Genomic DNA, 57,671 nt, shown 5'->3' with positions numbered 1-57,671 from the left:
GGCGAATTTCGAAAGCACCAGAACGCCGGGATCGGCCGGGTTTTGCGCGGCGACATATTCCTTGGCCACGAGATTCATGCCGTCATGCAGCGGCGTCACCACGCCAATCTGCGCCGTGCGATACAGGCCTGCGAGAACGGCCTGGCTGAAGCCCTTGTTGAGGTAGCGGATCGGCGTCCAGTCAACCTCGCCATGGCGGCCGTTCACGTCGGTGACGAGGCGCGCGACGTCGTTCTGAAGATTGCCATAGGCCTCGATGCCGCCGCGCGACGGGTTGGCGATCTGCAACAGCGAGATGCTTCGCGCAAACTGCGGCTGGTCGGTCCAGAGCCGATCGAAGGCGCTGATGCGGTTGACGAGCCCCTTGGAATAGTCGAGTCGGTCGACGCCGATCGCGAGCCGCTCACCATTCAGGCTGCGACGCAGCCGCGAGACGTCGGGATGCGAGGCCGACTTCGCGGCATAGGCGGCGAACTTCTCCGCGTCGATTCCGATCGGGAACACTTCGCACCGCGTGCGGCCGTGCTGCGAGAGCACGACGCCGTCCGCGACGACGAGACCAAGTTCAGCGCCGGCGTAGGCAAGGAAATTCTGGCAGTCTGCTTCGGTCTGGAAACCGAGCAGATCGTAAGCCAGCATCGCCGTAATCAGCTCGCGATGATTGGGCACGCCCTGCATCACCGCAGTGACCGGCCAGGGCGTGTGCAGGAAGAAGCCGATCGGGTCATCGACGCCGAGATCGCGCAGCTCCGCCCCGAGCGCGAGGAAATGATAATCCTGCACCCAAAATGCAGTCCGGGCTTTTCGGAAGCGCATCAAGGCACGCGCCATGAACGCGTTGACCTCACGATAGCTGACATAGTCGTCGCGCGAGACGCGGATCAAATCGCTGCGCGAATGCAACGCCGGCCACAGCGCCGAGTTTGCGAAGCCTTCGTAATAGCCGCCGTAATGTGCCGACGGCAGATCCAGCGTCGCGATCGCGCCGGAGCCCAGCGCTTCGATCTCGGCGAACGGTTCCTTCTGATGACCGTCGCGCACGCGACCGGAGGAACCCACCCAGATGGCCCCCGAATGCTCCACGACGGGAAGCAATGCTGCAGCGAGGCCACCCGTCATCGGCTCGGTCGGCTTACCGCGGGCAACTCGATTTGAAACGACAACCAAGTTCACAGGTCGTCCCCTCCTGTTCATTCCACCCCGTTTAACTGCCGTTCATCAATATGGTTCCGGTCATCATTTCCACCAAATGAAACCAAAATCAGGCGTGCGCGTTGGAACAGGTTTTCGTCGAGGGAACCCGGCGATTTCATTCGGGAAAGAGCATTTCACGCGAGCCGAATGGCGCGCCCAGCGGAACTGCTCCGCGCGACAATGTGGCTTCGCGGTGATGATGCCTTATTGCAACCTTGTATCGTCGAGCAGGCGTGCAAGGAACGCCCGCACATCGTTCGGCGCATCGAAGTGACCGTTGACTCCGACAGCGCGTCGACCAACCGAGAAGGAAAGACCGTTCAAGTCGGGCATGATCGCGAATACGGTTTCATCCGTGACGTCGTCGCCAATGAAGATCGGACGGCGCCCCCTGAATGGCTCATGCTTCATCAGCTCGCGCACGCCAGTCGCCTTGGTGAACCCGGAATGCTTGATCTCGCAAACGAACTTGCCGGGCAATATTTCGATCGGCGCATTGGGCAGATCCGCCCGGATCAGCGAGACGGCTTCGTAGATCGCCTTTTCGGCGTGCGGCGCGAGGCGGTAATGCAGCGCGAGCGAATAGCCCTTGTCCTCGAGCAGAATGCCGGGGCTGAGCTTTGCGATCGCCGCCAGCCGGCGCTTCAGCTCCTTGTCCATCGGCGGCGCGTGCACGTCGTCGGCTTCGTTGCCGACCGACAGGCGCATCTCCGCACCGTGACCGGCAACGGCGCAAAAGACGTCGGGTGCGAAGATCAGGTCGATGTCGTTGAGCGAACGCCCGCTGACCATCGCCAGTGCGCCCGAGGTGCGCTCCGCCAGCCGGTTCAGCGTCTCCGACAGGCCCGGCGGCACCCACACCTCGCGTGGCGTCGGCATCAGGTCGAGCAGCGTCCCGTCGATATCGAGCAGGATCGCGGTTTCGTTGAGATGCGGGACCAGTGCATGCGGCACCGGCACGGCGTCGGGCGCTTCTTCATCCGGCATGGCGCGATTCTGATCCAATTCAGCGAATTCCGATTTCATAGTCTACTCCATGGAAGCGAGCGGCCGCGCGATTTGTTCGAGTGATTTCCGTTCCGCGGAGATGGCGTAGCGCCACGCCACGATCGCAGCCGCGATCATCAGGAATGCCCCCAGCAGATAGCCGGCGAACACGCTGTTGCGTGACCCCGTATCGATCAGCGCACCGAACAGCGCGGGACCAACGACGCCCCCGATGCCGGTGCCGACTGCATAGAATACCGCGATCGCCAGCGCGCGCACTTCGAGCGGGAACGTCTCGCTGACGGTGAGATAGGCCGCACTCGCGGCCGGCGAGGCAAAGAAGAAGATCACCATCCAGGCGATGGTCTGGCCCTGCGCACTCAATGCGCCGATCGAGAACAGATAGCCGGACACGGCCAGCAGCAAGCCCGATACGCCATAGGTGAACATGATCATGGCGCGCCGGCCGAGCGTGTCGAACAAACGGCCGAGCAGCAGCGGACCGAGGAAATTTCCGGCGGCAAACGGCAGCAGGTACCAGCCGACGTGATCGGCGCTGATGTCATAAAAATCCGTCAACACCAGCGCAAAGGTGAAGAAGATCGCATTGTAGAAAAAAGCCTGAGCGACCATCAGCGCGAGGCCGACGAGCGCGCGCTGCCGATAAGTGCCGAACAGCGTTTGCACGACTTCGCTGATCGGGGTGTGATCGCGCATCTTCAACCGCATCTTGGGGAAGCACCGGTCGCTCGTGTCCTGATCGCGTCCGATCACCGAACGCTCGATGTCGTCGACGATCGCATGGGCCTGGTCCGGGCGGCCGTGGATCATCAGCCAGCGCGGGCTTTCCGGGATCCACATCCGCATCAACAGCACGACGAGGCCGATGGTCGCGCCGATGAGATAAGCGAGGCGCCAGCCGAGATCCGGGCCGATCACAGCCGGGTCGAGGAGCACGATGGCTGCGACGGCGCCCATCGCCGCGCCGATCCAGAAGCTGCCGTTGATGACCAGATCTGTCCAGCCGCGATAACGCGCAGGCACCAGCTCCTGGATCGTCGAGTTGATCGCCGTGTACTCACCGCCAATGCCGGCGCCAGTGAGGAAACGAAACAGCGCGTAGCTTGCGATATCCCACGACAGCGCGGTTGCGGCCGTCGCGGAGAGATAAAGTGCGAGCGTGATGAAGAACAATTTTTTTCGGCCGATGCGATCGGTCAGCCAGCCGAAGCCGAGCGCGCCGAGCACGGCACCGGCAAGATAGGCCGAATTGGCGATGCCGAGATCGAGGTTGGAGAAGTGCAGCGTCGGGCTCTGCTTCAGAGCGCCCGAGAGCGCGCCGGCCAGCGTCACCTCGAGCCCGTCGAGGATCCAGGTGATGCCGAGCGCCAGCACCACGCGGGTATGAAAGCCGCTCCAGCGCAGCGCATCGAGCCGCGCGGGAATGCTGGTCTCGACGATGCGATCGGCCGTGACCACCGCCGGGATCGCAGGTCCATTCTTCAGCGCTGGGCTCTGCTGCAATTCCATCGCGTTGCTGGGGTCGTGGTATCCGGCATTCCGCCTGCCACCTGCGACAACGTCTGCGGCATCTGCCGGTTCCCTCGGGAACCCTGCCGAATACCGGCTGTTTCCGCTTGAGCCGCAAGGAGTTGACGCATGGCTCAAGTCAGAAAGACGACACATTCGCGCAAAACCGCGACGCGCAAGAAGACCAGCGCGAGGCACGGCACCGCACGCAAGGGCACAAAGCGCGCCGCGCCAAAACGCTGGTCACAGCGTGTGACAAAGGAAAGCGATGCGCTCGACCTCAAGCGCGGCGTGTTCACACTTACGAGCCCAAGGAAGATCGCGATCTCATTGAAGCGCTCCGCCGAGCATAGTTCGCGCCGCAAGACGGGCGCCTATCGCTCTGCGCTATCGATGCTGACGTTCTACATCAATCGCGCCGGCAAGACGTTGCCGAAGGCGCACCGCGAGCGGCTGGAGAAGGCGAAGGTGGAGTTGAAGCGGGCGTTTGGGCGGGCGTGAGGCTACGCCGCGCGGATGTTCGCCATGAAGCGGTCGAGCTCGGCGCGGAGGCGCGTGCTTTCGGACGACAGCGTCCTGGCCGAGTTCAGCACCTCTTCCGAGGCCGAACCGGTTTCGGCGGCGCCACGATTGACCTGGCCGATGTCGGTGGCGGCGGTATGGGTGCCCCGGGCGACGTTCTGGACGCTGCGGGCGATCTCCTGCGTCGCGGTGCCCTGTTGCTCGACCGCGCTCGCAATCGAGGTCGAAATCGACGATATCTGGCCGATGGTCGCGCCGATCTCCTTGATTGCCGCGACCGATTCGGCAGTCGCGCCTTGCATCCCGGTGATGTGCGAGGAAATCTCGTCCGTGGCTTTTGCCGTTTGGCTCGCCAAGGACTTCACTTCACTGGCAACCACCGCGAAGCCGCGGCCGGCTTCACCGGCGCGGGCCGCTTCAATGGTGGCGTTCAGGGCGAGAAGATTGGTCTGCTCGGCGATCGCCGTGATCAGCTTGACGACTTCACCGATCTGCTGGGCGGCACGCGACAGCTCGCCGATGCGGCCGTCGGTTTCCCTGGCCTGCACCACGGCCGCCTCGGCGATACGGCTGGAGTCACGGACCTGGCGACCGATCTCTTCGACCGACGCCGACAATTCCTCGGTCGCCGTTGCCACTGACTGCATGTTGCTCGAGGCCTGCTCGGAGACGCCGGCGACCTGGCTCGACAAGGCCTGTGTGGTCTCGGCGGTGCGCGTCAGCGTCGACGCTGACGCTTCGAGCTGCACAGCGGAGGCCGAGACGTTGGACACGATGGCGCCGACGGCGCTCTCGAAATCGTCGGCGAAGCGGATCAGCTCGCCGCGGCGGCTTGCTGCCTGTTCCTTGTTCTGGGCTTCGCTGGCGGCGGCATCGCGCTCGGCCTTGGCGACCGCCTGGACCTTGAACTCTTCGACCGCACCGGCCATCTCGCCGATCTCGTCCTTGCGGCCGAGGCCAGGCAGCACGACGTCGAAATTGCCGGAGGCAAGTTCGCGCATCGCCTTGCACATCGCGATCATCGGTCGCGAGATGCCGTTGCCGAGCATCAGGGCCAGCGCCGCGCCGATGGCGAGACCACCGAGCGCCAGCATCAGAATCAGCCGCTCGGTCTCCCCGATGGTCGCATTGGCGCTCGTCTCGATGCGCTGCTGATCGGCCGACAGGTCCGACCGCAACTCGCCCGAGAGCTTGAGGATCGACGCCGCCGCCTTCGTCATCTCGCCGTTCGACTTGACGATGAGCTTCACGTTCTCCGACAGCTTTGCAAACGACGCGCGGTATTGCTTCAGCAGATTGCTGATCTCGGTGACGCGATCGGTGATCTTCTGGTCGTTGGCGTAGATCGAGACCAGAAGCGTCTCCAGAAACTTGATGCGAGCGACCACGCCGTCGGCGGTCTTCGGTTCCGGCTTGGCGACGAAGGCGCTGACCGAGGTGGAGACCGCGAGATATTGCGACGTGATGTCCTTGGCCGTGGTCTGGACCGAGTTCAGGCCCGCCAGCGCCGCGGTATCGGCGAGATCGTCGAACTTGAAGCGGATCTTGTTGCCGACGCCGTTCAGCTCATCGGCCGCGATCCTGTTGTTCTCGCGAGTCAGCGTGATGATGTCGCCGAACACCTTTGTGAAGCGCTGGAAGTCGGTCTCGAGCTTCTCAACCTGCTCGCGTCGCGCCGCGCCTGATGTGGCCGACATCGACTTGGCGATCGCGGCCTTCAGGTTTTCTTCGGCTGCCATGGCCGCCTTTTCGTCATCCGCTGCGCCGGTCAGCGTATAGGTCCGGGTGAGCCCCTGATAGCTGATCAACTCGCGATCGATGGTCCGCGCCAGATCCGCTTCGGCCACACTGGCCCGGTAGGAGGCGACCGCGCCCGCAATCCGCTCGAAGCTGAAATAGGCAAATGCCATGCTGACGGCGAGAATGGCCAGTACGGCCACGAAGCCGAGGATGATCTTCGCACGAAAACGCAAGGTGAAGGGCTTCGACGAGCTCTGCTTCGACTTGACGGACATGTCCCCCACCCCATTCCACTCGCCGAAAACCAGGCGCAGTCCGGGAGCAGCCCGCTCCCCGACTCGAAATGCACGCTAAATGGCAAAGGATAAGCCGCGGTAAATTACCGCGCGGCAACCAGCAATCCAGACTGTCTCTGCGGGGGCAGGCTGGATTGCTTCGCTATGCTCGCAATGACGACGCGGTTAGGTGACGCGGGATTGCCGAAGCCGGGCTTTACGCCGCCCGGATGTTCGCCATGAAGCGATCGAGCTCGGCGCGGAGGCGCGTGCTTTCGGATGACAGCGTCTTGGCCGAGTGCAGCACCTCTTCCGAGGCCGAACCGGTTTCGGCGGCGCCACGATTGACCTGGCCGATATCGGTCGCGGCGGTCTGGGTGCCCTGGGCGACGTTCTGGACGCTGCGGGCGATCTCCTGGGTCGCAGCGCCTTGCTCTTCCACAGCGCTGGCGATGGACGTCGAGATCGACGAAATCTTGCCGATGGTCGCACCAATCTCCTTGATCGCCGCCACCGATTCGGCGGTGGCGCCCTGCATGCCCATGATGTGTGAAGAAATCTCGTCGGTCGCCTTTGCGGTTTGGCTCGCCAGCGACTTCACTTCGCTTGCAACCACCGCGAAGCCGCGGCCGGCTTCACCGGCGCGGGCCGCTTCAATGGTGGCGTTCAGCGCCAGAAGATTGGTCTGTTCTGCGATCGCGGTGATCAGCTTGACGACTTCGCCGATCTGCTGGGCGGCATGCGACAGCTTGCCGATGCGGCCGTCGGTTTCCCTGGCTTGTACCACGGCGGCCTCGGCAATACGGCTGGAATCGCGGACCTGACGGCCGATCTCCTCGACCGAGGCCGAGAGCTCCTCCGTTGCGGTCGCGACCGACTGCATGTTGCTCGAGGCCTGCTCGGACACGCCAGCGACCTGGCTCGACAGGGCCTGGGTGGTCTCGGCGGTACGGGTCAGCGTAGCGGCCGAGGATTCCAGCTGCACGGCCGACGCCGAGACGTTCGACACGATAGCGCCGACCGCGGTCTCGAAGTCGTCGGCAAAGCGGATCAGCTCGGAGCGGCGGGCAGCGCTCGCCTCCTTGTTCTGGGCTTCGCTGGCAGCGGCATCGCGCTCGGCCTTGGCCACGGCCTGAACCTTGAATTCCTCGACTGCGCTGGCCATCTCGCCGATCTCATCCTTGCGGCCTAACCCCGGCAGCACGACGTCGAAATTGCCCGAGGCAAGCTCGCGCATCGCCTTGCACATCGCGATCATCGGCCGCGAGATGCCGGTGCCGAGCAGGAAGGCCAAGACCGCGCCGAGCAGCGTGCCGCCAATGGCGAGCATCAGCACCAATTCCTCGGTATGGCCGATGGTAGCCGCCGATTCCGAATCCAGCCGCTGCTGTTCGGCCACCAGATCCGCCTTCATGGCAGTGGCGCCTTGAAGGATGGCGCCCGCCGACCCGCTCATCTCGGTGACGAGATCGTCGACCAGCTTGGCGTTGGCGATGAGCTTCTCCAGCGCTTCACGATAGGCGGCGAGGATCGTCTTGGCGTCTTTCAGGCCGGAGACGATCTTGTCGTCCATGGAATAGACCGCCCCAAGCGAGTTATCGACGAATTTCAGCCGCGCCAGCGCACTGCTCGCGATCGACTGGTCGGACGTCAGCACGAAATTGGTCGCCGCCGCGCTCGCGGTCTGGAACTGCGCGTTGACCTGCTTGGTGCCGAACTCGATGGCCTGCGCCTCGGAATCCGAGGCGTTGTTGCCGATATCGTCGAGCTTGTATTTCAGCAGATTGGCCTGGCGCGTGAGCTGGTTCTGCACCAGCAGCGTGCTGTCACGCTTGGCCTGGAGGACCTTGGCGAAGGTGGCGGAGAAATTCGAAAATTCCTTGGCTAGCTTGTCGAGGCTGTCCTGCCGCCCCGGGGCCTTGGCGCTCTTGACGGCCTGGTCGATCGCGTTTTTCAGGCTCGCCTGCGCCTCCAGCGCCGTCTTGGCGTCGTCTTCCTTGCCGCTGACGACGAAAAATTTGACGGCTGAGCGGTAGGCGAGCAGCTCACGGTCGATGTTGCGGGCGAGATCGGCCTCGGAGACGCTGCTGCGGTAGGAGCCGACGCCGGACGAGACCCGCTCGAAGCCGAAATAGGCAAACGCCATGCTGCCGGCGGAGATCACCAGCACCGCGGCAAAGCCGAGCATGATCTTGGCGCGGAACCGGAGGGTCGGAAATATGTTGCGCTTGGACAGCGACGCGGTACGCCCGGACATTCCCAACCCCCATTATTCTCGTCAACCGCGATCCGGAGGCGCCCCGCCCCCGGACCTGGATGCGCAAAACTAGGGCACAATCGATAAAAGGCGGTAAATTCGCCACGCCGTGCAATTCCAGGTGACGCCGGCCCACGAGCGACGGATGGGAATGACGGCTGGCATGCCAGGCCATCTTGTCCTCAGCTCCGCCTTTTCCGGGCAAGTTGTCGCGCCCTCGTCGGGATCGATGACTTGTCCATGACAGGCGCGACCAAAATCTTAGTTGCAAAGTTCCGGGTCGCTGGTCTCTAATTAGAAACAATCAAAATCATCCCGGGAGGACTACACCGTGTCTACAGTCAAACTGACGGTGAACGGCAAGGCCGTCGCCGTCGACGTCGAGGACCGCACGCTGCTGGTCCATCTCTTGCGCGACCATCTCAACCTCACCGGCACCCATGTCGGCTGCGACACCAGCCAGTGCGGGGCCTGCGTCGTCCACATCGACGGCAGGGCCGTGAAATCCTGCACCATGCTGGCCGGTCAGGCTGATGGTGCCAGCGTCACCACGATCGAAGGCATCGCCAAGGGGGACGAGCTGCATCCGATGCAGGCGGCCTTCCGCGACAATCACGGCCTTCAGTGCGGCTATTGCACCCCTGGCATGATCATGTCGGCGATCGACATCGTGCACCGCCATGGTGGCCAGCTCGACGAGACCACGGTCCGTCACGAGCTCGAAGGCAACATCTGCCGCTGCACCGGCTATCACAACATCGTCAAAGCCGTGCTGGATGCAGCCGGACGCATGAAGGTCTCGCAGGCGGCCGAGTAAAGCGGCTCGCCTCGAAAAAGACACTACCGCTGCCGCTTTCGAGGGAAAGCGCGGTCGAAACAATTCCGGTCGGGAGGACCAGACATGGGTGTTGAAGGCATCGGCGCGCGCGTCGTGCGCAAGGAAGACAAGCGTTTCATTACCGGCAAGGGCCGGTACGTTGACGACATCAAATTGCTGGGCATGACCCATGCCCATTTCATCCGCAGCCCGCATGCGCACGCCAAGGTGAAGAAGATCGATTCGTCCGCGGCGCTGAAGATGCCGGGCGTGGTCGCAGTGCTCACCGGAAAAGAACTCGTCGACGACAAGGTCGGCAATCTCATCTGCGGCTGGGCCATCACCTCCAAGGACGGCAGCCCCATGAAGATGGGCGCATGGCCGGCGATGGCGCCGGAAACGGTGCGCTTCGTCGGTCAGGCCGTCGCGGTCGTGATTGCCGACAGCAAGAATCTCGCGCGCGACGCTGCTGAAGCCGTCACCGTCGATTATGAAGAGCTTCCGGCCGTCGCCGACATTCACGCTGCGATCAAGTCAGGCGCACCGCAGCTTCACCCCGAAGCCGCCGGCAACCAGGTCTATGACTGGGTGCTCGGTGACGAGGCCGCGACCGATGCAGCCTTCGCCAAGGCCGCCAATGTCGTCAAGCTCGACGTCACCAACAACCGCCTCGCGCCCAACGCGATGGAGCCGCGCGCGGCGATCGCCGATTACGATGCGGCGGAGGAGCACTTCACGCTCTATACGACCTCGCAAAATCCACACGTCGCCCGCCTCGTGCTGTCGGCGTTCTACAACATCGCTCCCGAGCACAAGCTGCGCGTGATCGCCCCTGATGTCGGCGGCGGCTTCGGTTCGAAAATCTTCATCTACCCGGAAGAGATGGTGGCGCTGTGGGCCTCCAAGAAGGTCGGCCGTCCCGTGAAATGGACCGGCGACCGCACCGAGGCCTTCCTCACCGACGCGCATGGCCGCGACCATGTCACCCATGCCGAGATGGCGTTCGACGCCAACAACAAGATCACCGGCCTCAAGGTGAAGACCTACGCGAATTTCGGCGCCTACATGTCGCTGTTCTCGTCGTCGGTGCCGACCTATCTCTACGCGACGCTGCTGTCGGGCCAGTACAACATCCCGGCGATCCATGCCGAGGTGATCGGCGTCTACACCAACACCACGCCGGTCGATGCCTATCGCGGCGCGGGCCGCCCCGAGGCGAGCTATCTGATCGAACGTCTGATGGAGACGGCGGCTCGGCAGTTGAACGTCGATCCGGCCGTGCTGCGCCGGACCAACTTCATCACCCAGTTCCCGCATCAGACGCCCGTGATCATGGCCTATGACACCGGCGACTTCAACGCCTCGCTCGATGCCGCGATGAAGGCCATCGACTATGCCGGCTTCCCCGCACGCAAGGCCAAGGCGAAAGCCGACGGCAAGCTGCGCGGCATCGGCGTGTCCTGCTACATCGAGGCCTGCGGCATCGCGCCGTCGAAGGCGGTCGGCAGCTTAGGAGCTGGCGTCGGTCTATGGGAATCCGCGGAGGTGCGCGTCAATCCGGTCGGCACCATCGAGATCCTCACGGGCTCGCACAGCCACGGCCAGGGACACGAGACGACGTTCTGCCAGCTCGTCGCGGATCGCCTCGGGGTTCCCATCAGTCAGGTCTCGATCGTCCATGGCGACACCGACAAGGTGCAGTTCGGGATGGGCACCTACGGCTCGCGCTCGGCGGCCGTTGGTCTCACCGCGATCCTGAAAGCCATGGAGAAGATGGAATCCAAGGCCAAGAAGATCGCAGCCCATGCCCTCGAAGCCTCCGAGGCCGACATTGTCATCGAGAACGGCGAGTTCAAGGTGACAGGGACCGACAAGGCGATTGCGCTGCCGATGGTCGCGCTCGCGGCCTACACCGCGCACAATCTGCCTGACGGGATGGAGCCGGGCCTGAAGGAGAGCGCCTTCTATGACCCTTCCAACTTCACCTTTCCGGCCGGTGCTTACATCTGCGAGCTCGAGGTCGATCCCGGAACCGGCAAGACCTCCTTCGTCAACTTCGTGGCGGCCGACGATTTCGGCCGGCTGATCAACCCGATGATCGTCGAGGGCCAGGTCCATGGCGGCCTGGTTCAAGGTATCGGACAGGCGCTGCTCGAGCACGCCATCTACGACGGCAACGGCCAGCCGGTGACGGCCTCGTTCATGGACTACGCCATGCCGCGCGCCGACGATGTGCCCTCCTTCAACCTCTCCCACACCACGACGCTGTGCCCGGGCAATCCCCTGGGCATCAAGGGTTGCGGTGAGGCCGGCGCGATCGGCGCCTCCGCAGCCGTGATCAACGCGATCACCGATGCCATCGGCAAGAACAATCTGGAAATGCCCGCAACCCCTGACCGGGTGTGGCGCACGATCCACGCGGCTTAAGAGGAGGACGAAGATGTACCAGACCACCTATCATCGCGCATCCTCGGTCGACGAAGCCGCCAGCCTGTTCGGCAAGAGCAGCGAGGCGAAATTCCTTGCCGGCGGCCAGACGCTGCTGCCGGTGATGAAGCAGCGGCTCGCCAGTCCCTCCGACCTCATCGATCTCGGCAAGATCAAGGAGCTGCAGGGTGTCGAGTTGTCGGGCGACTTGCTGACCATCAAGGCCGCCACGACCTATTACGACATCATGACGAATGCCGATGTGAAAAAAGCGATTCCCGCAATCGCCTATCTCACCTCGGTACTGGGTGATCCCGCCGTGCGTTACCGCGGCACGATCGGCGGCTCGATCGCCAACAACGATCCGGCCGCGGACTTCCCGGCAGCGCTGCTCGCGCTTGCCGCGACCGTGCAGACCAACAAGCGGTCGATCTCGGCGGAAGATTTCTTCAAGGGCCTGTTCACCACGGCGCTTGAAGACGGCGAGATCATCACTGCCGTCTCGTTTCCGGTGCCTGCAAAAGCAGGTTACGAGAAGATGCGGCATCCCGCCTCGCGTTTCGCGCTGACCGGCGTGTTCGTTGCGCAGACGAAATCGGGTGAGGTCCGCGTCGCTGCGACCGGTGCCTCGCAGAACGGTGTCATGCGGGTGCCCGCGATCGAAGCCGCGCTGAAGACGAACTGGTCGCCGTCGGCGCTGGATAACGTCAGCATTCCCGCAAGCGGGTTGCTGGCGGACATCCACGGCACGGCGGAGTACCGCGCCAACCTCGTCAAGGTGATGGCGCAGCGCGCGGTGACCGCAGCAGGCTGAAATCTCGTTCTAGCGCCTCAACACAAATCTTCCGCGGCGCGCAGCAATGCGCGCCGCTTTTTTGATGCGCCCATGCATGAAAAGCGCTTGCCTCGCTGGCATGAAGGCGAGAAGAGTTAATCAGCCGATTAACTCGCCCAGAGAGGCATGTCGGAAGGCGCCTGCTGAACCACCGGCATCGCCCCGGCCAGAGGAAGCAACACGTGCTCGATAAACCCGCCCAAAACGCATCCGTTCGCACCTCCGGTCCGCTCGCCGGCTTTCGAATCGTCGAATTCGCAGGCATTGGACCCGGCCCGTTCGCCTGCATGATGCTGGCCGACATGGGTGCCGATGTGGTCACGCTGGACCGCGTCGGCGCGAAGAAGAGCATGAAGTCGGTGGCGGGGCGCGGTCGCAAGCTGATCGAACTCGATCTCAAGGACAAGGCGGCGATCGCACAGGTGCTCGAGCTGCTCGCCAGCGCCGACGCACTGGTCGAAGGTTTTCGCCCCGGCGTGATGGAGCGGCTCGGCCTCGGCCCTGACGTCGTGCTCGCGCGCAATCCAAAACTCGTCTACGGCCGCATGACCGGCTGGGGCCAGGAAGGGCCTCTCGCGAATGCCGCCGGCCACGACATCAACTACATCTCCATCACCGGCGCACTCGCCGCGATCGGCACCGAGGAAGCGCCAGTGCCGCCGCTCAACCTGGTCGGCGATTTCGGCGGCGGCGCGCTCTACCTCGTCGTCGGCGTGCTCGCCGCGCTGCTGGAAGCATCTAAATCCGGCAGGGGCCAGGTCGTCGATGCCGCGATGTGCGACGGCGCGGCATCGTTGATGTCGTTCTTCTTCGACATGAAGACGCTCGGCCGCTGGACCGAAGGCCGCAACCGGAATTTTCTGGACGGCGGTGCACACTTCTACGGCGTCTATGAATGCGCCTGCGGCCATTTCGTTTCGATCGGCTCGATTGAGCCGCAGTTCTACGCGTTGCTGCGAGAGCACGCTGGCCTGACCGATGCCGATTTCGACGCACAGATGGATCCCAAGGCGTGGCCTGCGCTGAAGGAAAAGCTGAAGGCCGTGTTCAAGAGCAAGACGCGCGAGGATTGGTGCAGGATCATGGAAGGCACCGACATCTGCTTCGCGCCTGTTCTGACCATGTCCGAAGCGACCGAGCACCCGCATATGGTCGCCCGCAATGTCTTCATCGAGCGCCACGGCGTGAAGCAGCCCGCGCCCGCGCCGCGCTTCTCGCGCACTCAGTCCACGGTCCGCGAGCCGGAAGGCGCCGAGATCTCCGCGGTGACGGCTGCGTGGAACGCGGGCCGCTAGGGCGCGCTTAAGGGTTGCAAGCAGGCACCATCCTGATCGGCGCCTAACGGCCGCAAGCCGGCGATGACGCTGACCATCTGGCCGATGGCGCTGGGCACCGGCATACGACGACTCTACGCCGCCGTATCGACCTTCAACACGCCGCGACGGATCTGGTCCTCCTCGATCGACTCGAACAGGGCCTTGAAATTGCCCTCGCCAAAGCCGTCGTCGCCCTTGCGCTGGATGAACTCGAAGAAGATCGGCCCGATCGCGTTCGCGGAGAAGATCTGCAGCAGCACCTTGGTCTGGCCACCGTCGACCACGCCTTCGCCGTCGATCAGAATGCCGTTCTTCCGGAGACGCGCAACGTCCTCACCATGATTCGGCAGACGCGTGTCGACCTTCTCGAAATAGGTGTCAGGCGGGGACGGCATGAACGGCAGGCCGGCTTCGCGCAGACCTTCGACGGTGCGATGGATGTCCCGGCAGCCGCAGGCGATGTGCTGAATGCCTTCGCCACGATACGTCGTCAGATATTCCTCGATCTGGCCGGAATCGCCGGCGTCCTCGTTGATCGGAATCCGGATCTTGCCATCCGGGCTGGTCAGCGCGCGGGAGAACAGGCCCGACGCTCGGCCCTCGATGTCGAAGAATCGGATCTGGCGGAAGTTGAACAGCTTTTCGTAGAAGCCGGTCCAGACATCCATCCGGCCGCGATGAACGTTGTGCGTGAGATGGTCGAGATAGAACAAGCCGGCGCCAGCCGGGCGCGGATCGCGTGCGCCCAGCCATTCGAACTCGGCATCATAGGCCGAGCCCTTGGCGCCGTAACGATCGACGAAATAGAGCAGACTGCCGCCGATGCCCTTGATCGCGGGCACATCCAGTGTCTTCTGCCCGGATGACGCTTCTGCAGGCTCTGCGCCGAGCGCAATCGCGCGGTCATACGCTGCCTTCGCATCGACGACGCGAAACGCCATCGACGGCGCGCAGGGGCCGTGCGCGGCGACGAACTCAGTACCATGGGTGCCGGGCTCCTCATTGACGAGATAGTTGATGTCGCCCTGGCGATAGACCGTGATCTTTTTGGTCTTGTGGCGCGCCACCGGCGCATAGCCCATTAGCTTGAACAGATCGTGCAGCTCTTGCGGATTGGGATGCGCGTATTCCACGAACTCGAACCCGTCGGTGCCCATCGGATTGTCGGCGCTCACCGTGGCTGGCGGTGCATCGTGCGGAAACGGTCCCATTGGCGGTTCTCCCAAATTGCTGCTGGCCGGAACTATCCTTCATTTGGCGCGCAATGAGCGTGCAAACGGAACGCCTTTCCGCTACCTTATGCACGATCCGTGCACATAATGGACCAATAGCGCATGATTCCCGTGGATGCCTTCGACCTCAGGATCCTGGGCGCGCTCCAGGACGATGGCCGCCTGACCAACCAGGAACTCGCCGACCTGGCAGGCCTCTCAGCCTCCCAATGCTCGCGGCGGCGGATGCGGCTGGAAGAAGAGAATGTGATCTCGGGCTATCACGCCGACCTCTCCAGCGAGGCGCTCGGCTTCGGCGTGGTCGCCTTCATCCAGGTCGGGCTTGCGACCCACTCGCCGGACAATTCAAAACGCTTCCGCGCGCTAGTGAACCGCATCGACGAGATCCAGGAGGCGTATTCGCTGACGGGCGACGCCGACTACGTGCTGAAAGCCGTGCTGCGCGACCTCAAGGACCTCTCCAACCTCGTCAACGACGTCCTGATGCCGCACCAGAGCGTGGCGCATGTGCGCTCCTCGATCGTGCTGGACAGGCTGAAGGAAAGCTCACGGCTGCCGCTGAAGGAAATCAAGCCCGGCTGAAATGGAGGGAAATGCGGCATTCGCGCGACGCGCGTGATCTGCGATGATCCGCGAGCTCCCGGAGATTCAATCATGGCCCTCCAGCTTCGACCGAACTGCGAATATTGCGATCGCGACCTGCCGCCTGACGCGATAGATGCGCGAATCTGCTCCTATGAATGCACGTTCTGTGCGGATTGCGTCGAGACCAAGCTCTCCAACGTCTGCCCGAACTGCGGCGGCGGCTTCGCACCACGGCCGATCCGGCCGACGCAGGAATGGCGGCCGGGCGTGTGCACGAGCAAGCAGGCGGCGTCGGACAAGCGTGTGCATTTGAAGTACAGCGTCGATGATGTCGCGGCGCATTGCGCGCGGGTCAAGGACGTGCCGCCGGAGAGGCGCTGAACTGTTTCCACGCCGTCATTGCGAGGAGCTCGCGACAAAATTGCGTAGCAATTTTGCGCTGATGCGACGAAGCATGCAGAAAACCCTCCGCGGAAGGATTCTGGATTGCTTCGCTTCGCTCGCAATGACGGAGGTTGTGGCAGCGATGCAGGCTACTCCGCCGGCAAGATCGTCCCCTCGACCTGGCCGAACCCGACGCGATAGCCGTTGCCCTGGCACCAGCCGCGCATGATGAGGCTGTCGCCGTCCTCCAGGAACGAACGTTTTGCGCCGCCGGGCAGTTCGACCGGCTCGGTGCCGTTCCAGCTGATTTCGAGCAAGCTTCCGCGCTGATTCTTCTCCGGACCCGAGATGGTGCCAGACCCCAAGAGATCGCCGACATTCATCGCGCAGCCGGACGAAGCGTGGTGCATCAGCTGCTGCACCGAGGACCAGTACATGTATTTGAAATTGGTGTGGCTGATGCCGGCGGGCGCATTCGCTCCGGCAGCGCGCAAGGAGACGTCGAGCTCCAGATCGTAGTTCTGCGGCTTGGTCTGCTTGAGGTAATCCAGCGGCATCGGCTCCTGCGCGGGCCCGTTCAGGCGGAACGGCTCCAGCGCCTCGCGCGTCACCACCCACGGGCTGATCGAGGTCGCAAAGGCCTTGGCGAGGAACGGGCCGAGCGGCACATATTCCCATTGCTGGATGTCGCGCGCGCTCCAGTCGTTGAGCAACACGAAGCCGAAGATCATCTCTTCGGCCCGGCTCTCCGTCAGCATGCCACCCATGGCTGAAGGCTGGCCAATCACAACGCCCATCTCCAGCTCGAAATCGAGCCGCTTGCATGGGCCGAAACTCGGCATATCGACATTCGGCGGTTTCAGCTGGCCGCGCGGGCGCTTCACCCTGGTGCCGGAGACGACAACGGTTGACGCACGGCCGTTATAGGCGATCGGCATATGCAGCCAGTTCGGCTGCAGCGCATTGTCCTTGCCGCGGAACATCACGCCGACATTGGTGGCGTGCTCTTTCGAGGAATAGAAATCGGTGTAGCCGGAGACCGCGAACGGAAGATGCAGCCTTGCATCGCGCATCGGCACCAGCGCCTGCCGGCGCAGTTCCTCGTTGTCGCGCAGCTCCGGATGATCGTGACGCAGCAGTTCGCTGATGCGCGACCGTGTCCTGGTCCAGACCTTTGGCCCGAGCGCCATGAAGGCATTCAGCGAAGGCCCGGAGAACACACCGAGCGCTCCGACATCGAGGCGAGAATCCTGCTCGAGCTCCCAGAGATCGAGCACGTAATTGCCGATCGCGACGCCGACGCGCGGCGTCGGGTTGGCCGCGGTCGAGAACACGCCATAGGGCAGGTTCTGGATCGGGAAATCGGAGGCGGGATCGATTTCGATGAAGGAGCGGAGGCTGGGATCGTTGGGGTGGGTTGTCACTTGCGGCTCGATTCTTTCTTCCTTCTCCCCTTGTGGGAGAAGGTGGCGCGAAGCGCCGGATGTGGGGTTGTCTCCGCAAACTCGAATGAGAGGTTTCCGCGCGGAGAGAACCCCTCACCCGTCTCGCCGCTCGCGCGGCGAGCCACCCTCTCCCACAGGGGGAGAGGGGAAGAAACTACGGCTTGTTCGGATCGAACCGCTTCTCCAGTCCTTTCCAGCAATCCGCATAATCGTCCTGCAGCGTCGCCGCCTTCGCGGCGTGCGCGGTGACACGCTGCGGGTAGCGGGTCTCGAACATGAAGGCCATGGTGCCCGTCAGCTTGACCGGCTTCAGCTCGCCGTTGCTGGCGTGGTCGAAGGCGTCGCGGTCGGGGCCGTGGGGCAGCATGCAATTGTGGAGCGAGATACCGCCTGGGACAAAGCCTTGCGGCTTGGCGTCGTAGACGCCGTAGATCAGGCCCATGAACTCGCTCATGATGTTCATGTGATACCAGGGCGGACGGAAGGTGTTGTCGGCGACCATCCACCGCTCGGGGAAGATGACGAAGTCGATGTTCGCGGTGCCCGCCGTCTCCGAGGGCGAGGTCAGCACCGTGAAGATCGAGGGATCGGGATGATCGAACCCGATCGCGCCGACCGGCGAGAATGTGCGCAGATCGTATTTGTAGGGCGCGTAATTGCCGTGCCAGGCGACGACGTCGACCGGCGAATGCGGTAGCGTCGTCTTGAACATCGAGCCGCCCCATTTCACGAACAGCTCGGTCGGCGTATCCTTGTCCTCGTAATTCGCAACCGGCGTGAGGAAGTCGCGCGCGTTGGCCAGGCAGTTGGCGCCAATCGGTCCGCGCTCCGGCAGCGTGAAGGCGCCGCCGTAATTTTCGCAGAGATAGCCACGCGCGGGACCATCAGGAATCTCGACGCGGAATTTGACGCCGCGCGGGATCACGACGATCTCGCCGGGCTCGGCGTCGATGCGGCCGAATTCGGTGACGAGGCGAAGATTGCCCTGCTGGAGCACGAACATCAGCTCGCCGTCGGCATTGTAGAAATGCTGGTCCACCATCGATTTGGTGATGAGGTAGACATGGGCGGCCATGCCGGCCTGCGTGTTCACGTCACCGGCTGTCGTCATGGTCTGCACGCCCTGGAGGAACGTCACCTCCTCTTTCGGCAACGGCGTCGGGTCCCAGCGCAGCTGGGCGATCGGCAGATCGTATTCGTGGCACGGCGCCGAGCGCCACAGACCTGCATCGGCCTTCTCGAAGCGTCCGGAATGTTTGACCGAGGGGCGGATGCGATAGAGCCAGGAGCGCTCATTGGTGCCACGCGGCGCCGTGAACGGCGAGCCCGACAGCTGCTCGGCGTAGAGGCCGTACGCGCAGCGCTGCGGCGAGTTCCGGCCGATCGGCAGCGCACCCGGCAGCGCCTCGGTCTCGAAACTGTTGCCGAAACCGGACATGTAGCCGGGCGTCACCTGGGCCGAGCTGCGAACGATCTGATCCGGCGAGGTATTGATGTTCATGACTATCCTCCTCCTTGCAAGGCGGCCCACATCTCCTGGTCACGCTTGTCGGTCCAGATCACGGGATCGTCGATGCCCGACGCCTCGTCATAGGCGCGCGACACGTTGAAGGGCAGGCAGTGCTCGTAGATGGCGAAGCTGTGGAATTTGGGATCCATCACCTCGCGCGTCGCCGCCATCGATTCCTTCAGTGTACGCCCCTTGGCGACGGAGACTTCGGCCGCGCCATAAAGCGAGGTGACGAAGTCGCGCGTCATCGCGATGGCTTCGCGTACCGTGGAGGTGCCCTTCAGTGCATCGCCGCGGCCCGGCGCGATCGCCTTGGGATTGAAGTTCCGGATCTCGTTCAGCGTCATCGGCCATTCGCGCAAGTGAGCGTCACCGCAATAGCAGGCCGAGTGATATTCGATGAGGTCGCCGGAGAACATCACCTCGGCATCCGGCACCCAGGCAACGATGTCACCGGAGGTATGACCGGCGCCCAGCTGCATCAGGCGCACCTCGCGCTTTCCCAGATAGATCGACATCTCGCCTTCAAAGGTCAGCGTGGGCCAGGTCAGTCCGGGAATGCTTTGCGCATCCTGGAACAGGCGGGGAAAGCGGCCGTATTCGGAATCCCAGTCCTGCTGCCCGCGCTCCTCGATCAGCCGATAAGTTTCCTGCGAGGCGACGATACCTTGCGCCTTGTAGGCGGAGGCGCCCAGCACCCGCACCGCATGATAATGCGACAGCACGACATATTTGATCGGCTTGTCGGTGACCGTCTTGACGCGCTCGATCACCTTGTTGGCCATCGCCGGCGTCGACTGGGCGTCAAACACGAGGCAGCCGTCGTCGCCGACGATGATGGCGGTATTCGGATCGCCCTCGGCGGTGAAGGCATAGAGATCGGTGCCGATCTCGGAGAAGGTGATCTTCTTCTCTGCGAGATCGCCGGTGGATGCGAAGTTCTTCGCCATCAGTTCATCCTCGAGTCCAGGTTATTGTTGTTGCTGTTGTTGCTGCTGCCCGTCGACCATGCGGCGCTTCGCCAGCACGAGCGCTTCCCGGAGCACGTCGATGTCGCCGATATGGTTGGCGAGGATCAGCACCAGAGCTGCGTCGAGATCGGCGCTCTGCTCGTCGCTGAGGCCGCGATGCGCTTCGACGATGGCGCGGAAAGCGTCGTCGGGCCGCGCAAAGTTGGAGCTGGTAGAGAGCGGCATATGAACCTCAATTCAGACCTTTTCAGTTCAGACCTGCAGCCCGGGACAGCGCCGCCGCGATCGCCTCACGGGTCGGGTGGCGGAAGCGCGCCGCGACATAGCCGTCGGGCCTCAGTAGGTAGGCAGAACCAGGCTCGGCGTCGTAGCGTCTGGCGACGAGGCCTTGGGAATCGGCGAGTCCGCCCTCGCCGCCGACGCGGATGTCTTTGATGTCATCGGGCACGTCGATCGCTGCGCCATTGCTGAACGACAGCAGGGTGAAGTCCGTTCCACCCTCACGGAACGCATCGGTCAGATAGGCCTGCTCGCCTACGGGGGCATCAAGCATCGAGCAGCCCGGCGACGGTCCACCGCGCCAGGCATCCGCATCACCCGACGACAGCGGCGAGTCATAGCTGCACGGCACCGAGAGCCGGCCGCCATTGACCATGCGCTTGCCGAACTCGGTCTCCTTGGCGAGCGACAGCACCGCCTGGCGCAGCCGCGCTTCCTGGTGCGAGTTCGGCGCCATGAAATCGGTCGAGCGGGTGGATTCGCGGATGTTCTCATCGGCCGCCAGGCTGCGCTCGACATGGTAGCTCTCGAGCAAGCTTGCCGGCGACGCGCCGCGCAGCACGCGATCAAGTTTCCAGGACAGGTTTTCAGCGTCCTCAAGCCCGGAATTGGCGCCCCGCGCGCCAAACGGTGAAACCTGATGTGCGGAATCGCCGGCAAAAATCACGCGGCCATGGATGAAGCGGTCCATCCGCCGACACTGGAATTTGTAGAGCGAGATCCATTCGAACTCGAACTTGTCGTGGCCGAGCATGCGCGCGATCCGCGGCCGCACATTCTCCGGCCTCTTCTCCACTGAGGGATCGGCATTGCGATTGAGCTGGAGATCGATGCGCCAGACGTCGTCGGGCTGCCGATGCAGCAGCGCGGAACGCCCTGCATGAAACGGCGGATCGAACCAGAACCAGCGTTCGGTCGGGAATTCCGCCGTCATCTTGACGTCGGCGATCAGGAATTGATCCTCGAACACCTGTCCGGCAAACTCGGCGCCGACCATCTGCCGCAGCGAAGAACGCGCGCCATCACAGGCGACGACATATTGCGCATGCAGGCGATAGGGGCCTTCGGGCGTTTCGATCGTCAGCGCGACAGAGTCGTTGCGCTGTTCGAGCGCCGACACCTTGTTGCGCCAGCGCAGATCGATTCCAGGCAAATCGCTGATGCGATCGACCAGATAGGCCTCGGCATAATATTGCTGGAGATTGATGAAGGCCGGCCGCTTGTGGCCATCCTCCGGCAGCAGGTTGAACTGATAGAGCTGGGACTCGCCATGGAAAATTCGGCCGACGCTCCACACCACGCCCTTGTCGACCATGCGGTCGGCGACGCCGAGCCGGTCCCAATATTCCAGCGACCGTTTCGAGAAGCAGATCGCGCGCGAGCCCTCGCCGATGCGGTCGGCATCATCCAGAAGGACGACGCGCTGACCGCGCTGGGCGAGATCGATCGCCAGCGACAAACCGACCGGGCCCGCGCCAACGACCACGACCGGGTGCTCGGCCGGACTTTGGCCCGGGCGATCCTGGTCGGAGTGGCGGCGATAGCCAAACTGGGTCTTCGCTTGAAAGGTCTTGGCCTGATGCGTATTGGCCGGCGCCATATACTAACCTCGGCTCTGGTCAGGAGCGGGCTGACCTGCTAGATAGTCTCATGTGCAACTATTTTGGACCGGCGCCGGCCGGCCGTCAACAGGAATTCGGAGCGCTCGCCGTGGCCAGGACATCCAGCGACATCGCGCTGAAGACAAGAGAAGCCGACGAGGCTTCGCCGCGGCCCAAATCGCGGCTCGACCTGTTCAAGTTCGTGCCGTTCCGCCTCAACCGGCTTGCAGCGGAGGTCAGTTCCGCGCTCGCGGTCGAGTATCAGGAGCGTCACGGCCTCGACATTCCGGCCTGGCGCGTGCTTGCCACGCTCGGTTTCCGCAACGATGCCTGCAGCGCGCAATACATCTCGCAATGTACTCGCACGCATAAGTCGACGATCAGCCGCGCGGTGACCACGCTGTTGCAAAACGGCCTGATCGAGCGCGTCGAGAACGAAGCCGACCGCCGCGAATTCCGCCTGCAACTGACGACGAAGGGTCGCGCGCTCTACGAGGAGCTGTTTCCGCAATTGCTGCGGCGGGAAGACGAGATCCTCGCATGCCTCACCGCGCAGGAGCGGAAGCAGCTCTCGACCCTGCTCGGCAAGATCGAGGGAAGCCTCGATCTGATCCAGACCAGCGAAGAGGCCGACGCCAAGCAGGCGTATTAGGTACTCTCCCTCATTCCGGGGCGCACGCAGCGCGAACCCGGAATCCATTTCAACTACGTCACCGGTGGCGCGATGGATTCCGGGCTCGCCGCTTTGCAGCAGCCCGGAATGACGGCTTCGCCGTCACTTCGCAAACGAACGCGACGGCGGGAGGTGCAGCGCCCAGGCATCGACCTTGTCGCTGGCGCGCGGATAGATATCGGTCACGACAGGATCGTGGCCGGGAATGTAGCGATCGGGATGCCCGGCGAGGCGTTCGATCGTCTCCCAGCCGACCGCCATGTCACCCACATTGTAGACGATCGGAAACGGGCTGCGGCGTTGCAGATTGGCGTAGTAGTGCGCGGCATCGGATGCCAGCACCACCGGCCCGCGCGCCGTCTCGACCCTGACCACCTGCAAACCATCGGAATGGCCGCCGACGCGGTGCACAGTCACGCCGGGCGCGACCTCGCCGTCGCCCGAATAGAAGGTGACGCGCTCGCCATAGACATGGCGCACCATCAGGGTGACGTGCTCGACCGAGAATGGATGTCGCAGCAGTCCATTGCACATGCAGCGACCCGTCGCATAGGCCATCTCACGCTCCTGGAGATGAAAGCGCGCATTCGGGAAGCGATCGAGATTGCCGGCGTGATCGTAATGCAGATGCGTCACGATAACGTCGCGGATACCCGACGCCGCGACGCCAAAACGCTCCAGCGCATCGACCGGATTGAGCGTCAGTTTTCGCGCGCGCGAGGTCGCCTCCTCGGCATTGAAGCCGGTATCGACCAGGATCTCGCGGCCCTGCCCGCGGATCAGCCAAACGAAGTAGTCGAGATCCTGCGCCGCGCTGTCATGCGGGTCGGGCGCCAGAAAATTCATGCTGGGGGTGCGTGGCGACATCGTCGCATAGCGCAGGGCGTAGATTTCGTAAGCGTTTCCCATGGGCTCAATTCCGGCTTTTGTTTTTTCTGAGCGGACCTTGCGCACCAAGCCATCGCCCGCGGCAAAGGTCAAACGTCCGAGGTTGTGGCGACGCGAGCCCCAATGTGAGACCAAATCACGTTTTCGTCGCGAGAAGCGGTCTAACATGGGCCGCCGGAACCCCGAATGGGAACGCGCCGAGGAGAATCGTGACCGCTCAATTATTCCCCTCGCAGCGGACCTGCGCGTCGCGGTCAATTGTCGCGATAGTGCCGAATCTCCAAGTGGTTGACGCCCCCACTCGCCGGTCTGATAATGCACTTTGCGTAGGTTAAGGTCGCCGCGGCGCAAGCTGGGAACGGCGCCTTTTTGGCTGGACCGGGCTGATTATGAAAATTCGCTTCCTTCTTCTTCTGCCCTTGCTCGCCTCGCTTTTCCCGACCGCTCCCTCGCTTGCGGCCAGCGACCGCTATGCACTGGTGATCGGCAATGCCAAATATCCCGATGCCGACAGCCCGCTGAAGGAGCCGATCAATGACGCCCGCGACGTCGCCGATGAGCTCAAGCGGGATGGCTTTACGGTCGAGGTCGGCGAGAACCTGACTGGCGAGGGCATGCGTCGCGCCTTCGACAAGCTCTATGGCAAGATCAAGCCGGGCTCGGTCGCCCTCTTGTTCTACAGCGGGTTCGGCATCCAGTCGGCGCGCCAGAGCTATATGATCCCGATCGATGCGCAGATCTGGACCGAGTCCGACGTCCGCCGTGACGGTTTCAGCATCGAAGCCATCCTGGGCGAGCTCAACACCCGCGGCGCCGGGGTCAAGATCGCGCTGATCGATGCCTCCAGGCGCAACCCGTTCGAACGCCGGTTCCGCAGCTTTTCGGCCGGTCTCACGCCTGTCATCGCGCCGAACGGCACGCTGGTGATGTATTCGGCCGCGCTGGCATCGGTGGTATCGGACGCAGGCGGCGATCACAGCCTGTTCGTCCAGGAGCTGCTCAAGGAAATCCGCGTCCCGGACCTGATGGCCGAGGAAACGCTGAACCGCACCAAGATGGGCGTCACCCGCGCCTCGCGCGGCGAGCAGGTGCCGTGGATCTCGTCCTCGCTTGCGGAGGATTTCTCGTTCATTCCGGGAGCCGGCGGATCGCACCCGGCCGCAACGACACCGCCGCCGGCGCCCCCCGCGCCGCCGCCTCCTGCGGTCGCCAATAACCCGCCGCCAAATCCACCCGCCCCACCGCCTGCCCCGGTGGCTGCGAACAATCCGCCCGCGCCGCCAGCGCCTCCGTCGCCACCCCCGCCGGCGAAACCGCAGGTCGAGGCCGCGCTGCCTCCGCCGCCCCCACCGGTCAAACCGGCCGAGCTCGCCCCGGTGCCGAACGCCGATGGCGGGCCGAGCGCGGCCACGCTGGCTGAAGATCCCACCATCAAGGGCCTGACGGCCAAGATCGCCGCCAATCCTGACGACGTGAATGCGCTGTACCGGCGCGGCCAGGTCTATGCCAGCAAAGGGGCGTACAATCTCGCCATCAAGGATTTCGACGACACGCTCCGGATCAATTCAAAGGATGTCGAGGCGCTGAATAACCGCTGCTGGACCCGCACCGTGGTCGGCGACCTGCAGGGCGCCCTGAAGGATTGCAACGAGGCGCTGCGGCTGCGGCCGAATTTCGTCGACGCGCTGGATAGCCGGGGCCTCGTGAACCTCAAATCCGGCGCGGCAAAGAACGCCATTGCCGACTTCGACGCAGCGCTGAGGATCAATCCGCGCCTGACCTCCTCGCTCTACGGCCGCGGCGTGGCCAAGCAGCGCAACGGTTCGACCCAGGAAGGCGCGCTTGACATCGCCAATGCCAAGGCGATGGATCCGAACATCGTGCAGGAATTCGCAAGCTACGGAGTGCGTTGATATTTTTTGATTTGGGGCGGGCGGCGCTCGAACCCCTGGCGATCCGGCCAAGACTAACCGAACGGATGCCGCTGGCGTTGCCGTGGGCCTGTCGCCGAGGTTTTGGAACAGCGCGGGCTCGCGCAGGAGGGACTGACAATGAGATCGGCTGGAAAAGGACTGACAGCGATTCTGTCCATCATCACCCTCGGTGCCGCGCTGTCGCTGGCACCAGCCTTCGCCGGCGATGACGGCAACGGCAGGAACGTCACGGAGAACGAGATCGTCCGGGCCCTGGCGCCGCAGAAGAAGCCCCTGACCCGCGGCCTCTCGATCGCCCCTCAAGCCGATCCCGCGCCGAATCCGGCGGAAACCAAGCTGATCCAGTCCGTCCGCGGTCGTGCCACGCGCTCGCTTTCCTCGACCGAGCGCGAGGAGATCGCAACCGCAGCCAAGGACAAGCCGAATATCGATCTCGAAATCACCTTCGACTACAACTCGGCCGATATCAGCGCCAAGTCACTACCGTCGGTGCAGGCACTGGGCCGCGCCCTGACCAGCCCCGATCTGAAGGGCTCGACCTTCGTGGTCGCCGGCCACACCGACGCCGCCGGCGGCGAGAGCTACAATCAGGAGCTCTCTGAACGCCGCGCGGATTCGATCAAGCGCTATCTGGTCGAGAAATACAGCATCGCCGCCACCGACCTCGTCACCGTGGGCTATGGCAAGAGCAAGCTGAAGGATCCGACCCAGCCGATGGCGGAGGTGAACCGCCGCGTGCAGGTCGTGAATATGGAAAACAAGACCACCGCATCGAAGTGACCACGACGTAACCCGTTGCAGTGACAAGTCGTGATGTGGTGTAAGGTCTTGTTCCCGGCGCGCGTCCCCCAGTCCTGCGGGACGCCGCTTCGTATCAGGGAAACCCGCTCCACAACCCCGAGCCAGGCCAGGATGATCCGGCGATGAACGTCTCCGAATATCTCAAGCCTGCGGGTACCGTGGCGTTCATCCTTGCGCTCGGCGTCGGCTATTACTGGTTCGAGCATCGGCATCGTCCCGAGGCGAAGGAGACGCCGGGCGAGGCGCTCGTCATCGTGACGAAGTCGACCAATGCCTGCTTCTCCGACCTCGTGCGGGTGACAGGTTTCTTCGTGCCGCGGCGTGAGGCCGTGGTCATCGTCGACCAGGAAGGATCGAAGGTCACCGACCTCTTCGTCACCGAGGGCACTGTCGTCACCGACAACCAGGAGCTGGCGCGCCTGACGGCGCCGCCGCAGATTCCCGGTCAGCCGCAGAGGCCGGCCCCGCAGGGGCCGATCTCGCTGAAGGCGCCCGCACCGGGCCTCATCACGGAAGTGCGGACCATCGTCGGTGCGCCGGCCTCGCCGCAAGCCGGACCGATGTTCCGTATCGCCGTCAACAACGAGATCGAGCTGGATGCGCAGGTCCCGGCCGTGCACATGCCGAAGCTCAGCCCGGGAGCGACGGTGCGGATCAGCCGCGACGATGCCGCCGATCTGATTGGCCGGGTCCGGCTGGTCGCGCCCGAGATCGACCGTGCCACGCAGCTCGGCCGCGTCCGTATCAGCGTCACCAACAATCCTTCGCTGAAGGTCGGCGTGTTTGCCCGCGCCTCGATCGACGCCAAGCGAAGCTGCGGCGTCGCCGTCCCCAAGACCGCGATCGACCATCTGACCGTGCAGGTGGTCAAGGGCAACACCGTCGAGACGCGGAGGGTGCGCGTCGGGCTGACATCCGACAGCCAAACGGAAATCCTGGAAGGGGTCGAAGTCGGCGAAATCGTCGTGGCCGACGCCGGCTCTTCGCTCCATGACGGCGACCAGATCAAGACCATGTTCGCCGATGAACTCGATCGCACGCGGGTACGCTGATGGCTCTCAATATCTCGGCATGGTCGATCCGTAATCCGCTGCCATCGGTGGTCTTTTCGATCATCCTCCTGATGCTCGGCTGGATCTCCTTCACCAAGCTCGCGATCACGCGACTGCCCTCGGCCGACATTCCCGTGATTTCGGTCGCTGTGGCGCAGTTCGGCGCAGCGCCCGCAGAGCTCGAATCCCAGGTCACCAAGACGGTCGAAGACGCCGTTTCCGGCGTCGAGGGCGTGCGGCACATCACGTCCTCGATCACCGATGGCGTGTCAGTCACCACCATCCAGTTCGCGCTGGAGACCAACACCGACCGTGCGCTCAACGACGTCAAGGACGCGGTGACCCGCGTGCGCTCGAACCTGCCGCAAAACGTGACCGAGCCGCTGATCCAGCGCGTCGACGTGATCGGCCTGCCGATTGTAACCTATGCCGCGATCTCGCCGGGCAAGACGCCGGAGCAGCTCTCCTATTTCGTCGACGACGTGGTCAAGCGCGCGCTGCAGGGCGTGCGCGGCGTCGCCCAGGTCGAGCGCATCGGCGGTGTCGAACGTGAGATCCTGGTTTCGCTCGATCCTGATCGCCTGCAGGCGATGGGGCTGACTGCCGTCAATGTCAGCCAGAGCCTGCGCGGCACCAATGTCGACGTCGCCGGCGGTCGTGCCGAGATCGGCAAGAACGACCAGGCCATCCGGACTCTGGCCGGCGCCAAGACTCTCAGCGACCTGACGGGCACCATGGTCCCGCTGTTCGGCGGCGGCGAGGTCCGTCTCGACGATCTCGGCACCGTGACCGACACCATCGCCGACCGTCGTACCTTCGCCCGCTTCAACGGCGAGCCGGTGGTCGCGCTCGGCATCAAGCGGTCCAAGGGCGCCAGCGACGTGAAGGTCGCCGCAGCCGTGCAGAAGCGCATCGACGCGCTCAAAGCCGCCTATCCCGATGTCGACCTGAAGCTGATCGATACCTCGGTGGACTACACCAACGGCAATTACGAAGCGGCGATCTCGACGTTGTTCGAGGGCGCCATTCTCGCCGTCGTCATCGTGCTGCTGTTCCTGCGCGACTTGCGCGCCACCATGATTGCCGCGGTCTCGCTGCCGCTGTCGATCTTCCCGGCCTTCTGGGCGATGGACATCCTCGGCTTCTCGCTCAACCTCGTCAGCTTCCTCGCCATCACGCTATCGACAGGTATCCTGGTCGACGACGCCATCGTCGAGATCGAGAACATCGTGCGGCACATGAACATGGGTAAATCGCCCTATCGTGCCGCCCTCGAAGCCGCCGACGAAATTGGCCTCGCGGTGATCGCGATCTCGCTGACCATCATCGCGATCTTCGCGCCCGCGAGCTTCATGTCGGGTATCGCGGGGCAATTCTTCAAGCAGTTCGGCATCACGGTCTCGGTGCAGGTGTTCTTCTCGCTGCTTGCGGCGCGGTTCGTGACGCCGATGCTCGCCGCCTATTTCCTCAAGCATCACGCGCACGAAGAGCCGCCACCCGGCCGCATCCTGCGCACCTATCACGGCGTCGTCTCGTGGTCGGTGAAGCATTATTTCATCACCGTGCTGATCGGCTTCGGCATCTTCGCCGCCTCGATCTGGAGCATCACGCTGCTGCCGCAGGGCTTCCTGCCGGCGCAGGATAGCGCGCGCTCGCTGCTGGCCCTCGAACTGCCGCCGGGCACGCAGCTCGCCTACACCGAAAAGGTCACCGAGGACATCGTCGCGCGCCTGCGCAAGCGGCCGGAGGTGAAAAGCATCTTCGTCGATGGCGGCCGCGTTCCACCGGGTACCCAGGAAGTCCGGCGCGCTTCGTTGATCATCAACTACACGCCCAAGAACGACCGCAAGATCACCCAGCGCGAGCTCGAATTCTCGATCAGTCAGGAACTGGAGAACGTTCCCGATATCCGGTTCTGGTTCCTCGACGAGAACGGATTGCGCGCGATCTCGCTGGTGGTGACCGGTGTCGATGCCAACATCGTCAACAACGTCGCCAGTGAACTCGCGACGCAGATGAAGCGAATTCCGACCATCTCCGACGTGATCTCGGAGACGTCGCTGGAACGTCCCGAACTGCGCATCGAGCCGCGCGCCGATCTCGCCGCGCGACTGGGCGTCTCGACCGAAAGCCTCTCGCAGACCATCCGTGTCGCGACGATCGGCGATGTCGGTCCGGCGCTCGCCAAGTTCGACGTCGGCGACCGTCTTGTGCCGATCCGCGTGCAGCTCGAGGACGCGGCGCGCGGCAATCTGAAGACGCTCGAGCAGTTGCGCGTTCCGCTCGGCGAGCATGGCGAGAAGGGCGGTGTCCCGCTCTCGGTCATCGCGGACGTCAAGCTCGACCAGGGTCCGACCAGCATCAACCGCTACGACCGCGAGCGGCAGGCAACCGTCGCTGCCGATCTCGTCGGCAGCGCGGCACTCGGCGACGCCACCAAGAAGATCTACGATCTCCCCGTCATGAAGAGCCTGCCGAAGGGCGTGAAGGTCTCTCCCTCCGGCGACGCCGAAAGCCTCAACGAACTGTCCGACGGGTTCGCCACTGCGATCACGGCCGGCCTGATGATGGTCTATGCGGTGCTGGTGCTGCTGTTTGGCACTTTCCTGCAGCCGATCACCATCCTGTTCTCGCTTCCGCTCTCGATCGGCGGTGCGATCGCGGCCTTGCTCGTCACCGGCAAGCAGCTCACCACGCCGGTCTGGATCGGCATCCTGATGCTGATGGGCATCGTGACCAAGAACGCGATCATGCTGGTGGAATTCGCGATCGAATCCGTCAATACCGGCAAGCCGCGCGACGAGGCGATGATCGACGCCGGCATGAAGCGCGCCCGTCCGATCGTGATGACCACGATCGCAATGGCGGCCGGCATGATGCCGAGCGCGCTCGCGGTCGGTGCCGGCGGCGAGTTCCGCTCGCCGATGGCGCTCGCGGTGATCGGCGGCCTGATCTTCTCGACCATCCTCTCGCTGGTGTTTGTGCCGGCAATGTTCATGGTGATGGACGATTTCGGCGCCCTGATCTGGCGCTTCGGCAAGCGGCTGATCGTGCACGGCGAAGACGCCGAGAGCAGCGGCCACCGTGACGCCGCGGATACGGCGCATGCGCCGAAGCGCATCGTGCACCCGGCGGCGGAGTAAGCGCGCTCTGCAGAAGCCGTCGCAGCGCGACGAAAGTCTTCGCCGCGATGCTTCGTCCTACTCGTTCCGCGCGATCGCGGTCAGCTTGGACATGTTCCGAAGCAGGATGCGGCCGCGCTGGAGATCGAGGATCGCTTCCTTGCGCCAGGCCTGAAGCTGGCGGTTGACGCTCTCGCGAGCGGCGCCGACGAAGACGCCGAGCTGCTCCTGCGAGATGTGGACTTCGGAACCGAAATCGGCGCCAAGCGCGCAGAGCCGCCGCGCCAGCCGCACCGGCAAAGGCTGCAACATCGACTCTTCCATGCGTTCACTCTGCCAGCGAACGCGCTGGCACAGCAGCGCGATGATCTTGATCGCGACCTTTGGCTCACGTTCGAGGAAAGCAAGAAAGTCTTCGCGCCGCAACACGAACAATTCGCTGGCTTCACCGGCGGTCGCATCCGCAGTGCGGCTCTGGCCGTCGAGCACCGCGACCTCTCCGAACAGATCGCCCGGTCCCATGAAGTTCAGCGTCAGCCGGCTGCCATCGGACGCGCCAGTCTCGATGCGGACCTGACCACGGCGCACGCCGAACAGCGCGTCTCCCGCATCGCCCTTCTGGAACAACACCTCGCCATTTGCCAGATGCTGGGTGTGGCAAAGATTGGCCAGCCGCTGGAGCTCGTCCGGACCGAGGTCGGCGAACATGGCATTCATTTTCAGAATGACCGCAAATTCGGCCTGCTTGCTCATTTCAACGTCCTTGTGAATCGCTTCGGCAAATCGCTTGGCAGCATCGACGTCAGAATCGCGTAAAACCGCGCGGGGAAGTGTGTCATAAGTCACATAACTTTGCAGCACCTCCCGACTATTTTTAGCCGCTTGGAGCGGTCTCCCGTCCCGGGATAAACTCAGGCGAATGGACGGCAACCGGCCGGTTTCGACGCTGCAGTTCTTGGAAAGTCGACATGAGAGCAATGAAATTCGCCGGCGCTGCGGTGGCCGCAATCATCATCGTGGCCGGCCTGCTGCTGGTGATCGGGATTCCCTCGGGCTTCCTGACCGCGACGATTGCCTCGCGCGTCGAGCAGGCGACCGGCTATCGCCTGTCGATCGACGGCACCGCCAGGATCAGCCTTTGGCCGACGCTGAACATCACGCTGAACGATCTGACGCTGCAGGATCCCAAGGACCGCAGCGGCATCACGCGCCTGACGATCGACAGCGTGCAGGCCGACATGTCGCTTGCGAGCGCATGGTCGGGCCGTCCCGAGATCAGCGAGATTGTCGTCAGCCACCCCGTGCTGCATCAGCCGCTGCTGCGCGAGCGCCTGCCCAACACCGATGCATCGCCGCAGGCGTTCGCGCTCGACATGAGCGGCGCGACGATCGAGCGCATCAAGATCAGCAACGGCGAGATCACATTCTCTCGCGCGCGCGACCGCGTCGAAGGCCGCATCAGCGCCATCAACGCCGACGCCGTCACGAGCCGCGACCGCAAGGTCAATATCGCCGGCACCGCGCGCCTCGGCGAGCACCCGACGAGGTTCGACATCAAGGCGACGACGCCGGCGCCGCCGATCGAGCGGCAGACCATCCCGGTGGATTTCGCCATCGACATGCCTGACGTGCTGACGTCTCAACTCGCCGGCCATGCCGACATGCGCCTGAACGGCGCGGTCGTGATGATCAACGGCGTGAGCGGCACGCTCGGCGATGGCGGCTTCAATGGCTGGGCTTCGGTCGACATCGCGAGCAAGCCGCTGGTGAAGCTCGATCTCGATTTCCAGCGGCTCGCAATCCCGCTGGCGAAATCGCCTGGCGGTGCGACCGGGCAGCCCTGGAGCGATGCGCCGATCGACGTGTCCGGACTCAATTATGTCGACGCCCAGATCAGGGTCTCGGCCAACGAAGCCGTCATCGGCGATGCCCGTCTTGCGCCGCTGGCGCTGGATGCAAAGCTCGCAGGCGGCATCTTGAAGGCGGGCACGGCCAATCTTGGCACTTACGGCGGCCAGGTCTCGGGCGAAGCGATTTTGGATGCGACCAGCGGCGCGCCTAGCTTTGCGATGCATTCCGACCTCGTCGGCGTGCGCGCGCTGCCGCTGCTGCAGGGCCTTGCCGAATTCGACCGCATCGACGGCAAGCTGCAGGCCAAGCTCGCCCTGCGCAGCGCCGGCGCCAGCCAGCGCGCGCTGATGGCGAACATGCAAGGCACGGCCTTCGTCAATTTCCAGGACGGCAGCATCCGCGGCATCAATGTCGCGCAGGTGATCCGTTCGCTGACATCTGGCACGCTGTCGGGCTGGCAGGACAAGCAGAACGCCAGCCAGGAGCAGAGCACGGACCTGTCACAGCTCTCCGCCTCTTTCCGCATCGACAAGGGCCAGGCGGTGACGACCGATCTCAATCTGATCGGCCCGCTGGTGCGTGTCACCGGCGCCGGCACCATTGCGCTCGACACCAAGATGATGGGCTTTCGCGTCGAGCCGAAACTGGTAATGACGACCGAAGGCCAGGGCCGCACGTCCGAACCGGTCGGCTTCGGCATTCCCGTGATGATCACAGGCCCGTGGTCGCAGCCGCGGATCTATCCCGACATGGCCGGCGTGCTCGACAATCCTGATGCCGCCTATGCGAAGCTGCGCGAGATGGGCAAGGGCCTGTTCGGCCCTGACGGCGCCGGGCTCGGCAATATCCTGAACAGTTTTGGCCTCGGCGGCCCCACCCCGAGTGGCGGCAACGCCGATCCGCAGGCGCAACGGCCCGGGCAAGGACAAGGGCAAAACGATCTGCTCGGGGGCCAGCTGGGCGAAGCGATCGGCAATCTGATCCAACAGGGGCTGTCGAGCGGCAACGGAAACGGCGCCGGCCGAAGCCGCAGCCTGCCCGGCGCACCGGCGCCGCAGGCCCCGCCGACCCAGGACCCGCTGGCCCAGGACCCGGTGACCCAGGACCCGCCTGCGGCGCAGCAGGACAGCCAGCCGATGAACGACGTGATGCGACAGCTGTTTAACAGGTGATTGGCGGACTGCGTGTCCCGCGGGCAACACGAGCCCCGCGCCGCTTCACCGGCCCGAATTGTGATAAAAGAGCTATTGGGCCTCGACGACCCATAGCGCCGGCATCCGTCGTGGCGCGAGAGGATCCGGATGGCGGGAGCGAAAGACAAGACCTGGTTTCTGCGCGAGGGCCTGTTCGCCAAATACGTCGTCTCCCTCGTCGGCCTCGTCGTGTTCGTGCTCGCCGTCAGCGGCGCGATGGAGACGTGGATCTCCTATCGCGCCACGAGGACGCAGCTGACCGGCGGGCTCGAGGACAAGGCGCAAGCCGTCGCGCGGCGCCTGGAGCAATCCGTCTCCGAGATCGAGCGCCAGATCAGCTGGGTGACGACGGCCAGCCGGGACACGATCGAGAAGCGCCGCGCCGACTATGCCCAGCTGCTGCAGCAGGTCTCCGTCGTCTCCCAGCTGTTCCAGCTCAACGGCGACGGCCGCGAGGTGCTGCGCGTTTCGCGGCAGTCGACCACGACCGGCAGCAATGCGGACCTCTCCCGCGACCTGCGCTTCCTTGACACGGTCGCGCGCGGCGTCAGCTACTCGCCGGCCTATTTCTCGGACGGCACTCCCTACATGTCGATCTCGGTGGCACATTCCGGCTTCAATGCCGGCGTCACCGTCGCCGAGGTCGATCTCAGCTTCCTCTCCCGCTTTGTGTCGGACGCACAGGTCGGCAAGGCCGCCTTCGCCTATGTGGTCGATGCACATGGCCGCGTGCTCGCGACCTCGTCCAAGGGACCCGATGTCGGCAGCGATTTGTCGAAACTGCCGCAGGTCGCGGCTGCGATCGCGCCCGGCCGCGAGCCCGCGACGTCAGGCACCGACTTCAACGGCCACGCCGTGCTGTCAGCCGAGAGCGCCGTGCCGAAGCTCGGCTGGAGCGTGCTGTTCGAGCAGCCGACCTCGGAGGCGCTGATGCCGATCCGTGACCAGCTCGTGCGCATCGCGCTTTTGATCGGCATGGGCCTGCTGGTCGCGATCCTCGCCGGCACGCTGCTCGCACGGCGCATGATCATCCCGATCACGGCGCTGCGCGACGGCGCGCACAAGCTCGGCGAGGGCGACTTCAGCCATCGCATCGACGTGCACACCTCCGACGAGCTGGAGGAGCTCGCCGGCCAGTTCAACCGCATGGCCGGGCAGCTCCAGGAGACCTACACGGACCTCGAAGCGAAAGTCGAAGCGCGCACCCGCGATCTCGCCCAGTCGATCAACGAGCTGAAGGTGCTGGAAGAGGTCGGCCGTGCGGTGGCGTCCTCGCTCGACCTCAATGCCGTGCTGCCGACGATCGCCGCCCGCGCGCTGGAGATCAGCCACGCCGATGCGGTGCTGATCTATGGCCATGACGCCGAACGCCATCGCTTCAAACTGGTCGAGGCCGACGGCATCGACAAATCGGCCGAGGGCGCCCACGTCACGATCGACGAAGGCGACAACATCCTGAGCGATGCCGCCGAGAGCGGTGAGCCGATCGCGATCGCAGACCTCGATCAGGCGACCGAACAGCCGCTGCGCGACGTCGCGGTCGCCGCCGGTTTCCACGCGGTGCTGGTGGTGCCGCTGGTCGACCAGCAGGGCACGCTCGGCGCGCTGGTGGTGCTGCGCCGCGCCAGCGGCGCGTTCGAAGGCAGCCTCACGGGCTTGATGCGCACCTTCGCCAACCAGGCGGTGCTGGCGATGCGCAATGCGCGGCTGTTCACCGAGGTCGACCACAAGAGCCGCGCGCTGGAGAGCGCGAACGAGACCGTGCGCGCCCAGGCCGACAAGCTGCGCGAGCAGACCGAGCAGCTCAAGAACTGGAACAAGTCGCTCGAGGAGCGCGTCGAGACCCAGCTCGGCGAGATCGAGCGCATCCGCAAGCTCGAGCGTTTCCTCGCGCCGCAGGTGGCGCAGCTGATCGCCTCCTCCGACAGTCCCGAGGGGCTGCTCACCAGCCAGCGGCGCGAAGTCACCGTGGTGTTCTGCGACCTGCGCGGCTTCACCGCCTTCACGGAAGCGACCGAGCCGGAAGAGGCGATGAACGTGCTGCGCGAATATCACGCCGCGCTGGGCGAGCTGATCTTCAAATACGAGGGCACGCTGGACAAATATGCCGGAGACGGCGTGATGATCCTGTTCAACGCGCCGATCCAGTTCGAGGACCACACCGCGCGCGCCGTGAAGATGGCGGTGGAGATGCGCGACACCATCGGTCCGCTGACCGAGCGCTGGCGCAACCGCGGACACAGCCTCGGCTTCGGCATCGGCATCGCGCTGGGCTATGCCACGCTCGGCCAGGTCGGCTTCGAGCAGCGGCTGGAATATGCCGCGATCGGCAGCGTCACCAACCTCGCCTCCCGCCTGTGCGCCGAGGCCCACGCGAACCAGATCGTGGTGAGCCGCCGCGTCTACGGCATGGTCGAGCCATGGGTCGAAGCCCGCGCGCTCGACGATCTCCAGCTCAAGGGCTTCAATCACCCGGTGCTGGCGATGGAGATTCTCGGCTGGCGCGAGGAAGTCGACAACGTCGTGGATGCCTCCGCGGCGCGGCGGCGGGGATAGTGGCGCTCACCGGCTGCTGAACCTGTTAGAGATCCTTACAAGTTCGCCCGTGCGACACGAACATCAAGAGAATCAAAAACAACCCCATGCACAGTACGTAAAGTCCCGAACGGAATAGCAAGTCTCGCCATCGCTGCTGATTTTACGAAATCCCTCTTGAGGCGTCGGGCAAAACACTGGTATGGTGGCATCATCGGCGCTTTGGGCAAGCTTCTCGCCAAGAGCCTTGGCGACATTGCAGAAGCGCTCCCGCTTCGCCGATCTGGGACGCGCTCCTCGTCCATCTTGAGGAAGAGGAGGTAGGAAATTCGGCTGAATATAGGCCTGGTAGGACACGCCCTGGTCCCGCAAGACGTGGGCGAAATTCCAGACTTTGGCGACGAGGGTTTGGGCGTTCACGGCGCGCTCCCGAGAAACGGATTGACGATGGAGAGCCCACTGAAGCCGCGGCCGTGCTGCAGGTCTTCGCTGTAAAGCGTGTCGCAGCCGGCCTCGATCGCCGCTGCAACGATCAAGGCGTCATAAAAAGCGAGCGTGTGATCGCGAGCCAGAGCGAGCGCCGCGGCGTGCGTGTCTGACGTCAGCGGCGCGATGTCGGGAAAGCGGAAGCGCAGCGACTGCACGGCGGCTTCGATCACAGGCCAATCCTGCTTCTGCTTCTTGCGCAGCACGTTGGTGAACTCGTTCAGCACCTGGGCACTGATGACACCGCCGCCCGCAATCGTGGTCAGCGCTTGCTGGCGCCGCGCGTCGGTCGAATACGCATAGATCAGGATATTGCTGTCGAAGAACGCGCTCACCGCTCGTTCGCCTCGTCGCGGTCGAACTTGTAGCCCTCGGGCAGGGGAAACTGGAACTGCTCCACCTGCCTGAGAAATTCTGCCCGCTTGTCGATCTTCTCCACCGCCAGCCGGCTCTTCGAGGCCTCCACCACGTTGAGCTCGTCACCGGGTGAGAGGTTCAAGGCGTCCACCAGCGACTTGGGCAAGCGAACAGCGAGGCTGTTACCCCATTTGGAAACCAGCATCGTCACCTCCATGATATACAAAATAAGCGTATATCATAAGCAGGATATCATTTTCTTCAAGTGGTCGCAGACGCGCGCGTTTTGGCGCGTGGCGCTACCGGTAAGCGCTAACCTATCGACAACCTAACGGCTCCGAAGCCGGGTAAACTGGAGAGGGCTGGGATTCGAGAAAGAAAGAAGGGCGTTCAGTTGGATTTCTGGGGAAAAAACTCTTCAGATACCTAGCTGGAGTCAAAAAGAGTCCTACTTTCAAAGGCTTGTTAACCCCTTGAATTTGTTGCGTGAATCTGCTATATAGCCCTTGCTGAGCTAGGAGGATCGTAACGGTCCCACCGGCACGGCTTAGAGGCTGAACTGATTCCAGGTCACAGGGGGCCGACTTCTCAATAAGGAGAAGTCGGCCCTATCTGATTATGCCCAGCCTTTTCGGGCATCTTGAGAATGCCTGTTTGACCATAATCGGCTCAAGGATCATCAACGATTGATCGAGTCCGAGTGCCGTCTTTGATGGAATTGGGCTTTCACTTCGAAGTACCGCGTATGCGCAAGCATCGGCGGCCTGAATGAACAGAGACTTCTCCGAGTCGCGATAGACGATGTCCTCAACGATCCGATCAAGAACCAGGTTCTTCGACATTGCTCCGGTTTCCCATCGCCCGATGCGACTGGGAATGAAGTTATGTCGCCGCATTCGGCGGAAGAGTTTGTCGTAGCTCTTGCCCTGATCCGAAAAAATGACCGCCTTGCTACCGGCAACCTCCATGTTTTTATTGATGCGGTTGAGGAGCCATTCAAAGGCCCTCTCTTCCTCGTGCTGCGGAACGGCTGCGTTGATTAGATCAACATCGGGCAACATGGTGATGCCAGCCAGTAGGTAGTTATAGATGCGAACGCGATCGTCCTTTTTGAGGTGGCGAACAAGGCGCCCCTTTCCACCAAGCCAATCAGTCGTATGCATTTCCATTCGCAATGGAACGCCGTCGCTCTGCTTTATGGTCCTTCTGATCGCGATCAGCCTATTGAGGCATTCGTTCCACGAATCCACCGGCACCAGCAGTGCTGAAAAGCACGCTAGCCGATTATCTTTAGAATCATCGATGTAGACGAAATGCATGGCTAAACCGAAACAAAGTCAGATCGACAAATTCAAGCAAGCGGCCCGCGAACTCGAAACGGACGACGACGAAAAACGGTGTGACGAAAAGCTCGGCAAGATTGCCCGGCAAAAGCCCGCAGAACCGCCGAAGAAGCAGGGGCCCAGCAAGTGAGCGGAGCCCCTGCCAATTGCCTACTGCTTATTGCAGGGCGGGTTGAGCGCGTTCCGCAGATCAGTTTCGACGTAAAGCCGCTTGGCACGGTCGCCAGCAATACTGAGGGTATTGATGTGCGTGGCCCCATGCTTCCGAATGGCATCAAGCGCGTGGTGCGCCCAAAGCTGGTCGGTCAAGCGCCGCTGGAAACTGTCCGTTTCGCCCACATAGACGGGGTAGTGGCTGCCGCCCCCGAGGTCGCGGCTGAAGATATAGACGCCGCTCATCGGGAAGTACGTAATGGAGCCGAGTGCGTCCAACTGGAACTGGTAAAGCGCTCCTGACGCGCCGGTCCAGCTACAATAGACCGGAACGAACGGTTTCTTAACAAGCTCAGATAGAGGAATATTCGACATAGCTCAGTTTCCCTATGTAAGGGTGACTGGGCTTGACCGAGCAGTTTGTTCGGAGTCTAGTTGGCTCCTAACGTTTTTGCGCCGCCCGTCTTGCAGTCGCCCAATGTCTGCAAGTCTGGATTGGACAGAGGACCACTGGGGCCCTAATCCCCGGTGGTCTTTTTCTTTTCCAGATCATCTCATGCGGCCCTCGCGGGCCGAATCTCGATGCACATCTCCATGGCGTTGCCAGCCCGTCTGATGGGCGGCACCGCGTGTTCCTCCGTGACCCTTTTGGGAATTTGGACCGGCGGGACTCACAACAAACTCGCGCCGAACGAATCCAAGGCTAGGACTCTCGGTTTGACCCGTCAAGAACTAGCGAGAGTTACAGAATCAAATACTAAATATGGTGGATTGCGGGGGATAACAAAGACTTACGGATCAGGTTGTGCGCCTAACTTCCTGCAATCAATTTACGATCAGGTTTGTAAAGTACATAATCCCTGGCGAATTCGTTCATCGGCAAGGCGAACTAGAGCCCGGCCGGAAGCCCTACAATAGGTCCCGAGTGCAGGCAGGGCTGTCGCATAAAGGAAGAGGTGGCAGGCAGCTCGCCCGCGGCCCATCCTTCGAGACGCCCCGCCTGCGGCGGGCCCTCAGGATGACGTCTCGTTTTGCGGCGGAAGATCATCGGGAGCGGCCCGAAACCGCTGCGCGATAGGCAAGCTCCTCACGTCCCCCGCTTCGGCCCGATCGCCTCGAATGCCGCCTTCTGCTCGTCGCTCAGATCGGCTTCGAAATCATCGAGCGCATCGGCCACGCCGCCCACCGCTTGCAGCATGGTCTGGAGCCGTGTCCTGACGGCGGCGAGGCGGGCCTGCGGGGTCGCTTCCGCCTTCATCGGGCAGGCGCTCAGCGTCTGCATGGTGCGCAGCGTGGTGTCCTGGAGCACGTCGAGCCGGGCGCTTCCGGTGTCATCGAGCTTCAGCGTCGAGACGATCTCGGCGGCGGGCCATTGCTGCTGCACGAGCTGCTCGTACTGGTGCTGGGCCTGCACGTCGTAGCGCGGATCGTAGTCCGGATCGCAGGCTTTGGCCGCCTGCGCGTCCTTGCGCTGGGCCGATGCGAGGGCGGCACGGCGCTGCTGCGCCAGCGAGTCGAGTTTTGCTTTCTGGCCGTCATCGAGCAGGTGGACGAATTTTTCCAATGCTGGCGCGATCGCGTCCGTGGCCTTGATCATCGCCTCCAGGCGGATCTGCATCACGCCGAGGCGCTCCGCGGCCGTCGCGGGCGCCTGCGCCGGACAGGAGGCGCGGATGATATCGCGCGCGGAGATCCAGGCGGCGCCGAGATCGTCCAACGCCGTGCGCTGCATCTCGTTCGGCTGCACCAATTCGGCGATACGTTCGACAGGCAAGCCGCCGGTGTCGCTGCCATCGCAGACCGTCTCCACCGACGGGACCCTTCGCCCGCGACGGCCATGCGGAGCGGTGTAGGCGGCGAGCTCCGGCGCGGCATAGGGCGCGAAGATCGCGGCATAGATATCGCCATAGCCATAGAGCGAGAGACTGGTCGTATCGCCAAAAATGATTGCAGCGGTGAGATCGTCATGCGCGAACGGCCAGAACACCGGACCGATCCAGCCATAGCTGCCATCAGGGTGACGCCACCAGCCCTGCGGGCGGTGGCCGCCATGCCAACCCGACAGCGCGGCCTGTGCGGTGAGCGCCGCGCGCATGACATAGGGATTGGTGGGCTGGCCGCGCTCGGCTCCGTCTGGCCTCGGCCGCGGATCCTGCGACCGCAAAGCGGCATCACGGGTACGGCCGCCGCGCACCCCCATGCGGGTATGGCGCAGGCGCGACAGACCGAGCACATGGCCGACGGCGAAGCGCGCAACACCGAGCGGCCCGCCGCGGAATCCGAACTGCGCTTCGGCCCTGTTGGGCAGCAACACTGTCAGGACGACAAGAACCGCGCCGGCAAGCGCCGGACCCAAGCGCGATCTCGACAAGACCACTGACCTGACCACCGACCTGACCACCCCTTGGCCCTCCTCCAGCCAAGCGCACCACGCCGCAAGGAGACGACTCGCGAGGGAACCAATTGTTCCGCGACCAGACGGGCGTGGCGGGTGCGGGTTCTCGCCACGCAGGCATAGCCTCCGCAATCCCTTGCAATCCCGGCGCGGAGACACCCCACCCCAGCCCTCCCCCGCAAGCGGGAGAGGGAGCCTACTGCCGATGCCGCCGCATCATGCGCGCCATTTGCGATCGCCCTCGTGCCAGCGGGGCGAGAAGAAGGAAAAGCAAGTCTCACTGCGGCTTTTGCGGCACCACGACGGTCTGGCCGGGATAGATCAGGTTGGGATTGTGGATCTTCGCGCGGTTGGCGTTGAAGATCACCGCATAGCGGGCGCCGTCGCCATAGGCGAGACGGCTCAGCGCCCAGAGGCTGTCGCCGCGGGACACCACCCGGCTGCCGGCGGCCTCCGCCGTCGCCGGGGTGATGGCCTCCGCGGGCGAGGCCGATGCGACGGCAGCATTCGCGGCCGGCAGCCTCGCCATGGATTTGGGTTTCGGCGAGCCCATCATGCGAGGCCGGGCCGCTTGCGTGGCGGCAAGGCGTGGCGGCGGCAAGGACGCGACGACGTCTGATTTATCGTCAGGCTTGTCGACTGGCTTCGCGTCCGGCTTGGGCGCCGCCGCAACGCGCGCCGGCGGCGAAGCCTCGGCGATCGTCACCGGCATGGTGCGGCTCGACTGCACGACGGTGCCATCGGGTGCCGTCGCCCGCAGCGCCAGCTCATAGCTGCCGGCGGGAAGTTTCGGCGGGGTCATGACGAACTGGCCCGATGCATCGGCCACCACGCTGTCGAGCGGCTGGCCATCGCGCAGCAGCTCGACCTTTGCACCGGGCGCGGCCTGGCCGGCGATGACAGCAGCCTCGCCTTGATCGTCAACGCGGGCGACGTCGAAACGGGGGCCGGCGTCGGCAGCTGAAGGCTGCGACTTGGCGGGCGCGATCTCGGCCAGCGCCGCGACCTGCTTCTGGGTCTCGACCGTCGGAGAGGCGGACGGTACCGGCGCAGCCGCGGCGAGCTTCCGCTCGGCGGTCTTCGCCTCTGACTTGGCCTCCGACTTGGCCTCTGTGTTGGCCTCGGCCTTCATTTCGGCCTTTGCCTCAGGCTCGAGCCTGGTCTTGGCGTCGGGCTGTTTCGCGTCCGGCTTCACGACCGCGGCGACCTCCGTGTTCGTCTTGCCCGACAGCAGATGGCGCAGCTCGGCGGGGCCGATCACCAGCACGGTGCCGACCACCGCCAGCAGACAGAAAGCAACGAAGGCCTTGGATGCGGTGATCATCGATCATCAAACCTTGATCAATAGTCCGGGTCGCCAAATCAACTCCGGCAAATTGCGCCGTTTTGGCTACGGCAGCAAGCCTGGATCGTGAACCGGCGGGCCCTGACGCACGTCAAATCAGCGAGGCCGCTTCGCCGCAATTTTTTTTCAGGAATTTATCGTGACCGCATCTCGCCGCACCGCGCCATGGCTGGCGCTTGCCTTCACGCTCGCAGCCTCCCCCGCGCTGGCTGCCTCCGGCCCGCCGCCGGGATTCGTCCTGACCGACAATGCCGATCTCGCCTTCACCTCGCCCGACGGCGCCACCCGGCTCGAGCAATACATGAAGGATGGCGGTGATTGGGACGTCAAATGGCAGGTCTGGGCGCGTCGCGGCGGCCAGATGACGGAGCTGAAGCCGGAGCAGGGTTATGGCGCCGGCTTCCGCTTCACCGCGGATTCGCAATGGCTGGTGCGGATGCAGAAGACCGGCTCGGGCGAGCAGGACCTCTTCCTCTACCATTCCGTCAACGGCAGCTTCACGAACGCCACCAGCAAATCGCTCAGCGATCTCGCCTGGGCCTATTTCTATGGCCGGCCAGAGACGAAGCGATTCGCCAAGCTCGACTTTCACATCTCGGCCAATCTCCTTGAGGGCACGGAAGAGGCCTATCGCGAACTCGGCGTCGACTGGCCCAACAACCGCTATCTCGTGATCTCGCTCGGCGGCGAATACGACAAGCATCCGAAAAACACCGTCATGAAGGGCCTCGGCGGCTGGCAATGCCGCTACGACCTCCAGACCGGAAAATTCGACGTGCCCGAGATCTTCGCCAAGGACAATGCGAAAGCCCTGACATAGGAAGTGAAGCGGGAGTGAGCGGCGGGCGGAACCGGATTCGGTTTGGGCCCTTTCGGGGCCGCGCCAACTCCCTGATTTTGTTCCGATTCATAGTTCCCTAACCGTTGCTGGTAACGCGCTCTTGTCAGTTTTGCTGCATCTTGCCTCTCAAGGGAGACGGCAGGGATGGGCGTATCAACAAGCTGGACCGCGCGGCTGCGCGCGTTGCTTCGCCGTTGGCGGAGCGCTCCGCTGACGTGGCTGATCGTCGGCGGCTTCGTGCTGATGGCGGCGATGGCCGTCGGCACCGCGCTGACTGTCGACCGCTTCCGCCAGAACGCGATCGAGAGCGGCCGCGGCAGCCTGGAAAGCTCGGTCCGCCTGCTCGCACGGCATTTCGACCGGCAATTCGAGGATTTTGCGGTGCTGCAGAAGAGCATCATCGCGGAGCTCGAAAGCCATGGCATCGATTCCCCCGATGTCTTCCGCAGCGAGATGTCGACGCTCGCCATGCACGAGGTGCTGCGCACCAAGGCGAGCGGCTGGTCCGACGTCGCCGGCGCCAATTTGTTCGATTCCAGGGGCGAGCTGATCAACTCGTCGAAGAGCTGGCCCGTCGCCGACATCTCGGTGTCCGACCGCGGCTATTTTATCAGGCTCAAGAACGATCCGGCCGCGCAGGAAGAGATCGAGGTCGTGCCCGGCCGGTTCGGCAGCGGTCCGGCGATCGTGTTTGCGCGACGCGTGTCGGGCGCGCATGGCGAGTTCCTCGGCATCGTGACCCGCGCGATCACGCCGGAACAGCTCGAAGCCTTCTTCGCCTCGACCGGCCTCGGCGACGACGCCTCGCTCGCGATGCACCACCAGAATGGCCAGCTGCTCGCGCGCGTTCCGCATGTCGATGCCATGATCGGACAGAACTTCCGCACCGGCACGGCCGAGCAGAAATCCGTGTTCGAGCGCAGCTTCGTCACGACGGAGCTCACGAGCCCGATAGACGGCAAGGACCGCATCGTCGCCTCGCGCCGGCTCACCGGCGAGCCGCTGGTGGTGGTCGCCACCAAATCGCTGGACGCGACACTCGCCACATGGCGCACGCAAACCAAATTCTTCGTCACCGTGGCCGTGCTGTCGATCGGCCTGCTCGTGCTCACGCTGTTCCTGATCTTCCGCCAGGTGACCAACCGCGTGTCGCTGGAGAAGCAGCGGCTCGACACCGCCCTGAATACGATGACGCAGGGCCTCTTGATGTTCGACCAGGACGAGCGGCTCGTCGTCTGCAACCGCCGCTACATCGAGATGTACGGGCTCTCGACCGCAGTGGTGAAGCCAGGCACGTCTTTCCGCGAGGTGATCCAGCACCGCGCAGATACCGGCTCATTCCACGGTGACGTCGACGCCTATTGCGAAGACATCCTGAGCAATGCGGGGCGCCTCCAGAGCACCATCGTCGAGACCTCCGACGGCCGCCTGATCGAAGTCAAGAACCAGCCCGGCGCGGCCGGTGGCTGGCTCGCCACCCACAACGACGTCACCGAGCGCATCCGCGCCGACGAGCGCATCGCACATATGGCGCATTACGACGCCCTGACCGACCTGCCCAACCGCGTGCTGATGCGCGGACATCTGGAACGGCGCGTGGCGGAGCTCGCCCAAGGCAGGTCATTTGCGGTCCTCTATATCGACGTCGACGAGTTCAAGGGCGTCAACGATTCGCTCGGTCACGAGGTCGGTGACGAACTGCTGCGCCAGGTCGCGAACCGCCTGCGCGCCTGCGTCGGCGACAACGATCTCGTGGCGCGGCTCGGCGGCGACGAGTTCGCCATCGTCAGGGCCGGGAGCTCCGACCAGGCCGAGCTGACGGCGCTGGCCGAACGGATCCTGAAGGCGCTGCGCATGCCGGTCGATTGCAAGGGCCAGGAGATCACGACCGACGCCAGCATCGGCATCGCGATCGCGCCCGACCACGGCGACATCATCGACGATCTGCTCAAGCGCGCCGATCTGGCGATGTATGCGGCGAAGTGCGAAGGGCGCGGCACCTTCCGCGTCTTCGTGCCGGAATATGACGCCAAGGCGCGGCATCGCCGCCAGCTCGAGATCGATCTGCGCCAGGCGCTGGCCCGCCGCGAATTCGAGGTGCACTACCAGCCCCTGGTCGATCTCTCCGCCAACGTCGTCACCGGCTGCGAGGCCTTGCTCAGGTGGCACCATCCGGAGCGCGGCATGGTCTCGCCGGCCGACTTCATTCCGGTCGCTGAGGACACCGGCCTGATCGGCGAGATCGGCGAATGGGTGCTGAAGCAGGCCTGCGCCGAGGCGGCGTCGTGGCCCGGCGACATCCACATCGCGGTCAACGTCTCGCCGGTGCAATTCCGCTCCAAGACGCTGGCGCTGAAGGTTGCAACCGCGCTCGCCGAGTCAGGCCTCGCGCCGGGACGGCTCGAGCTCGAGATCACCGAAACCGTGCTGATCCGCGACGACGCGGAGGCCCTGACCATCCTGCAGCAGCTGCGCGATCTCGGCGTGCGCATCGCGCTCGACGATTTCGGCACCGGCTATTCGTCGCTGAGCTACCTGCATCGCTTCCCCTTCGACAAGATCAAGATCGATCGCAGCTTCATCAGCGACATCGGCCAATCCGAGGATTCCTCCCCGATCGTCCAGGCCGTGGTGCACATGGCCGCGGCCCGCCACATGGCGACGACGGCGGAAGGCGTCGAGACCGAGGCGCAAGCCGCGGTGCTGCGGCAGCTCGGATGCAGCCAGATGCAGGGCTGGCTGTTCAGCCCGGCCGTGCCGGCGGCGAAGCTGAAGCAATTGCTGGCGAAGCAGGCGGCGGCGGCCTGAGGCCGGCCGCTCGCCCGCATTGCAGCGATGTTCGCATGGTCCAGAGGAAATAGGATCAAACCTCGCATCTCGCAGTTATCGCGCTGCTGAGACGGCCGGGAACTCCGGCCGGGCTGGCCTCAGTCGACATTGCATCACGCACGACGCGGGCGACTTGCCGCCTGCGATCGGTTGCGCGCGTGCACATCAAGCGAGGCGACATGGCGATCGTGACTTCCAGGATGATCCCACTCATAGCGGCCACCGCATTGATCGGCTTTGCCGCGCAGGCGCGCGACGACGGCCGCTTTGCGAACTCACCCCTCAAGGGCTGGTTCGAGAGCCTGCACAGCAAGGGTGGCGGCCCCTGCTGTGCGGATGCGGACGGCACGGCGCTCGACGACGTCGATTGGGAGACGCGCGGTGGACACTATCGCGTGAGGATCATGGGTGACTGGATCGACGTACCCGATGATACCGTCATCACCGAACCGAACCGCATCGGCCGCACCATCGTCTGGCCCTATTACGTCAACGGCCGCGCCAACATCCGCTGCTTCATGCCGGGCAGCATGACCTGAGAAAACGGGAGCAACGGGGCGGCTTCAGCCGCTGGCTGCTCGCTGCACGGCCCGTGCGGCCTGACCGACCCTCCGTGCCGGGCGAGCAGATGAAGTCGGCAAGCGCAGGCAGATCGGTCTGTTCCACCTGTGAGACGTACGGTCTAAAAATAGCGTCTATCGGCTCTAATTCGGATCACTAATTTGCGGGGTGTCTTCTAACCCCCAGCAAGGAGTGACCCCATGACCATCCTCGTAGCAGGCGCCACCGGCCGCGTCGGCCGCCACGTTGTCCAGCAACTCGTCGAGCGCGGCGCCAAGGTGCGCGTGCTGACCCGTGATCCCGCCAAGGCCGACGTCCCCTCGAGCGTCGACGTCGCCAAGGGCGACCTTCTCGACATCGACTCGTCGCGCGCTGCGTTCGACGGCGTGAGAACGCTGTTCCTGCTCAACGCCGTGACCGGCGACGAATTCACGCAGGCGATCATCACGCTGAACATCGCCCGCGAGGCCGGTGTCGAACGGGTGGTCTATCTGTCGGTGTTCGACGCCGATGCGGCCGTGAACGTGCCGCACTTCGCCGTCAAGTCAGGCGCCGAGCGCATGCTGGCGCAGATGGGCTTCAGCGCCACCATCCTGCGCCCGAGCTATTTCATCGACAACGAGCTCATGATCAAGGACGTGATCCTCAATCACGGCGTCTATCCGATGCCGATCGGCAGCAAGGGCGTCGCCATGGTCGACGCCCGCGACATCGCCGAGGTCGCTGCGGTCGAACTGATCCGTCGCGACCGGGCGCCGGAAAAGCTTCCGGTCGAGACCATCAACCTGGTCGGGCCCGACACGTTGACCGGACCTGACGTGGCGAAGATCTGGTCTGATCTCCTGGGACGCCCGGTCGTCTATGGCGGCGACGATCCGAGTGGGTTCGAGCAGAACATGGCGAGCTTCATGCCGAAATGGACGGCCTACGAGATGCGTCTGATGGCGGAGCGTTACGTCACTCACGGCATGATCCCCGACGCCGGCGACGTCGAGCGGTTGACCGCTATCCTCGGTCGTCCGCTGCGCTCCTACCGCGACTTCGCGGCGGAGATCGCGGCGGCGGCGACAAGGTCCAGCTGACGGGGCGGCAACGCCCCGATGGCGCATCGCTTCGTGCTGCGTAGCGTCCCGGGACGAGCCCGGAACTGCGCTACGCCGCCCGGAGATCGCCGACGAAGCGGTCGACGTCGCGCTTGAGATCGTCGGACAGGCGCGCCAGCATCTTGGCGGAGTCGAGCACCTCGCCGGCGGCCGCGCCGGTCTGCCCGGCGGCCTGGGATACGCCGGAGATGTGCCGTGAGACCTCGTTGGTGCCCTGCGAGGCCTGCTGCACGTTGCGCGCGATCTCGCGCGTCGCCGCGCCCTGCTCCTCGACGGCAGCCGCGATCGCAGCTGCGATCTCGTTGACGCGCTGGATGGTGGTGCCGATCGACTGGATCGCAGTCACCGAGGATTTGGTCGCGCCCTGGATCGCGGCGACCTGGCCGGTGATCTCTTCCGTCGCCTTCGCGGTCTGCGTGGCGAGATTCTTCACTTCGGATGCGACCACCGCAAAGCCGCGTCCGGCGTCACCTGCGCGCGCCGCCTCGATGGTGGCATTGAGCGCGAGCAGATTGGTCTGCTCGGCAATGCCCGTGATCAACGCGACGACGTCGCCGATGCGCTGGGCGGCGTCGGCCAGCGCCTGCACCTCGGTGTTGGTGCGATCGGCTTCGCTGGCGGCAGCGCCCGCGATGCTGGAGGATTCCGCGACCTGCCGGCTGATCTCGCTGATCGAGGCCGAGAGCTCTTCCGTTGCCGCCGCAACCGTCTGAACGTTCGAAGAGGCATCGCTCGACAGGCTCGCGACCGAGGCCGCCTGGGACGAGCCCTGCTCGGCGGTCGAGGACATCGACTGCGCCGTGGCATTCAGCTCGCCCGACGCCGAGGCCAGCGTGTGCAGCGATTCCGTGACAGTCTTTTCGAACTGCTCGATCAGCCGGTCGATGGCGAGCTGGCGCCGCTCCTTCTTGGCCTGCTCGGCAGCCTTTTCTTCGCCGAGGCTGTCGCCCGTGATCATGTTCTCCTTGAACACCGACACGGCACGCGACATTTCGCCGATCTCGTCGCCGCGCTCGATGCCTGCGAGCTCGATCGCATAGTCGCGCTCGGCGAGCTTGCGCATCGCCTGCGTCAGCTTGCGGATCGGCGTAGAGACGCGGCTCTGAACCAGGATGAAGCCGAACACCGTGATGGCGAGCGCGACCAGCATCATGGCACCGTTGAAGACGAGGCTCCATATTGCAGCCGTCTTCTGCTGCCCGGCACGGGCGACCATCTCGGCCAGCGCCGCCTGACCCGCCTCCACGTAAAAATTGAGAATGGCGGTGTTGAGCTTGGCAAGCTCCACGCCCTTGATCTCGATCGTCTGGTTGTTGCTCAGCGCCTTGATGAGTTCCTGCTGGCGCTCGACCATGGCGACGGCGTCGCCCTGCTTCGAACGCGCGATCACGTCGGTGAGGCTCGCAGGCGCGTCGGTGCGGCTTGCGGCATCCTGCACTTGGCTCCAGGCCTGCTTGGCACGGCCGCCGTCCTCGGCCGCGCCCACGATGTCGGCGGCGGTCCAGGGCTTTGCGGCAGCGCCCGCGGCCTCGAGACGGATCGCGATGAGGCCGCCGAAATTGCGCGCGGCCCAGGCGGACTGCTTCACGCCGAGGAGATGATCGACCACGGGGTCCGTGAGCTTGAGCGCGTTCTCCAGCGCAATGGTCAATGCGAGTACGGAGTCGAGATAGTCCTGCGCCGTTTTCCTGAACTCGTCGGCCGCCTTGGTGTCGCGTGCCGCCTTCGGCTGGTGGATCAGGGCTTCGGCCCTGGTTCGCAGCGGCATCAGCGCGTCATGGAGCGCAACGAACTTGCCCAGGAGGCCGGCAAGGCGGGTATCGGACACGCCGTCGAGGCGTTCGAGCACGATCTTGTAGGCAGCTTCGGACAGTTGCCGGTTGGCAGCGATCCGCTCATCGGCGGCGGCATTGGCAGGCTCTTCGGCAACCAGCGCCGAGAGGAAGGTGCCGCGCTCGATCCGGAAGCCGAGCAGCGTCGTGAAAAGCTGCTGGTCGGTGCCGGCGTAGCGCTCGACCTTTTGTGCCGCGCTGTTGCGCTCGATGGCACCGAACAGGCCGGTCGAGAGCTGCCCGAGGAGGAACAGGCCGAGGACGGCGATGATGGCGCCGAGAACGGAACGAATGGAGGGATTGCCGAACAACGCCATGGGACCGCCGGGTCTCTGAATCGGAAAAGATGCAGAAAACTACCGGCTTGGCCCTAAGATTTGGTTCACCACATGCCCCTCGGTCCGCAGCGACGCGCGGCGGCGCGGCCCGATTTGCACCGCCGGGCGCGCGACCTCAAATCATCAGGCTCATTTCGAACGCCCGATGGGGTGAACCTCGACGAACTCGGCGTCCGGGTGCGCGATGATGGTGGCGAACATGATGCCGCTGATGATGAGCGACCAGGCGGTGTCCCAATAGATCCAAAACACTTTCCAGCCTCCTTGTGCCAGCCTCCTTTTGCCGGCCTCTGTCGTCCTCACCCGCGAGACGGGGTAACGGCGGGAAGAGGCCGCCGTTCCCTGCAGGCGAACGCCTAGCGATCTCTTGTCTTGGTCGGCGCGACCTTCCGATCGGTTGCACCGGCGCGGCGTTTTGCCACGACGTCTTCATCCCCAGGGCCTTCGCGCGGACGCGGTGGCGGCTTGGGCTGGCCGGACTGGCCGCCGTGCTTACCACCCATATCGGGTTTGCCTTCGAGGTCGTTTTCGCGGGACATGCCGGGTCAATGCGCGCGGCCGGCAATCGTTCGTCATTTGGGTTCGTAATTTGCTGGAGCGCCGTTCGGCTGTGAAGGAGTTCATATCGGCGGCACCTTTTTGCGGTGCACGATAGGTGGCGGACTGGGCGCATCGAATCTTGGACGGATTTGGCCTGATGCAGAAGCAACTCGTCGCCTGGACCATCCTGACCTCGGCCTTGCTCGCCGTCGCCGTATGGACCGTGCTCGGGCCGCCCGACCATCAGGCCGGCCCGCATCTGCCCTCGCGCGATCTGACGGCGTCGGTGCGCTAGCGCGGGACCAATACCATTTCGGCATCGATCGATCTCATCTGAAATTTGGTGCAAGGGAATACGAGCCGCTATCCTGCCGCAAAACGACTGGCCGTACCGGCAGGAGGACGCCCTTGATCAGACCGACACGCCGCGCGGTGATCGCCAACACACTCTTCACCGCCGTTGTCACCTCTCTTGCCCTCGTTTCCGGAGTCCGTGCCGGCATGGCCGAAACCTTCGCCTATGTCGGCAATGCCGACAGCAACAGCATCAGCGTGTTCAAGCTTGCCGGGAACGGCGAGATGACCCCGGTGCAGACGGCCGCCTTCACCGGCATCGAGAAGCCCGGCTCCTCGACACCACTTACGATCACGCCCGACCATCGCGTGCTGATCGCCGGCGTCCGCTCGCAACCGTTCGTCGCCGTGAGCTTTGCGATCGATCCCAAGACCGGGCTCCTCAGCCCTATCGGCAACGGGCCGCTCGCCGACAGCATGGCCAACATCGCAACCGATCGCACCGGCAAGGTGCTGTTCAGCGCCTCCTATGGCGGCAACAAGGTCGCGCTGAATCCGCTTGCCGCGGACGGCGTCGTCGGCGAGCCGAAGCAGGTGATCCCGACCGGGCTGAATGCGCACGCCTTCCTGCCCTCGCCCGACAACCGCTTCGTGTTCGCGACCAATCTCGGTTCGGACCAGGTGCTGAGCTTTGCGTTCGACGCCGCTGCGGGCACGCTGACGCCGAGCGATCAGCCGGCGATCAAGACGCCGGAAAAATCCGGGCCGCGGCACTTCGTATTCCACCCCGACGGCAAGTTCGTCTATCTCATCCACGAGCTGAACGGCGACGTCGCGGCCTACAGCTATGAGGCCAAGAGCGGAGCCTGGAGCGAGATCCAGCGCACCACGGCACTCCCGGAAGGTTTCTCGGGAAAACCTTGGGCCGCCGACATTCACATCACCCCTGACGGCCGCTTTCTCTACGCCTCCGAGCGCACCACCAACACGCTCACCGCCTACAAGGTCGATGCATCGAGCGGCAAGCTGACCACGATCGGCAGCGTGCCGACCGAGAAACAGCCGCGCGGCTTCAACATCGATCCGACCGGCCACTACCTCGCCGCCGTCGGCGAGCTCTCCGACGGCATGACCGTCTACGCCATCGACCAGGGAAGCGGCGCGCTCAGCAAGCTGAAGTCGTATCCCACCGGCAAGAAGCCGAACTGGGTCGAGTTTTTGACGCTGAAGTGAGAGTTCTTACCCTCCCTCTCAAGGAGATGGTGAGCGCGAACCTCTTGGCTTGTGCAGCGACAAAGCCAACAGGCGGCGTGGCGCCGCCTGCGCTGCTGCGGCATTTCTCATCCGGTCAGCCCATGGCCCGTCGCCATCGCTTCTGCTATCGATGGGGCCATATCGCTGAGAGCCTTGCAGCCAACCGGAATGACTGATGCGTTCATTGCCTGCGCGTTCCCTGTCCCAGACCTTCGCAGCGCTCGCCGGACTGGCGCTGGTCTCCGCCCTGCCCGCGGGCGCGGCTGATGACGACGCGCCAAAAGGGCCGGCGGTCACGGTGCTGAAGGCGGCCAAATCCTGCTTCTCCGACATCGTCGAGGCGACCGGCTCGATCATGGCGCGCGAGGAAACCTCGGTACGGCCCGAGCGTCCAGGCCTGAAGGTGACGGAGGTGCTGGCCGACGCGGGCGAGACCACGACGGCCGGCCAGGTGCTGGCGCGGCTGGCGCTGCCCGAAGGCGGCACGCTGCAGGTCACCGCGCCGGTGGCCGGCGTCATCGCCACCTCGACGGCGCAGATCGGCGCGCCTGCCTCGGCCAAGGGCGAGGCGCTGTTCACCATCGTGGCGCGCAGCGAATACGACCTCGTCGGCCTTGTTGCGACCAACGACATCAGGAAGCTCGCGGTCAATCAGCCTGTCACCGTGCGCATTGCCGGCGCCGGCGATATCGACGGCAAGGTGCGCCGCATCGGTCCGACCGTCGAGCCGAACATCCAGCAGGGCATGGTCTATATCGGCATCGCCTCGCCGCGGAGGCTGCTGATCAACGCGAGCGGGCGCGCGCTGATCAAGACCGGCCAGAGCTGCAACGTCGCGGTGCCGCTGACGTCGGTGCAATATTCATCCGCAGGCACCGTGGTGCAGGTGATCCGCCGCAACCGCGTCGAGACCAAGCGGGTCGAGACCGGATTGATGTCGGGCGGCAATATCGAGGTTCGCGACGGCCTCAACGAAGGCGACATCGTCGTGGCTCGCGCCGGCGCGCTCTTGCGCGAAGGCGACCCGGTGCGCCCGGTGATGGCCGCCGAAGCGGCGAAGTAGGTCGCGCCACACCCGTCATTGCGAGCGAAGCGAAGCAATCCAGAGTCTTTCCGCGGACGGATTCTGGATTGCTTCGCTGCGCTCGCGATGACGGTGGAGAGACGGTCGTGGCCCAACCACGCATGCCGCAGGGTGGATTGGCCCGCGGCTGCGCGAAGCGCAGTCCGCTCGCGTAATCCACCTATTTGCTTTCCGAGCTGAGAGAGAAGCGGTGGATTACGCTGCGCTAATCCACTGCGAAAAGCTATCCGCCGGCCTGATCGAAATGCACGTCCTCGAGCAGCGAGGAGGACACGGTCGGGACCTGATCGCCTTCGGAGGCGCGGGAGATGGCGAGGCGGGTCTTGTTGAAGACGCTCTCGGCGCTGCCTTGCGTCGCGAGGTTGGCGAGGAGCTCGCTGACCAGCGTGGAGTGCTCGCCCTTGCCGTCGTCCACGACCTTGCCGGGCGAGGCGGACGTCAGGATCAGCGCATTGTCGGGCGTACCGATCGGCGCGAGACCGTGGCTGTAAGAACGGAAGCGGCGCTCGTAGGGATTGCGGCGGGAGGCATCGACGACGACGAGCTTGGCCTTGGCACCCTGCTCCTTCATCATCTCGAGCACGCCCTCGATCGAGACGCCCTGACGGCGGACGTCGCTTTCCTTCCAGATCACGGCATCGACGGGCAGCATGTAGCTCTCGCGGCCGGCCTGCACGCCATAGCCGCCGAAGAACAGCATGACGGTGGTGTCGTGCTTGATACGGGACTTCAGGCGGTTGACGGCGCGGATCATGTCGTCCTTGCTCGCGTCTTCCACCATGTCGACGTCAAAGCCGTTCTTGCGCAGGCTGGAGGACAGCGCGCGTGCGTCGTTGATCGACTGCGTCAGCGGCGCGCTGGCGTCGGGATAATGACCATTGCCGATCACGAGCGCGAGACGCGAGGTCTCGCCCACCGAGCCCGTGACCTGGTCGGTCGAAACGGCCTTGGCGGCGTCGAGCGCGCGCATGTTGAGGGCAGCATGGGCACCGATCGCCAGCGACACCGTGCCGATGAGGGCCGCGGCGAGCGCAATCGAGCGTCGGGAAATATCGAGCTGCCTTACATTCATCTCGCTTCATTCCTGTCAGTCCAAAGACCGGCCAAGCGCGCGCACACTGGTTGAGTAGCGCGATGGCGTCTTTAGGTTTGAGGGATTGGCCGGGGGTGTGCCCCCGAATTGCGCGCAATTTGCGGCACCGCACCAAACAAACCCTTAACCTGAGATCGCCGCCCCGGCAATAGACTGCCCCAAATTAGATCTAAATAACTGAATCTATTGCAAAATTTTGCTTCATGGAATCCCGCGCCTAGCGGGTTCCTCGGCAACCTTCCGGAAGCGGCAATGCAGCTTTTGTGCCTGAGTTTTCCGTGACATCGGTCACATTTGAATTTCCCGCGAATCCGGGTAGCTTTTTCAAAGACTTGCAGGGGGCAGTCGTCGACCTGGCCTCCCAGTTCCCCGCGACCAGGTATTTCATGAGCCTCCATTATTTCGCAGGTGCCGCGTGCCGAGCGCTGACGGCACGAAAAGACGGCCCCTCCCTTTATGACGTCTGCGATCCCGTCCTCGCGGGCCAGGCCCGCGGCGATCCGCATTTGGCAAAGTTCTACAAGACCGCGCTCGGCAATCCCGCTTTACGCCTGCTGCTGCGCCGTGCCGGCGTGAGCGAACTGCGTGACGAGGCGAAACTGACCCGGCTGCGCGAGGCACTCGCCCGCGCCCGCGACGATGCCGAACCCGACTGGGCCGCGGTCGGCCGGCCCATTGCCGAACTCGTCGACACCATCACGCTCGACCACCCCAAGCCGCCGCCGGCCATGTTCGTCGGCGCGATGCCGACGACGGCACAGATCGAGGGCGCGATCCGCGATTGCGCGCAGCACCTGCTCGTCTCATACGGCAAAAACGGCTTTCTGCCGACCTATGCCGCCTTCAACCTGATCGGCGATCCTGATGTCCGCGGGCGCGAGCTGATCATGGCGCTCACCGGGTTGAATGCGCGCGGCTACAAGAATTCGTCGCTGCTGTTCAACCTCGCGCGCGTCTTCATCGCGCGTTCGCCCGCTCGCGCCGTGATCAATCCGCCATGGCGAGGGATCGCCGAGCCGATGTGGGAGCCGGTGCAGATCCGCCACCGCTCGGCCTATTATGATGCGTTCTTCATCGAGGCACTGTTGAGCTATGTCGAGACCGGGCTCGCCTCGCCCACGGACAAGATCGCGGCCCAGCGCGCGATCGCCGACATGGTCGATTTCTGCGTCAACATCAGCCGTGAGGAGGTCGAGGGCAGCAACGGCCAGCGCTTCAACGTCATCACGGCGCTGGCGCCCGCGCCGCATCCGCGCTTCTCGCGCTATTTCGCGCAGATCAAGCAGGACCTCGGCTTCGGCGTCTATGTGCCTGACTGCGACACCACGGCGTGCTCGATCTCGGCGGCGACACAGGCCGGCTGCATCGATCCGATCATCGACCAGCCGCTTTTGGATTTCTACGCGGGCTATCAGGTGCTATCAGGCGTCAACGAGCCGCGCGTGACGGTGCCGCTCAACGATCATCTCGACTACGAGGGCGGCGTCGCCACCTGGATCGACAATGTCAGGGGCGAGCGCCCCTACGGCAACGATCTCGATCCGACGCTCAATCTCGACATTCTCGAGGTGAGCTTTCGCAATCTGGCACGCTGGAAGATCCTGGAGACGCCTGCGCGACTTGCGACCGTGCATCGGATCATCGGCTTCCAGAAGCGGCTGGCGGCGAGCGGCGCCTTCGCCAATCCGCGCTCGCACATCTATTATCTGCCGGAACTCTACAGCGCCTATTTCGGCCGCTGCTATGCGGCCTTCCTGGCTCTGCCGCCGGCGGCGCAGGCCGCGATCGATCCGAATGGCGATTTCGACTTCATCCGCCATCGCGTACTCTCCTACGTCAAGGTCGAGCTGATGGCCGCGGAGATGAACGTGTTCGACGCCGCGCTGGCGCTGATCGCGCTTGGCCATCTCGGCGCCGACCCGCGCGCCTTCGCGCCAGCCCTGAACGTGATCGTCAATGCCATCGGCGAAGGCGGCCGCCGCGGCCCGTTCCGCGCTTATGAATGGAACAAGATGAAGACCCCGACGCGGATCCTGGTCGGAGGCCCCGAGGTGACGTCGGCGTTCGTGCTGATGGGACTGGCGGTGGCGAAGCGGGCGATGGCGCGGGGGTGAGGCTAGGTCTCGCGCCGGGTAAGGTCTTGTAGGGTGTGTTAGCCCTGCGGACTGCGCGAAGTGCAGTTCGTCGGGCGTAACCCACCACCTCTGTCGCCGCGGAGACGAAAGAGGTGGGTTACCCTACGAGACCTTCTGCAATGACGGGAAGTTGAAAGCCCCCGTGTTCGGCATATGCTGGCCTGAAGGCCCAAAGCCGACCAGAATGCGCGCTCCATCGAGGTTTTCTTCCCACGCGGACCGGCATGTTGCGAAAATTCCTGATTGCGCTGTCCCTGCTTGCTCTCCCGTCGCTGGCCCAGGCGGCCGACATCACCGGCACCGCGAAGGTCCGCGAGGGTGATTCCGTCCTGATCGGCAATACGCGGATCCGGCTCGGCGGCATTGACGCGCCCTCGGTCGACCAGCTCTGCCTCAACACCAAGAGCGAGCGCTGGACCTGCGGCGTCGCCGCGCGCGACGAGCTCGCCAAATACAGCGACGGCAAAAACTGGGTCTGCCATGCCCGCTCGATCGACCGCCGCGGCCGCACGGTGGCGCGCTGCGAGGTCGGCGGCGAGGACATCCAGAAATGGCTGGTGCGCAGCGGCTGGGCGCTGGCCTATACCCGCCTCTCGAAGGACTACGAGGCGGACGAAGCTGCCGCGCGCGAGGCCAAGGCCGGGATGTGGCAGGGCGCCTTCATCGCGCCCTGGGACTGGCGCGTGCGCAACAAGAAGACGGTGATCCTCGGCGCCACCAAGCCGCCCGACGGCGCTCATGCGGTGCTGCTCGCCTCGGCCTCCGGACCGGTCGCGCCCTCGCCTGACTGCACCATCAAGGGCAACGTCAATACATCGGGTGAGTGCATCTATCACACCCCGACCAGCCGCTGGTACGCCCAGATCAAGATGAAGATCAGCAAGGGCACCCGCTGGTTCTGCTCGGTCGAGGAGGCGGAAGCCGCCGGCTGCCGCGAGACCAAGCGATAGAGCAGTATCCGGAAAAGTGTGACGCGGTTTTCCGAAAAGACCATGCTCAAAGCAAAAAGCCGCCCCAGACCTGCGTTTTGAACGCTTTTCTCGGGCCTTTCCGCCGCGTAGAAGAGTAGATCAGCGACCCACCAGACCGTCTTCACGGCACAAGGAAGATAGCAATGACCGTTCGCGCGGGCCGGGAATTTCTGGCCATCCCCGGGCCCACCACGATGCCCGACACGGTGCTGCAGGCGATGCATCGTCCGGCGATCGACATCTACTCCAAGCAGATGACCGAGCTGACCGAGAGCCTGCTCCGGGACATCTCGAAACTGTTTGCGACCAAGGGAAAATCCTACATCTACATCGCCAACGGCCATGGCGCCTGGGAAGCGGCGCTGACCAACGTGCTGTCGCGCGGCGACAAGGTGCTGGTGCTGGAGAGCGGACGCTTCGCGATCGGCTGGGGCAATGCGGCGTCGCTGATGGGCGCCGAGGTCGAGGTGCTCAAGGGCGACTGGCGCCGCGCGGTTCGGCCGCATGAAGTCGAGGAGCGGCTGCGCCGCGACACCGAGCACAGGATCAAGGCCGTGGTCGTCGTCCAGATCGACACGGCCTCGGGCGTGCAGAACGACATCGAGGCGATCGGCAAGGCGATCAAGGCGGCCAATCATCCCGCGCTCTACATGGTCGACACCGTGGCTTCGCTCGGCTGCATACCGTTCGAGATGGACAAATGGGGTGTCGACGTCGCGATGTCCGGCTCGCAGAAGGGCCTGATGACACCGCCCGGCCTC

Annotated in this window: 49 protein-coding genes (1 of these 49 running past the window's edge); 25 read left to right on the top strand and 24 right to left on the bottom strand. The window is 64.1% G+C overall.

Annotation, left to right across the window (positions count from 1 at the left end):
* From BM222_RS20745 to BM222_RS20735, 3 genes are all read right to left on the bottom strand, one after another.
* Positions 1–1,173, bottom strand: partial view of a trehalose-6-phosphate synthase gene (locus tag BM222_RS20745; protein ID WP_177243343.1) — the 5' portion only. The gene continues 291 nt to the left of window position 1, outside the view; the window shows 1,173 of its 1,464 coding nt (coding positions 1–1,173); the start codon lies at positions 1,171–1,173; the stop codon falls past the left edge of the window.
* A 225-nt stretch (positions 1,174–1,398) separates the two neighbouring features.
* Positions 1,399–2,220: a trehalose-phosphatase gene (gene otsB, locus BM222_RS20740; protein ID WP_092231151.1), complete on the bottom strand. Its 822-nt coding sequence runs from the start codon at positions 2,218–2,220 to the stop codon at positions 1,399–1,401.
* Between the two features lie 3 nt (positions 2,221–2,223).
* The gene (locus BM222_RS20735) at positions 2,224–3,711 is read right to left on the bottom strand and encodes an MFS transporter (protein ID WP_092231148.1); all 1,488 of its coding nucleotides are present in this window, start codon (positions 3,709–3,711) and stop codon (positions 2,224–2,226) included.
* 129 nt (positions 3,712–3,840) lie between these two features.
* Between BM222_RS20735 and BM222_RS20730 the strand changes: the two genes are divergently transcribed.
* Positions 3,841–4,212, top strand: coding sequence for a DUF3175 domain-containing protein (locus tag BM222_RS20730; protein ID WP_092231146.1), 372 nt, complete (start codon positions 3,841–3,843; stop codon positions 4,210–4,212).
* Positions 4,213–4,214: 2 nt separating this feature from the next.
* Here BM222_RS20730 and BM222_RS20725 read toward each other — a convergent pair whose 3' ends face one another.
* Both BM222_RS20725 and BM222_RS20720 read right to left on the bottom strand, forming a co-directional pair.
* Complete coding sequence (locus tag BM222_RS20725) at positions 4,215–6,248, bottom strand: methyl-accepting chemotaxis protein (RefSeq protein WP_092231144.1); 2,034 nt, start codon at positions 6,246–6,248, stop codon at positions 4,215–4,217.
* Positions 6,249–6,465: 217 nt separating this feature from the next.
* Positions 6,466–8,505 (bottom strand): methyl-accepting chemotaxis protein, encoded by a 2,040-nt coding sequence (locus tag BM222_RS20720; protein ID WP_092231140.1) that lies wholly within the window; start codon positions 8,503–8,505, stop codon positions 6,466–6,468.
* 331 nt (positions 8,506–8,836) lie between these two features.
* On the opposite strand from BM222_RS20720, the gene BM222_RS20715 reads away from it, so the two are divergent.
* The 4 genes from BM222_RS20715 (at position 8,837) to BM222_RS20700 (ending at position 13,879) form a co-directional block, all read left to right on the top strand.
* Positions 8,837–9,322, top strand: a complete 486-nt coding sequence (locus BM222_RS20715; protein WP_092231135.1) for a (2Fe-2S)-binding protein — start codon at positions 8,837–8,839, stop codon at positions 9,320–9,322.
* 84 nt (positions 9,323–9,406) lie between these two features.
* The gene (locus BM222_RS20710; protein WP_092231132.1) at positions 9,407–11,749 is read left to right on the top strand and encodes a xanthine dehydrogenase family protein molybdopterin-binding subunit; all 2,343 of its coding nucleotides are present in this window, start codon (positions 9,407–9,409) and stop codon (positions 11,747–11,749) included.
* A 13-nt stretch (positions 11,750–11,762) separates the two neighbouring features.
* Positions 11,763–12,563, top strand: coding sequence for an FAD binding domain-containing protein (locus tag BM222_RS20705; RefSeq protein ID WP_092231129.1), 801 nt, complete (start codon positions 11,763–11,765; stop codon positions 12,561–12,563).
* Positions 12,564–12,766: 203 nt separating this feature from the next.
* On the top strand, positions 12,767–13,879 hold the full coding sequence (locus BM222_RS20700) for a CaiB/BaiF CoA transferase family protein (RefSeq protein ID WP_092231121.1): 1,113 nt from the start codon (positions 12,767–12,769) through the stop codon (positions 13,877–13,879).
* 113 nt (positions 13,880–13,992) lie between these two features.
* Here BM222_RS20700 and hppD read toward each other — a convergent pair whose 3' ends face one another.
* Complete coding sequence (gene hppD / locus BM222_RS20695) at positions 13,993–15,111, bottom strand: 4-hydroxyphenylpyruvate dioxygenase (RefSeq protein WP_092231118.1); 1,119 nt, start codon at positions 15,109–15,111, stop codon at positions 13,993–13,995.
* 123 nt (positions 15,112–15,234) lie between these two features.
* Between hppD and BM222_RS20690 the strand changes: the two genes are divergently transcribed.
* Together BM222_RS20690 and BM222_RS20685 are read left to right on the top strand one after the other, a co-directional pair.
* On the top strand, positions 15,235–15,714 hold the full coding sequence (locus BM222_RS20690; protein ID WP_092231115.1) for an Lrp/AsnC family transcriptional regulator: 480 nt from the start codon (positions 15,235–15,237) through the stop codon (positions 15,712–15,714).
* Positions 15,715–15,786: 72 nt separating this feature from the next.
* On the top strand, positions 15,787–16,098 hold the full coding sequence (locus tag BM222_RS20685) for a DUF1272 domain-containing protein (protein WP_092231112.1): 312 nt from the start codon (positions 15,787–15,789) through the stop codon (positions 16,096–16,098).
* A gap of 152 nt (positions 16,099–16,250) precedes the next feature.
* Here BM222_RS20685 and fahA read toward each other — a convergent pair whose 3' ends face one another.
* From fahA to BM222_RS20660, 5 genes are all read right to left on the bottom strand, one after another.
* Entirely contained in the window at positions 16,251–17,525 is a 1,275-nt protein-coding gene (fahA, locus tag BM222_RS20680; protein ID WP_092231109.1) for a fumarylacetoacetase, read from the bottom strand.
* Between the two features lie 175 nt (positions 17,526–17,700).
* Positions 17,701–19,047, bottom strand: a complete 1,347-nt coding sequence (hmgA, locus tag BM222_RS20675; protein WP_177243342.1) for a homogentisate 1,2-dioxygenase — start codon at positions 19,045–19,047, stop codon at positions 17,701–17,703.
* Positions 19,048–19,049: 2 nt separating this feature from the next.
* Positions 19,050–20,006 (bottom strand): MBL fold metallo-hydrolase, encoded by a 957-nt coding sequence (locus BM222_RS20670; protein ID WP_092231103.1) that lies wholly within the window; start codon positions 20,004–20,006, stop codon positions 19,050–19,052.
* Between the two features lie 21 nt (positions 20,007–20,027).
* The gene (locus BM222_RS20665; protein ID WP_092231100.1) at positions 20,028–20,252 is read right to left on the bottom strand and encodes a DUF2783 domain-containing protein; all 225 of its coding nucleotides are present in this window, start codon (positions 20,250–20,252) and stop codon (positions 20,028–20,030) included.
* Positions 20,253–20,274: 22 nt separating this feature from the next.
* Positions 20,275–21,906, bottom strand: a complete 1,632-nt coding sequence (locus BM222_RS20660; protein ID WP_092231097.1) for an FAD-dependent oxidoreductase — start codon at positions 21,904–21,906, stop codon at positions 20,275–20,277.
* 110 nt (positions 21,907–22,016) lie between these two features.
* Here BM222_RS20660 and BM222_RS20655 point away from each other — a divergent pair, with 110 nt between their 5' ends.
* Positions 22,017–22,559, top strand: coding sequence for a MarR family winged helix-turn-helix transcriptional regulator (locus BM222_RS20655; protein ID WP_092231420.1), 543 nt, complete (start codon positions 22,017–22,019; stop codon positions 22,557–22,559).
* A gap of 123 nt (positions 22,560–22,682) precedes the next feature.
* On the opposite strand, the gene BM222_RS20650 is transcribed toward BM222_RS20655, so the two are convergent.
* Positions 22,683–23,489, bottom strand: coding sequence for an N-acyl homoserine lactonase family protein (locus BM222_RS20650; RefSeq protein ID WP_092231418.1), 807 nt, complete (start codon positions 23,487–23,489; stop codon positions 22,683–22,685).
* Between the two features lie 368 nt (positions 23,490–23,857).
* Between BM222_RS20650 and BM222_RS20645 the strand changes: the two genes are divergently transcribed.
* The 4 genes from BM222_RS20645 (at position 23,858) to BM222_RS20630 (ending at position 30,398) form a co-directional block, all read left to right on the top strand.
* Positions 23,858–25,381, top strand: a complete 1,524-nt coding sequence (locus tag BM222_RS20645) for a caspase family protein (RefSeq protein ID WP_092231094.1) — start codon at positions 23,858–23,860, stop codon at positions 25,379–25,381.
* A 138-nt stretch (positions 25,382–25,519) separates the two neighbouring features.
* The gene (locus BM222_RS20640; protein WP_177243341.1) at positions 25,520–26,182 is read left to right on the top strand and encodes an OmpA family protein; all 663 of its coding nucleotides are present in this window, start codon (positions 25,520–25,522) and stop codon (positions 26,180–26,182) included.
* A 143-nt stretch (positions 26,183–26,325) separates the two neighbouring features.
* On the top strand, positions 26,326–27,255 hold the full coding sequence (locus tag BM222_RS20635) for an efflux RND transporter periplasmic adaptor subunit (protein WP_092231089.1): 930 nt from the start codon (positions 26,326–26,328) through the stop codon (positions 27,253–27,255).
* Positions 27,255–30,398 carry an efflux RND transporter permease subunit gene (locus BM222_RS20630; RefSeq protein ID WP_092231086.1) on the top strand — a complete coding sequence of 1,048 codons (3,144 nt, stop codon included), beginning with the start codon at positions 27,255–27,257 and terminating at the stop codon, positions 30,396–30,398. Before BM222_RS20635 ends, BM222_RS20630 begins: the two co-directional genes overlap by 1 nt.
* Positions 30,399–30,455: 57 nt before the next feature.
* On the opposite strand, the gene BM222_RS20625 is transcribed toward BM222_RS20630, so the two are convergent.
* Entirely contained in the window at positions 30,456–31,130 is a 675-nt protein-coding gene (locus BM222_RS20625) for a Crp/Fnr family transcriptional regulator (protein ID WP_092231083.1), read from the bottom strand.
* A gap of 215 nt (positions 31,131–31,345) precedes the next feature.
* Here BM222_RS20625 and BM222_RS20620 point away from each other — a divergent pair, with 215 nt between their 5' ends.
* Both BM222_RS20620 and BM222_RS20615 read left to right on the top strand, forming a co-directional pair.
* Positions 31,346–33,400, top strand: a complete 2,055-nt coding sequence (locus tag BM222_RS20620) for an AsmA family protein (protein WP_092231080.1) — start codon at positions 31,346–31,348, stop codon at positions 33,398–33,400.
* A gap of 129 nt (positions 33,401–33,529) precedes the next feature.
* Positions 33,530–35,977, top strand: a complete 2,448-nt coding sequence (locus tag BM222_RS20615; protein WP_092231077.1) for an adenylate/guanylate cyclase domain-containing protein — start codon at positions 33,530–33,532, stop codon at positions 35,975–35,977.
* 72 nt (positions 35,978–36,049) lie between these two features.
* Here BM222_RS20615 and BM222_RS41195 read toward each other — a convergent pair whose 3' ends face one another.
* The 4 genes from BM222_RS41195 to BM222_RS20600 form a co-directional block, all read right to left on the bottom strand.
* Positions 36,050–36,376 carry a hypothetical protein gene (locus BM222_RS41195; protein ID WP_177243336.1) on the bottom strand — a complete coding sequence of 109 codons (327 nt, stop codon included), beginning with the start codon at positions 36,374–36,376 and terminating at the stop codon, positions 36,050–36,052.
* Entirely contained in the window at positions 36,373–36,777 is a 405-nt protein-coding gene (locus BM222_RS20610; protein WP_092231074.1) for a PIN domain-containing protein, read from the bottom strand. Before BM222_RS20610 ends, BM222_RS41195 begins: the two co-directional genes overlap by 4 nt.
* Positions 36,774–37,004 carry an AbrB/MazE/SpoVT family DNA-binding domain-containing protein gene (locus BM222_RS20605; protein ID WP_092231415.1) on the bottom strand — a complete coding sequence of 77 codons (231 nt, stop codon included), beginning with the start codon at positions 37,002–37,004 and terminating at the stop codon, positions 36,774–36,776. Before BM222_RS20605 ends, BM222_RS20610 begins: the two co-directional genes overlap by 4 nt.
* A gap of 403 nt (positions 37,005–37,407) precedes the next feature.
* Positions 37,408–38,118 carry a DUF3800 domain-containing protein gene (locus BM222_RS20600; protein WP_092231072.1) on the bottom strand — a complete coding sequence of 237 codons (711 nt, stop codon included), beginning with the start codon at positions 38,116–38,118 and terminating at the stop codon, positions 37,408–37,410.
* On the opposite strand from BM222_RS20600, the gene BM222_RS41190 reads away from it, so the two are divergent.
* On the top strand, positions 38,117–38,272 hold the full coding sequence (locus BM222_RS41190) for a hypothetical protein (RefSeq protein ID WP_177243340.1): 156 nt from the start codon (positions 38,117–38,119) through the stop codon (positions 38,270–38,272). The genes BM222_RS20600 and BM222_RS41190 overlap by 2 nt on opposite strands.
* A gap of 20 nt (positions 38,273–38,292) precedes the next feature.
* Here BM222_RS41190 and BM222_RS20595 read toward each other — a convergent pair whose 3' ends face one another.
* The 3 genes from BM222_RS20595 to BM222_RS20585 form a co-directional block, all read right to left on the bottom strand.
* Positions 38,293–38,670, bottom strand: a complete 378-nt coding sequence (locus tag BM222_RS20595; RefSeq protein ID WP_092231070.1) for a hypothetical protein — start codon at positions 38,668–38,670, stop codon at positions 38,293–38,295.
* Between the two features lie 712 nt (positions 38,671–39,382).
* On the bottom strand, positions 39,383–40,684 hold the full coding sequence (locus BM222_RS20590) for a Spy/CpxP family protein refolding chaperone (protein ID WP_177243350.1): 1,302 nt from the start codon (positions 40,682–40,684) through the stop codon (positions 39,383–39,385).
* A gap of 283 nt (positions 40,685–40,967) precedes the next feature.
* Positions 40,968–42,014, bottom strand: a complete 1,047-nt coding sequence (locus BM222_RS20585; protein ID WP_092231067.1) for a LysM peptidoglycan-binding domain-containing protein — start codon at positions 42,012–42,014, stop codon at positions 40,968–40,970.
* A gap of 160 nt (positions 42,015–42,174) precedes the next feature.
* Between BM222_RS20585 and BM222_RS20580 the strand changes: the two genes are divergently transcribed.
* The 4 genes from BM222_RS20580 to BM222_RS20565 all read left to right on the top strand — a co-directional run bounded on the left by BM222_RS20580 (position 42,175) and on the right by BM222_RS20565 (position 47,348).
* Positions 42,175–42,855: a hypothetical protein gene (locus tag BM222_RS20580; protein WP_092231066.1), complete on the top strand. Its 681-nt coding sequence runs from the start codon at positions 42,175–42,177 to the stop codon at positions 42,853–42,855.
* A gap of 165 nt (positions 42,856–43,020) precedes the next feature.
* Complete coding sequence (locus tag BM222_RS20575) at positions 43,021–45,684, top strand: bifunctional diguanylate cyclase/phosphodiesterase (protein ID WP_092231063.1); 2,664 nt, start codon at positions 43,021–43,023, stop codon at positions 45,682–45,684.
* A gap of 200 nt (positions 45,685–45,884) precedes the next feature.
* The gene (locus tag BM222_RS20570; RefSeq protein ID WP_092231060.1) at positions 45,885–46,244 is read left to right on the top strand and encodes a hypothetical protein; all 360 of its coding nucleotides are present in this window, start codon (positions 45,885–45,887) and stop codon (positions 46,242–46,244) included.
* Positions 46,245–46,466: 222 nt separating this feature from the next.
* Positions 46,467–47,348: an SDR family oxidoreductase gene (locus BM222_RS20565; protein WP_092231057.1), complete on the top strand. Its 882-nt coding sequence runs from the start codon at positions 46,467–46,469 to the stop codon at positions 47,346–47,348.
* A 70-nt stretch (positions 47,349–47,418) separates the two neighbouring features.
* Here the strand turns inward: BM222_RS20565 and BM222_RS20560 are convergent, their stop codons facing one another.
* The 3 genes from BM222_RS20560 to BM222_RS41185 form a co-directional block, all read right to left on the bottom strand.
* A complete protein-coding gene (locus tag BM222_RS20560) occupies positions 47,419–49,518 on the bottom strand; it encodes a methyl-accepting chemotaxis protein (protein WP_092231054.1) in 2,100 nt (699 codons plus the stop codon).
* A 150-nt stretch (positions 49,519–49,668) separates the two neighbouring features.
* On the bottom strand, positions 49,669–49,791 hold the full coding sequence (locus BM222_RS42840; RefSeq protein ID WP_283810249.1) for a hypothetical protein: 123 nt from the start codon (positions 49,789–49,791) through the stop codon (positions 49,669–49,671).
* Positions 49,792–49,895: 104 nt separating this feature from the next.
* Complete coding sequence (locus BM222_RS41185; protein WP_177243339.1) at positions 49,896–50,078, bottom strand: hypothetical protein; 183 nt, start codon at positions 50,076–50,078, stop codon at positions 49,896–49,898.
* A 158-nt stretch (positions 50,079–50,236) separates the two neighbouring features.
* On the opposite strand from BM222_RS41185, the gene BM222_RS41180 reads away from it, so the two are divergent.
* From BM222_RS41180 to BM222_RS20545, 3 genes are all read left to right on the top strand, one after another.
* The gene (locus BM222_RS41180) at positions 50,237–50,374 is read left to right on the top strand and encodes a hypothetical protein (protein ID WP_177243338.1); all 138 of its coding nucleotides are present in this window, start codon (positions 50,237–50,239) and stop codon (positions 50,372–50,374) included.
* Positions 50,375–50,487: 113 nt separating this feature from the next.
* A complete protein-coding gene (locus tag BM222_RS20550; protein WP_092231050.1) occupies positions 50,488–51,606 on the top strand; it encodes a lactonase family protein in 1,119 nt (372 codons plus the stop codon).
* A 196-nt stretch (positions 51,607–51,802) separates the two neighbouring features.
* Positions 51,803–52,690: an efflux RND transporter periplasmic adaptor subunit gene (locus tag BM222_RS20545; protein WP_092231047.1), complete on the top strand. Its 888-nt coding sequence runs from the start codon at positions 51,803–51,805 to the stop codon at positions 52,688–52,690.
* A 244-nt stretch (positions 52,691–52,934) separates the two neighbouring features.
* Here the strand turns inward: BM222_RS20545 and BM222_RS20540 are convergent, their stop codons facing one another.
* Entirely contained in the window at positions 52,935–53,783 is an 849-nt protein-coding gene (locus tag BM222_RS20540) for a caspase family protein (RefSeq protein ID WP_092231044.1), read from the bottom strand.
* Positions 53,784–54,190: 407 nt separating this feature from the next.
* On the opposite strand from BM222_RS20540, the gene BM222_RS20535 reads away from it, so the two are divergent.
* The 3 genes from BM222_RS20535 to BM222_RS20525 form a co-directional block, all read left to right on the top strand.
* The gene (locus tag BM222_RS20535; protein WP_177243337.1) at positions 54,191–55,918 is read left to right on the top strand and encodes a hypothetical protein; all 1,728 of its coding nucleotides are present in this window, start codon (positions 54,191–54,193) and stop codon (positions 55,916–55,918) included.
* Between the two features lie 245 nt (positions 55,919–56,163).
* On the top strand, positions 56,164–56,889 hold the full coding sequence (locus tag BM222_RS20530; RefSeq protein WP_092231039.1) for a thermonuclease family protein: 726 nt from the start codon (positions 56,164–56,166) through the stop codon (positions 56,887–56,889).
* A 164-nt stretch (positions 56,890–57,053) separates the two neighbouring features.
* A partial coding sequence (locus BM222_RS20525) for a pyridoxal-phosphate-dependent aminotransferase family protein (protein WP_143106004.1) occupies positions 57,054–57,671 on the top strand: 618 nt, incomplete at its 3' end.

The sequence above is a fragment of the Bradyrhizobium sp. Gha genome (assembly GCF_900113735.1).
In the GTDB taxonomy this organism is placed as follows: Bacteria; Pseudomonadota; Alphaproteobacteria; order Rhizobiales; family Xanthobacteraceae; genus Bradyrhizobium.
This window is presented reverse-complemented; position numbering and strand designations above follow the sequence as displayed.

Bases quoted from the DNA above. Each gene is read 5' to 3' on its own strand.
- BM222_RS41190 (WP_177243340.1), top strand. From the start codon at position 38,117: ATGGCTAAACCGAAACAAAGTCAGATCGACAAATTCAAGCAAGCGGCC.
- BM222_RS20665 (WP_092231100.1), bottom strand. From the start codon at position 20,252: ATGCCGCTCTCTACCAGCTCCAACTTTGCGCGGCCCGACGACGCTTTC.
- BM222_RS20650 (WP_092231418.1), bottom strand. From the start codon at position 23,489: ATGGGAAACGCTTACGAAATCTACGCCCTGCGCTATGCGACGATGTCG.
- otsB (WP_092231151.1), bottom strand. From the start codon at position 2,220: ATGAAATCGGAATTCGCTGAATTGGATCAGAATCGCGCCATGCCGGAT.
- BM222_RS20625 (WP_092231083.1), bottom strand. From the start codon at position 31,130: ATGAGCAAGCAGGCCGAATTTGCGGTCATTCTGAAAATGAATGCCATG.
- BM222_RS20570 (WP_092231060.1), top strand. From the start codon at position 45,885: ATGGCGATCGTGACTTCCAGGATGATCCCACTCATAGCGGCCACCGCA.
- BM222_RS20735 (WP_092231148.1), bottom strand. From the start codon at position 3,711: ATGGAATTGCAGCAGAGCCCAGCGCTGAAGAATGGACCTGCGATCCCG.
- BM222_RS20615 (WP_092231077.1), top strand. From the start codon at position 33,530: ATGGCGGGAGCGAAAGACAAGACCTGGTTTCTGCGCGAGGGCCTGTTC.
- BM222_RS20645 (WP_092231094.1), top strand. From the start codon at position 23,858: ATGAAAATTCGCTTCCTTCTTCTTCTGCCCTTGCTCGCCTCGCTTTTC.
- BM222_RS20635 (WP_092231089.1), top strand. From the start codon at position 26,326: ATGAACGTCTCCGAATATCTCAAGCCTGCGGGTACCGTGGCGTTCATC.
- BM222_RS20575 (WP_092231063.1), top strand. From the start codon at position 43,021: ATGGGCGTATCAACAAGCTGGACCGCGCGGCTGCGCGCGTTGCTTCGC.
- BM222_RS20535 (WP_177243337.1), top strand. From the start codon at position 54,191: ATGAGCCTCCATTATTTCGCAGGTGCCGCGTGCCGAGCGCTGACGGCA.
- BM222_RS20585 (WP_092231067.1), bottom strand. From the start codon at position 42,014: ATGATCACCGCATCCAAGGCCTTCGTTGCTTTCTGTCTGCTGGCGGTG.
- BM222_RS20670 (WP_092231103.1), bottom strand. From the start codon at position 20,006: ATGGCGAAGAACTTCGCATCCACCGGCGATCTCGCAGAGAAGAAGATC.
- BM222_RS20705 (WP_092231129.1), top strand. From the start codon at position 11,763: ATGTACCAGACCACCTATCATCGCGCATCCTCGGTCGACGAAGCCGCC.
- BM222_RS20565 (WP_092231057.1), top strand. From the start codon at position 46,467: ATGACCATCCTCGTAGCAGGCGCCACCGGCCGCGTCGGCCGCCACGTT.
- BM222_RS20545 (WP_092231047.1), top strand. From the start codon at position 51,803: ATGCGTTCATTGCCTGCGCGTTCCCTGTCCCAGACCTTCGCAGCGCTC.
- BM222_RS41185 (WP_177243339.1), bottom strand. From the start codon at position 50,078: ATGTCCCGCGAAAACGACCTCGAAGGCAAACCCGATATGGGTGGTAAG.
- BM222_RS20640 (WP_177243341.1), top strand. From the start codon at position 25,520: ATGAGATCGGCTGGAAAAGGACTGACAGCGATTCTGTCCATCATCACC.
- BM222_RS20685 (WP_092231112.1), top strand. From the start codon at position 15,787: ATGGCCCTCCAGCTTCGACCGAACTGCGAATATTGCGATCGCGACCTG.
- BM222_RS20630 (WP_092231086.1), top strand. From the start codon at position 27,255: ATGGCTCTCAATATCTCGGCATGGTCGATCCGTAATCCGCTGCCATCG.
- BM222_RS20540 (WP_092231044.1), bottom strand. From the start codon at position 53,783: ATGAATGTAAGGCAGCTCGATATTTCCCGACGCTCGATTGCGCTCGCC.
- BM222_RS20660 (WP_092231097.1), bottom strand. From the start codon at position 21,906: ATGGCGCCGGCCAATACGCATCAGGCCAAGACCTTTCAAGCGAAGACC.
- BM222_RS20725 (WP_092231144.1), bottom strand. From the start codon at position 6,248: ATGTCCGTCAAGTCGAAGCAGAGCTCGTCGAAGCCCTTCACCTTGCGT.
- BM222_RS20600 (WP_092231072.1), bottom strand. From the start codon at position 38,118: ATGCATTTCGTCTACATCGATGATTCTAAAGATAATCGGCTAGCGTGC.
- BM222_RS20530 (WP_092231039.1), top strand. From the start codon at position 56,164: ATGTTGCGAAAATTCCTGATTGCGCTGTCCCTGCTTGCTCTCCCGTCG.
- BM222_RS20720 (WP_092231140.1), bottom strand. From the start codon at position 8,505: ATGTCCGGGCGTACCGCGTCGCTGTCCAAGCGCAACATATTTCCGACC.
- BM222_RS20620 (WP_092231080.1), top strand. From the start codon at position 31,346: ATGAGAGCAATGAAATTCGCCGGCGCTGCGGTGGCCGCAATCATCATC.
- hmgA (WP_177243342.1), bottom strand. From the start codon at position 19,047: ATGAACATCAATACCTCGCCGGATCAGATCGTTCGCAGCTCGGCCCAG.
- BM222_RS20710 (WP_092231132.1), top strand. From the start codon at position 9,407: ATGGGTGTTGAAGGCATCGGCGCGCGCGTCGTGCGCAAGGAAGACAAG.
- BM222_RS20560 (WP_092231054.1), bottom strand. From the start codon at position 49,518: ATGGCGTTGTTCGGCAATCCCTCCATTCGTTCCGTTCTCGGCGCCATC.
- BM222_RS20605 (WP_092231415.1), bottom strand. From the start codon at position 37,004: ATGCTGGTTTCCAAATGGGGTAACAGCCTCGCTGTTCGCTTGCCCAAG.
- BM222_RS20730 (WP_092231146.1), top strand. From the start codon at position 3,841: ATGGCTCAAGTCAGAAAGACGACACATTCGCGCAAAACCGCGACGCGC.
- hppD (WP_092231118.1), bottom strand. From the start codon at position 15,111: ATGGGACCGTTTCCGCACGATGCACCGCCAGCCACGGTGAGCGCCGAC.
- BM222_RS20690 (WP_092231115.1), top strand. From the start codon at position 15,235: ATGATTCCCGTGGATGCCTTCGACCTCAGGATCCTGGGCGCGCTCCAG.
- BM222_RS41180 (WP_177243338.1), top strand. From the start codon at position 50,237: ATGCAGAAGCAACTCGTCGCCTGGACCATCCTGACCTCGGCCTTGCTC.
- BM222_RS20595 (WP_092231070.1), bottom strand. From the start codon at position 38,670: ATGTCGAATATTCCTCTATCTGAGCTTGTTAAGAAACCGTTCGTTCCG.